58 protein-coding genes (2 of these 58 cut by a window edge) are annotated in these 54,182 nt (G+C 71.6%); 35 read left to right on the top strand and 23 right to left on the bottom strand.

Annotation, left to right across the window (positions count from 1 at the left end; all coding sequences use genetic code 11):
- Both ACIBI4_RS16070 and ACIBI4_RS16065 read left to right on the top strand, forming a co-directional pair.
- On the top strand, window positions 1-92 hold the final stretch of the coding sequence (locus tag ACIBI4_RS16070; RefSeq protein ID WP_399204495.1) for a hypothetical protein. 271 nt of this gene lie to the left of the window's left edge; the window shows 92 of its 363 coding nt (coding positions 272-363); its start codon lies beyond the left edge, outside the window; the stop codon is at window positions 90-92.
- Window positions 93-172: 80 nt separating this feature from the next.
- On the top strand, window positions 173-1,366 hold the full coding sequence (locus ACIBI4_RS16065) for an amidohydrolase family protein (RefSeq protein WP_399204494.1): 1,194 nt from the start codon (window positions 173-175) through the stop codon (window positions 1,364-1,366).
- Here ACIBI4_RS16065 and ACIBI4_RS16060 read toward each other — a convergent pair.
- Entirely contained in the window at window positions 1,275-2,273 is a 999-nt protein-coding gene (locus tag ACIBI4_RS16060; protein ID WP_399204493.1) for a heme A synthase, read from the bottom strand. The two genes, ACIBI4_RS16065 and ACIBI4_RS16060, sit on opposite strands and share 92 nt — an antisense overlap.
- Before the next feature lie 168 nt (window positions 2,274-2,441).
- Between ACIBI4_RS16060 and ACIBI4_RS16055 the strand changes: the two genes are divergently transcribed.
- From ACIBI4_RS16055 to ACIBI4_RS16045, 3 genes are read left to right on the top strand one after another with little or no spacing between them, the layout of a single operon-like run.
- Complete coding sequence (locus tag ACIBI4_RS16055) at window positions 2,442-2,834, top strand: GntR family transcriptional regulator (RefSeq protein ID WP_399204492.1); 393 nt, start codon at window positions 2,442-2,444, stop codon at window positions 2,832-2,834.
- Window positions 2,831-3,721, top strand: coding sequence for an ABC transporter ATP-binding protein (locus ACIBI4_RS16050; protein WP_399204491.1), 891 nt, complete (start codon window positions 2,831-2,833; stop codon window positions 3,719-3,721). The genes ACIBI4_RS16055 and ACIBI4_RS16050 overlap by 4 nt, the downstream gene beginning before the upstream one ends.
- Window positions 3,718-4,746 carry an ABC transporter permease subunit gene (locus ACIBI4_RS16045; protein WP_399204490.1) on the top strand — a complete coding sequence of 343 codons (1,029 nt, stop codon included), beginning with the start codon at window positions 3,718-3,720 and terminating at the stop codon, window positions 4,744-4,746. Before ACIBI4_RS16050 ends, ACIBI4_RS16045 begins: the two co-directional genes overlap by 4 nt.
- Before the next feature lie 45 nt (window positions 4,747-4,791).
- Here ACIBI4_RS16045 and ACIBI4_RS16040 read toward each other — a convergent pair whose 3' ends face one another.
- Complete coding sequence (locus ACIBI4_RS16040; protein WP_399204489.1) at window positions 4,792-5,559, bottom strand: ABC transporter permease; 768 nt, start codon at window positions 5,557-5,559, stop codon at window positions 4,792-4,794.
- Window positions 5,556-6,479 carry an ABC transporter ATP-binding protein gene (locus tag ACIBI4_RS16035; RefSeq protein ID WP_399204488.1) on the bottom strand — a complete coding sequence of 308 codons (924 nt, stop codon included), beginning with the start codon at window positions 6,477-6,479 and terminating at the stop codon, window positions 5,556-5,558. Before ACIBI4_RS16035 ends, ACIBI4_RS16040 begins: the two co-directional genes overlap by 4 nt.
- 112 nt (window positions 6,480-6,591) lie before the next feature.
- On the opposite strand from ACIBI4_RS16035, the gene ACIBI4_RS16030 reads away from it, so the two are divergent.
- The 9 genes from ACIBI4_RS16030 to ACIBI4_RS15990 all read left to right on the top strand — a co-directional run bounded on the left by ACIBI4_RS16030 (window position 6,592) and on the right by ACIBI4_RS15990 (window position 14,126).
- Entirely contained in the window at window positions 6,592-7,374 is a 783-nt protein-coding gene (locus tag ACIBI4_RS16030; protein WP_399204487.1) for a formate/nitrite transporter family protein, read from the top strand.
- Between the two features lie 144 nt (window positions 7,375-7,518).
- Window positions 7,519-8,283 (top strand): helix-turn-helix transcriptional regulator, encoded by a 765-nt coding sequence (locus ACIBI4_RS16025; protein WP_399204486.1) that lies wholly within the window; start codon window positions 7,519-7,521, stop codon window positions 8,281-8,283.
- Window positions 8,280-9,704, top strand: coding sequence for a Fe-S cluster assembly protein SufB (gene sufB, locus ACIBI4_RS16020; protein ID WP_399204485.1), 1,425 nt, complete (start codon window positions 8,280-8,282; stop codon window positions 9,702-9,704). Before ACIBI4_RS16025 ends, sufB begins: the two co-directional genes overlap by 4 nt.
- 88 nt (window positions 9,705-9,792) lie before the next feature.
- On the top strand, window positions 9,793-10,971 hold the full coding sequence (gene sufD / locus ACIBI4_RS16015) for a Fe-S cluster assembly protein SufD (protein ID WP_399204484.1): 1,179 nt from the start codon (window positions 9,793-9,795) through the stop codon (window positions 10,969-10,971).
- Window positions 10,971-11,291 carry a bifunctional 3-phenylpropionate/cinnamic acid dioxygenase ferredoxin subunit gene (locus tag ACIBI4_RS16010; RefSeq protein WP_399204483.1) on the top strand — a complete coding sequence of 107 codons (321 nt, stop codon included), beginning with the start codon at window positions 10,971-10,973 and terminating at the stop codon, window positions 11,289-11,291. Before sufD ends, ACIBI4_RS16010 begins: the two co-directional genes overlap by 1 nt.
- 7 nt (window positions 11,292-11,298) lie before the next feature.
- Window positions 11,299-12,063 carry a Fe-S cluster assembly ATPase SufC gene (gene sufC / locus ACIBI4_RS16005; protein ID WP_399204482.1) on the top strand — a complete coding sequence of 255 codons (765 nt, stop codon included), beginning with the start codon at window positions 11,299-11,301 and terminating at the stop codon, window positions 12,061-12,063.
- Window positions 12,060-13,316 (top strand): cysteine desulfurase, encoded by a 1,257-nt coding sequence (locus ACIBI4_RS16000; protein WP_399204481.1) that lies wholly within the window; start codon window positions 12,060-12,062, stop codon window positions 13,314-13,316. The genes sufC and ACIBI4_RS16000 overlap by 4 nt, the downstream gene beginning before the upstream one ends.
- 10 nt (window positions 13,317-13,326) lie before the next feature.
- On the top strand, window positions 13,327-13,794 hold the full coding sequence (gene sufU / locus ACIBI4_RS15995) for a Fe-S cluster assembly sulfur transfer protein SufU (protein WP_399204480.1): 468 nt from the start codon (window positions 13,327-13,329) through the stop codon (window positions 13,792-13,794).
- Window positions 13,791-14,126 (top strand): metal-sulfur cluster assembly factor, encoded by a 336-nt coding sequence (locus ACIBI4_RS15990; protein ID WP_399204479.1) that lies wholly within the window; start codon window positions 13,791-13,793, stop codon window positions 14,124-14,126. Before sufU ends, ACIBI4_RS15990 begins: the two co-directional genes overlap by 4 nt.
- A 79-nt stretch (window positions 14,127-14,205) precedes the next feature.
- Here ACIBI4_RS15990 and ACIBI4_RS15985 read toward each other — a convergent pair whose 3' ends face one another.
- Window positions 14,206-15,222 carry a hypothetical protein gene (locus tag ACIBI4_RS15985; protein ID WP_399204478.1) on the bottom strand — a complete coding sequence of 339 codons (1,017 nt, stop codon included), beginning with the start codon at window positions 15,220-15,222 and terminating at the stop codon, window positions 14,206-14,208.
- Window positions 15,223-15,371: 149 nt separating this feature from the next.
- Complete coding sequence (locus ACIBI4_RS15980) at window positions 15,372-16,313, bottom strand: hypothetical protein (RefSeq protein ID WP_399204477.1); 942 nt, start codon at window positions 16,311-16,313, stop codon at window positions 15,372-15,374.
- A gap of 141 nt (window positions 16,314-16,454) precedes the next feature.
- Between ACIBI4_RS15980 and ACIBI4_RS15975 the strand changes: the two genes are divergently transcribed.
- Window positions 16,455-16,775, top strand: coding sequence for a DMT family transporter (locus ACIBI4_RS15975; protein WP_399204476.1), 321 nt, complete (start codon window positions 16,455-16,457; stop codon window positions 16,773-16,775).
- Between the two features lie 31 nt (window positions 16,776-16,806).
- Window positions 16,807-17,379, top strand: a complete 573-nt coding sequence (locus ACIBI4_RS15970; protein ID WP_399204475.1) for a TetR/AcrR family transcriptional regulator — start codon at window positions 16,807-16,809, stop codon at window positions 17,377-17,379.
- Here ACIBI4_RS15970 and ACIBI4_RS15965 read toward each other — a convergent pair.
- Complete coding sequence (locus ACIBI4_RS15965) at window positions 17,376-18,284, bottom strand: winged helix-turn-helix transcriptional regulator (protein WP_399204474.1); 909 nt, start codon at window positions 18,282-18,284, stop codon at window positions 17,376-17,378. The genes ACIBI4_RS15970 and ACIBI4_RS15965 overlap by 4 nt on opposite strands.
- 119 nt (window positions 18,285-18,403) lie before the next feature.
- Between ACIBI4_RS15965 and ACIBI4_RS15960 the strand changes: the two genes are divergently transcribed.
- From ACIBI4_RS15960 to dapD, 4 genes are all read left to right on the top strand, one after another.
- Window positions 18,404-19,639 (top strand): MFS transporter, encoded by a 1,236-nt coding sequence (locus tag ACIBI4_RS15960; protein WP_399204473.1) that lies wholly within the window; start codon window positions 18,404-18,406, stop codon window positions 19,637-19,639.
- Window positions 19,636-20,229: an RNA polymerase sigma factor gene (locus tag ACIBI4_RS15955; protein WP_399204472.1), complete on the top strand. Its 594-nt coding sequence runs from the start codon at window positions 19,636-19,638 to the stop codon at window positions 20,227-20,229. Before ACIBI4_RS15960 ends, ACIBI4_RS15955 begins: the two co-directional genes overlap by 4 nt.
- The gene (locus ACIBI4_RS15950) at window positions 20,229-21,203 is read left to right on the top strand and encodes a CU044_5270 family protein (RefSeq protein ID WP_399204471.1); all 975 of its coding nucleotides are present in this window, start codon (window positions 20,229-20,231) and stop codon (window positions 21,201-21,203) included. The genes ACIBI4_RS15955 and ACIBI4_RS15950 overlap by 1 nt, the downstream gene beginning before the upstream one ends.
- Window positions 21,204-21,324: 121 nt before the next feature.
- The gene (dapD, locus tag ACIBI4_RS15945; protein ID WP_399204470.1) at window positions 21,325-22,314 is read left to right on the top strand and encodes a 2,3,4,5-tetrahydropyridine-2,6-dicarboxylate N-succinyltransferase; all 990 of its coding nucleotides are present in this window, start codon (window positions 21,325-21,327) and stop codon (window positions 22,312-22,314) included.
- A 32-nt stretch (window positions 22,315-22,346) separates the two neighbouring features.
- Here the strand turns inward: dapD and ACIBI4_RS15940 are convergent, their stop codons facing one another.
- A complete protein-coding gene (locus ACIBI4_RS15940; RefSeq protein WP_399204468.1) occupies window positions 22,347-23,816 on the bottom strand; it encodes a hypothetical protein in 1,470 nt (489 codons plus the stop codon).
- A 176-nt stretch (window positions 23,817-23,992) separates the two neighbouring features.
- Here ACIBI4_RS15940 and ACIBI4_RS15935 point away from each other — a divergent pair, with 176 nt between their 5' ends.
- Both ACIBI4_RS15935 and ACIBI4_RS15930 read left to right on the top strand, forming a co-directional pair.
- Window positions 23,993-25,129 (top strand): molybdopterin-dependent oxidoreductase, encoded by a 1,137-nt coding sequence (locus ACIBI4_RS15935; RefSeq protein ID WP_399204467.1) that lies wholly within the window; start codon window positions 23,993-23,995, stop codon window positions 25,127-25,129.
- Window positions 25,129-25,527, top strand: a complete 399-nt coding sequence (locus tag ACIBI4_RS15930; protein ID WP_399204466.1) for a hypothetical protein — start codon at window positions 25,129-25,131, stop codon at window positions 25,525-25,527. Before ACIBI4_RS15935 ends, ACIBI4_RS15930 begins: the two co-directional genes overlap by 1 nt.
- A 64-nt stretch (window positions 25,528-25,591) precedes the next feature.
- Here the strand turns inward: ACIBI4_RS15930 and ACIBI4_RS15925 are convergent, their stop codons facing one another.
- Genes ACIBI4_RS15925 through ACIBI4_RS15915 form a run of 3 tightly spaced genes read right to left on the bottom strand, consistent with a single transcriptional unit; the run spans window position 25,592 to window position 27,650 of the window.
- Entirely contained in the window at window positions 25,592-26,278 is a 687-nt protein-coding gene (locus ACIBI4_RS15925; RefSeq protein WP_399204465.1) for a class I SAM-dependent methyltransferase, read from the bottom strand.
- A complete protein-coding gene (locus ACIBI4_RS15920) occupies window positions 26,275-26,979 on the bottom strand; it encodes a DUF2064 domain-containing protein (RefSeq protein WP_399204464.1) in 705 nt (234 codons plus the stop codon). The genes ACIBI4_RS15925 and ACIBI4_RS15920 overlap by 4 nt, the downstream gene beginning before the upstream one ends.
- Window positions 26,976-27,650, bottom strand: a complete 675-nt coding sequence (locus tag ACIBI4_RS15915) for a glycosyltransferase family 2 protein (protein WP_399204814.1) — start codon at window positions 27,648-27,650, stop codon at window positions 26,976-26,978. Before ACIBI4_RS15915 ends, ACIBI4_RS15920 begins: the two co-directional genes overlap by 4 nt.
- Window positions 27,651-27,915: 265 nt before the next feature.
- Between ACIBI4_RS15915 and ACIBI4_RS15910 the strand changes: the two genes are divergently transcribed.
- The gene (locus tag ACIBI4_RS15910) at window positions 27,916-28,701 is read left to right on the top strand and encodes a response regulator transcription factor (RefSeq protein ID WP_399204463.1); all 786 of its coding nucleotides are present in this window, start codon (window positions 27,916-27,918) and stop codon (window positions 28,699-28,701) included.
- Window positions 28,694-29,824, top strand: a complete 1,131-nt coding sequence (locus ACIBI4_RS15905) for a sensor histidine kinase (protein ID WP_399204461.1) — start codon at window positions 28,694-28,696, stop codon at window positions 29,822-29,824. Before ACIBI4_RS15910 ends, ACIBI4_RS15905 begins: the two co-directional genes overlap by 8 nt.
- Before the next feature lie 63 nt (window positions 29,825-29,887).
- On the opposite strand, the gene ACIBI4_RS15900 is transcribed toward ACIBI4_RS15905, so the two are convergent.
- The gene (locus tag ACIBI4_RS15900) at window positions 29,888-30,937 is read right to left on the bottom strand and encodes an NAD-dependent epimerase/dehydratase family protein (protein WP_399204460.1); all 1,050 of its coding nucleotides are present in this window, start codon (window positions 30,935-30,937) and stop codon (window positions 29,888-29,890) included.
- Window positions 30,938-31,104: 167 nt separating this feature from the next.
- Here ACIBI4_RS15900 and ACIBI4_RS15895 point away from each other — a divergent pair, with 167 nt between their 5' ends.
- Window positions 31,105-31,662 (top strand): SigE family RNA polymerase sigma factor, encoded by a 558-nt coding sequence (locus ACIBI4_RS15895; RefSeq protein WP_399204459.1) that lies wholly within the window; start codon window positions 31,105-31,107, stop codon window positions 31,660-31,662.
- Between the two features lie 2 nt (window positions 31,663-31,664).
- The gene (locus ACIBI4_RS15890) at window positions 31,665-32,909 is read left to right on the top strand and encodes a WD40 repeat domain-containing protein (protein WP_399204813.1); all 1,245 of its coding nucleotides are present in this window, start codon (window positions 31,665-31,667) and stop codon (window positions 32,907-32,909) included.
- Between the two features lie 19 nt (window positions 32,910-32,928).
- Here the strand turns inward: ACIBI4_RS15890 and dapA are convergent, their stop codons facing one another.
- Window positions 32,929-33,828: a 4-hydroxy-tetrahydrodipicolinate synthase gene (dapA, locus tag ACIBI4_RS15885; RefSeq protein ID WP_399204458.1), complete on the bottom strand. Its 900-nt coding sequence runs from the start codon at window positions 33,826-33,828 to the stop codon at window positions 32,929-32,931.
- A gap of 138 nt (window positions 33,829-33,966) precedes the next feature.
- On the opposite strand from dapA, the gene ACIBI4_RS15880 reads away from it, so the two are divergent.
- Window positions 33,967-34,701 (top strand): SDR family NAD(P)-dependent oxidoreductase, encoded by a 735-nt coding sequence (locus ACIBI4_RS15880; RefSeq protein WP_399204457.1) that lies wholly within the window; start codon window positions 33,967-33,969, stop codon window positions 34,699-34,701.
- Between the two features lie 26 nt (window positions 34,702-34,727).
- Here ACIBI4_RS15880 and ACIBI4_RS15875 read toward each other — a convergent pair whose 3' ends face one another.
- The 3 genes from ACIBI4_RS15875 to ACIBI4_RS15865 form a co-directional block, all read right to left on the bottom strand.
- Window positions 34,728-35,183: a GNAT family N-acetyltransferase gene (locus ACIBI4_RS15875; RefSeq protein WP_399204456.1), complete on the bottom strand. Its 456-nt coding sequence runs from the start codon at window positions 35,181-35,183 to the stop codon at window positions 34,728-34,730.
- A 32-nt stretch (window positions 35,184-35,215) separates the two neighbouring features.
- Window positions 35,216-35,914 (bottom strand): antibiotic biosynthesis monooxygenase, encoded by a 699-nt coding sequence (locus ACIBI4_RS15870; protein ID WP_399204455.1) that lies wholly within the window; start codon window positions 35,912-35,914, stop codon window positions 35,216-35,218.
- Between the two features lie 117 nt (window positions 35,915-36,031).
- Window positions 36,032-37,864 (bottom strand): endonuclease/exonuclease/phosphatase family protein, encoded by a 1,833-nt coding sequence (locus ACIBI4_RS15865; RefSeq protein ID WP_399204454.1) that lies wholly within the window; start codon window positions 37,862-37,864, stop codon window positions 36,032-36,034.
- 289 nt (window positions 37,865-38,153) lie between these two features.
- On the opposite strand from ACIBI4_RS15865, the gene ACIBI4_RS15860 reads away from it, so the two are divergent.
- A complete protein-coding gene (locus ACIBI4_RS15860; protein ID WP_399204453.1) occupies window positions 38,154-39,599 on the top strand; it encodes a hypothetical protein in 1,446 nt (481 codons plus the stop codon).
- Between the two features lie 94 nt (window positions 39,600-39,693).
- Complete coding sequence (locus ACIBI4_RS15855) at window positions 39,694-40,455, top strand: GNAT family N-acetyltransferase (RefSeq protein WP_399204812.1); 762 nt, start codon at window positions 39,694-39,696, stop codon at window positions 40,453-40,455.
- Window positions 40,456-40,518: 63 nt separating this feature from the next.
- Here the strand turns inward: ACIBI4_RS15855 and ACIBI4_RS15850 are convergent, their stop codons facing one another.
- The 3 genes from ACIBI4_RS15850 to ACIBI4_RS15840 all read right to left on the bottom strand — a co-directional run bounded on the left by ACIBI4_RS15850 (window position 40,519) and on the right by ACIBI4_RS15840 (window position 42,437).
- Window positions 40,519-40,968 carry a hypothetical protein gene (locus ACIBI4_RS15850; RefSeq protein ID WP_399204452.1) on the bottom strand — a complete coding sequence of 150 codons (450 nt, stop codon included), beginning with the start codon at window positions 40,966-40,968 and terminating at the stop codon, window positions 40,519-40,521.
- 26 nt (window positions 40,969-40,994) lie between these two features.
- A complete protein-coding gene (locus ACIBI4_RS15845; protein WP_399204451.1) occupies window positions 40,995-42,131 on the bottom strand; it encodes a hypothetical protein in 1,137 nt (378 codons plus the stop codon).
- Between the two features lie 66 nt (window positions 42,132-42,197).
- Entirely contained in the window at window positions 42,198-42,437 is a 240-nt protein-coding gene (locus tag ACIBI4_RS15840; RefSeq protein WP_399204449.1) for a hypothetical protein, read from the bottom strand.
- 271 nt (window positions 42,438-42,708) lie between these two features.
- Here ACIBI4_RS15840 and ACIBI4_RS15835 point away from each other — a divergent pair, with 271 nt between their 5' ends.
- Both ACIBI4_RS15835 and ACIBI4_RS15830 read left to right on the top strand, forming a co-directional pair.
- Window positions 42,709-44,154: an alkaline phosphatase PhoX gene (locus ACIBI4_RS15835; RefSeq protein WP_399204447.1), complete on the top strand. Its 1,446-nt coding sequence runs from the start codon at window positions 42,709-42,711 to the stop codon at window positions 44,152-44,154.
- A 38-nt stretch (window positions 44,155-44,192) separates the two neighbouring features.
- A complete protein-coding gene (locus ACIBI4_RS15830) occupies window positions 44,193-44,954 on the top strand; it encodes an aminoglycoside adenylyltransferase family protein (protein ID WP_399204446.1) in 762 nt (253 codons plus the stop codon).
- A gap of 54 nt (window positions 44,955-45,008) precedes the next feature.
- On the opposite strand, the gene ACIBI4_RS15825 is transcribed toward ACIBI4_RS15830, so the two are convergent.
- On the bottom strand, window positions 45,009-46,859 hold the full coding sequence (locus tag ACIBI4_RS15825; protein ID WP_399204445.1) for a serine/threonine-protein kinase: 1,851 nt from the start codon (window positions 46,857-46,859) through the stop codon (window positions 45,009-45,011).
- 465 nt (window positions 46,860-47,324) lie between these two features.
- Between ACIBI4_RS15825 and ACIBI4_RS15820 the strand changes: the two genes are divergently transcribed.
- Both ACIBI4_RS15820 and ACIBI4_RS15815 read left to right on the top strand, forming a co-directional pair.
- Window positions 47,325-48,908 carry a TROVE domain-containing protein gene (locus ACIBI4_RS15820; protein ID WP_399204444.1) on the top strand — a complete coding sequence of 528 codons (1,584 nt, stop codon included), beginning with the start codon at window positions 47,325-47,327 and terminating at the stop codon, window positions 48,906-48,908.
- A 176-nt stretch (window positions 48,909-49,084) separates the two neighbouring features.
- Window positions 49,085-50,323, top strand: a complete 1,239-nt coding sequence (locus ACIBI4_RS15815; protein WP_399204811.1) for a TerD family protein — start codon at window positions 49,085-49,087, stop codon at window positions 50,321-50,323.
- Window positions 50,324-50,389: 66 nt separating this feature from the next.
- Here ACIBI4_RS15815 and ACIBI4_RS15810 read toward each other — a convergent pair whose 3' ends face one another.
- The 4 genes from ACIBI4_RS15810 to ACIBI4_RS15795 all read right to left on the bottom strand — a co-directional run bounded on the left by ACIBI4_RS15810 (window position 50,390) and on the right by ACIBI4_RS15795 (window position 52,487).
- On the bottom strand, window positions 50,390-50,848 hold the full coding sequence (locus ACIBI4_RS15810; protein WP_399204443.1) for an excalibur calcium-binding domain-containing protein: 459 nt from the start codon (window positions 50,846-50,848) through the stop codon (window positions 50,390-50,392).
- 116 nt (window positions 50,849-50,964) lie between these two features.
- Complete coding sequence (locus tag ACIBI4_RS15805) at window positions 50,965-51,348, bottom strand: VOC family protein (RefSeq protein WP_399204442.1); 384 nt, start codon at window positions 51,346-51,348, stop codon at window positions 50,965-50,967.
- A gap of 25 nt (window positions 51,349-51,373) precedes the next feature.
- Complete coding sequence (locus tag ACIBI4_RS15800; protein WP_399204441.1) at window positions 51,374-51,592, bottom strand: hypothetical protein; 219 nt, start codon at window positions 51,590-51,592, stop codon at window positions 51,374-51,376.
- 76 nt (window positions 51,593-51,668) lie between these two features.
- Window positions 51,669-52,487 (bottom strand): NAD-dependent epimerase/dehydratase family protein, encoded by an 819-nt coding sequence (locus ACIBI4_RS15795; protein WP_399204440.1) that lies wholly within the window; start codon window positions 52,485-52,487, stop codon window positions 51,669-51,671.
- A gap of 353 nt (window positions 52,488-52,840) precedes the next feature.
- Here ACIBI4_RS15795 and ACIBI4_RS15790 point away from each other — a divergent pair, with 353 nt between their 5' ends.
- Together ACIBI4_RS15790 and ACIBI4_RS15785 are read left to right on the top strand one after the other, a co-directional pair.
- Entirely contained in the window at window positions 52,841-53,788 is a 948-nt protein-coding gene (locus ACIBI4_RS15790) for a 5-dehydro-4-deoxyglucarate dehydratase (RefSeq protein WP_399204439.1), read from the top strand.
- A protein-coding gene (locus ACIBI4_RS15785) for a hypothetical protein (protein WP_399204438.1) crosses the window boundary here: on the top strand, window positions 53,785-54,182 show its 5' end (the start). Its footprint extends 754 nt past the window's final position; 398 of the gene's 1,152 nt are visible here — the first part of the coding sequence; its start codon is at window positions 53,785-53,787; its stop codon lies off the right edge, out of view. The genes ACIBI4_RS15790 and ACIBI4_RS15785 overlap by 4 nt, the downstream gene beginning before the upstream one ends.

Raw genomic sequence — 54,182 nt, 5'->3', positions numbered from 1 at the left:
ACGGTGAGTTCGCGCTGCGCGTGAGGACGGGCGCGTACGAATGGAAGCGGATGGCCGGAATCCAGGTCGGCGGCCCGCAGAACAAGGCCTGAGAACAGGCTTTGGCAACACCTGGGGCGGGGCTCCCGCGTTAGGACCGTAGGAAGGCAACGGTCCAGCACAGGGAGCCCCGATGATCGACACCCCGTCCCTGGTGGACCAGTACTGCCACGGCGTGCTGCGCACCGAGCTCGGGCTCGGCACGTTCGAGGCGCACCTCGGCCGGGGGGAGGGCCCGCCCGCCCCCGGCACGACCTTCTTCGACACCCAGACCGGCTTCGCCGTCCGCCGCTGGTGTCCGCCTCTTCTCGACCTCGAACCGCACTGCCCCGCACCCCACTATCTGGCGCGGCGCCGCGAGCTCGGTGTGGTGGAGGCCGGACGGCGGCTGCTGCGGGGCAGCGGCATCACCACCTATCTGGTGGACACCGGGCTCCCTGACGATCTGACGGGACCGGCCGAGCTGGCGGCCTGCGGCGGCGCGTCGGCGCACGAGATCGTCCGGCTGGAACTGCTCGCCGAGCAGGTGGCGGACACCTCGGGGACCGTGGAGTCCTTCCTCGCCAACCTCGCGGAGTCCGTGCACGGAGCGGCGGCCGGTGCCGTCGCGTTCACCTCGGTCGCCGGCGTACGCCACGGACTCGCCCTCGCCCCCGAACCGCCGGACGCCGGCGAGGTGCGCGGGGCCGCCGGGCGGTGGCTGGCCGGGCGTCAGGTGGGCGGCAGGCTCAAGGATCCGGTGCTGTTACGCCACCTGCTGTGGATCGCGGTGGCCAGCGGGCTGCCGCTCCAACTGCACACCGGGGCGGGCGATCCGAGCACCTATGTGACGCGCTTCGCGCGGGCGACGGCGGGCCTCGGCACCGACCTGGTGCTTCTGCACGGCTACCCGCACCACCGCCAGGCCGCGCACCTCGCCGGCGTCTTCCCGCACGTCTACGCGGACCTCGGCCCGGCGCTGGGTCGCTCGGGCGCCCGCGGCGTGGCCGTGCTCGCGGAACTCCTGGAGCTGGCCCCGTTCGGGAAGCTGCTGTTCTCCAGCGCGGCCCGCGGTCTGCCCGAACTCCATGTGGTCGCCGCGCGCGCCTTCCGCGAGGCACTCGCGCGGGTGCTCGGGGGCTGGGTCGCGGACGGCGCGTGGGCGCGGACGGACGCGGAGCGGGTCGCGGGGATGATCGCGGCGGGGAACGCGGAGCGGGTCTACGGGGTCCGCGCGCGGGAGGCGGCCGCGGCGGTCAGCGTGCCGCGGGTACCGGGGCGTCCTGCTGCGCCGGGAGGTCGAGTGCCGGAGCAGGGCGTTCGCGCAGGGAGAGCAGGACGCGGATGATGGCGATCCAGACAAGGCACGAGCCGAGCATGTGGGCGGCGACCAGGACCTCGGGGAGGTCCGTGAAGTACTGGACGTAGCCGATGGCGCCCTGGCCGAGCAGGACCAGGAACAGGTCGCGGGTGCGGCGCAGCGGTCCCGGCGGGGCGTCGACCGCCTTGAGGACGAACCACAGGGCGAAGGTCAGCGAGACCACGACCCAGGCCAGGACGGCGTGCAGCTTGGAGACGTCCTCCCAGTTCAGCGGGATGCGGTGCACCTCGCTGGAGTCGCCCGCGTGCGGTCCCGCGCCCGTGACCACCGTGCCGACGGCGATGAGCAGCCCGGCCGCGACGGTCAGGAACCACACGAGCTGGCGTACCGCCTTGCCCACCAGGGGGCGGGGTGCCGCGTCGCCCTCGCGGGCGCGCTGCCACATCACCGTGGCGACCGAGATCAAGGTCGTGGAGAGCAGGAAGTGGGCGGCCACGGTGTACGGGTTGAGGCCGACGAGCACCACGATGCCGCCGAGCACCGCATTGCTCATGACCAGCCAGAACTGCAGCCAGCCGAGCCGGGTCAGGCTGCGGCGGTGCGGCTTGGTGGAGCGGGCCGCGATGATCGCCCAGCCGACCGCCGCGCACAGGACGTACGCGAGCAGGCGGTTGCCGAACTCGATGACGCCGTGGAAGCCCATCTCGGCGGTCGCGGTGAGCGAGTCGTCGGTGCATTTGGGCCAGGTCGGGCAGCCGAGACCCGAGCCGGTCAGCCGGACGGCGCCGCCCGTCACGACGATCACGACGTTCATCACGAGCGACGCGATGACCGCGCGCTGAAGCATCCGCTGCGAAGGGGTCCAGCGCTCGGCGATGAAGGCGAGCGGGTTGCGCACGAATCCTGCGACGCCGCCTCGGTTCTCGTTTGGCACGGGGCCATCGTAGGGGGCGGCCTTGTGCGAGTTTTCACGAGGGTGCCATGTCGCGCCCGGTAGATGTCAGTTGAGTCCCTTTTGTCTACGTGCATGAGTGACGCAGGTCTTGACGGCTCGGTGGCCGAGCATCCTAAAGTGCTAGGCAACTAGATAAATGGAGGTGCCGTGATCGAGTTCCATCTCAACGGCCGCTCCGGGCTCTCCCCGTATCAGCAGCTCGTCCAGCAGGTGCGCCACGCACTGCGGCTCGGGCTCCTGAAGGAGGGGGACCGGCTGCCGACGGTGAAGGACGTGGCGAGCAGTCTGGCGATCAACCCGAACACCGTCCTGAAGGCGTACCGGGAGCTGGAGCACAAGGGCCTCGTGGCGCCGCGGCCCGGCGTCGGGACCTTCGTGACCCGCACGCTCGCCGACAAGTCGCTGGCCGCGCACGGGCCCCTGCGCAGGGACCTGGAGCGCTGGCTGACCAAGGCGCGGCTCGCGGGGCTCGACGAGGAGAGCATCGAGGCGCTGTTCCTGAGCACCTTTCGCGGCGGAGCAGGGGAGGAAATAGCGTGAGCACCGTCCTACGGGCCCAGGGGCTGGGCAAGCGGTACCGCAGGCGCTGGGCGCTGAGCGAATGCGATCTCGACCTTCCGGCGGGCCGGGTCATCGGCCTCGTCGGTCCCAACGGGGCGGGGAAGTCGACCCTGCTGAACCTCGCCGCCGGGCTGCTCGCGCCGAGCGCGGGCACCGTCGAGGTGTGCGGCGGTCCGCCCGCCGCCGATGTCGCCCAGCTCGCCCGCGTCGGCTTCGTCGCGCAGGACACCCCGGTGTACGCGCGGCTCAGCGTCGCCGACCATCTCTCGCTCGGCCGGCGGCTCAACCCCGGCTGGGACGACGCCGTCGCCCAGGACCGCGTCCGGCGGCTCGGGCTCGACCCCGCACAGCGCGCCGGCACTCTCTCCGGCGGCCAGCGCGCCCAGCTCGCCCTGACCATGGCCCTGGCCAAGCGGCCCGACCTGCTCATCCTCGACGAGCCTGTCGCGGCCCTCGACCCCCTCGCGCGCCGCGAGTTCATGCAGCTGCTCATGGAGGCCGTCGCCGAGCACGAGCTGAGCGTCGTGCTCTCCTCGCACCTCGTCTCCGATGTCGAGCGGGCCTGCGACTACCTCGTGGTCCTCGTCGACTCCCGGGTCCAGGTGGCCGGTGACATGGACGAGCTGCTCGCCACGCACCACCGGCTCGTCGGCGCCCGGCGCGATCCGGACCGGCTGCCCGCGGCACAGCAGGTGATCTCGGCCAGCCACACCGACCGGCAGACCACGCTGCTCGTACGGACCGAGGAGCCGATCCACGATCCGTCCTGGAGCGTCGACGGAATCACCGTGGAGGACCTGGTCCTCGCGTACATGGACCGGTCCGCGCCCGCGGTGCGGCGGCCACGACTGGAGGTGCAGCGATGATCTGGCTGACCTGGCGGCAGTTCCGCGGTGCGGCCCTGATGACGGCCGGACTGCTCGCGGCACTCGGCGCGGTCCTCGCCCTGACCGGCCCCTCGCTCGCCGACGACTACACGAGCGGGATCGCGGGCTGTGCGGGGGAGCCGGAGGGATGCAGGCAGTTCTTCGACCGGTTCCTCGACGAGCACCAGAGCGCGTTCCTCGGTGTGAGCGGGCTGCTGCTGCTTCTGCCCGCCCTGGTCGGGGTGTTCTGGGGTGCGCCGCTGATCGCGCGGGAGATGGAGAGCGGCACGCTGCGGATGGTGTGGACGCAGAGCGTGCGGCGCTCTCGGTGGCTGGCCGCGAAACTCGCGCTCACAGGTCTTGCCGCCATGCTCGTGGCCGGGCTCGGTTCGCTGGCCGTGACGTGGTGGGCGAGCCCGCTCGACAAGAGCGCCGTGGACTCGTTCCCGCGGCTCGAAGCCGTGGTGTTCGCGACCCGCGGCATCGTCCCGGTCGGCTACGCGGCCTTCGCGTTCGCCGTGGGGGTCACCGCGGGGATGCTGCTGCGGCGCGCGCTGCCGGCGATGGCCGTCACCCTCGCGGTGTTCGCGCTCGCGCAGGTCGCCATGCCGATGCTCGTACGTCCGCATCTCGCCGCACCCGTCGAGACGACCGCGAAGATCACCACGGCCAATGTGGACGGCCTCGGACAGGGCGGCATCCTGCAGGTGCGCGCGAGCGTGGCGGACCCGGGCGCGTGGATCCTGAGCAGTGAGGTCGTGGACAAGGACGGGCGGAGCGCCGCGGTCGTCGATCTGCCGGACGACGCGACGGCGCGCTGCGAGGCCAGGTCGAAGCCGTCGTCGCCACAGGAGTCGATGCGCTGCGTGACCGACGAAGCGAACCGTCTCGGATACCGCATGCAGTCGACGTACCACCCGGCCGACCGCTACTGGCCTTTCCAGTGGGCCGAGACCGGGATCTACACGGGGCTCGCGCTGGGCCTCGGCGGCTTCTGCTTCTGGTGGGTCAGGCGCAGGGCGTAGCCCGGTCGCCGGTCGTACGGGAACGGCCCGGCCGCTCCCGTACGGCTACTCCCAGCGGAAGAAGCGCGCCGCCGCCCCGAGACCGAGGACCGACCACACCGCGAGGATCCCGAGGTTGCCCCACGGCATCCCGGCGCCGTGCTGCAGGACGTCGCGCAGTCCGTCCGACAGGGCCGAGATCGGCAGCAGGCCGAGGACGGACTGGGCGGCGTCCGGGAACTTGTCGAGGGGGACGATCACGCCGCCGCCGACCAGGAGGAGCAGGAAGACGAGGTTGGCGGCGGCCAGCGTCGCCTCCGCCTTCAGCGTGCCGGCCATGAGCAGACCGAGACCCGAGAACGCCGCCGTGCCGAGGATCAGGAGGAGCACGACCGCGAGAGGGTTGCCCTGAGGCGACCAGCCGAGGCCGAAGGCCATCGCCGCAAGCAGCGCGATCTGCAGCACTTCGATCGCGAGTACGGACAGCGTCTTCGCCGTCATCAGGGCCCAGCGGGGCAGCGGCGAGGTGCCGAGCCGCTTGAGGACCCCGTACCGCCGCTCGAACCCGGTCGAGATGGCCTGGCCCGTGAACGCCGTGGACATGACCGCAAGCGCGAGGATGCCCGGCGCCAGGAAGTCGACCGCCTTGCCCTCGCCCGTGTCGACGATGTCGACCGTCGAGAAGAGGACGAGCAGCAGCGACGGGATGACGACGGTGAGCAGCAGCTGCTCGCCGTTGCGGAGCAGCATCTTCGTCTCGAAGGCGGCCTGCGCCGCGATCATCCGGGGCAGCGGCGCGGCGCCCGGCCTGGGGGAGTACGTGCCGGCGCTCATCCGCGCAGCTCCTTGCCGGTCAGTTCGAGGAAGACGTCCTCGAGCGTGTGCCGCTCCACCGAGATCCGGTCCGGCATCACCCCGTGCTGGGCGCACCAGGACGTGACGGTCGCGAGCAGCTGCGGGTCGATCGCGCCCGTGACGCGGTACGAGCCCGGGGTGAGCTCCGCGGCGACGGTGTCCGCCGGGAGCGCCTTGAGCAGCGAGGCGACGTCGAGGCCGGGGCGCCCGGAGAAGCGCAGGGTGTTCTCGGCGCCGCCCTTGCACAGTTGCTCGGGGGTGCCCTGGGCGATGACCTTGCCCGCGTCGATGATCGCGACGTCGTCGGCGAGCTGCTCGGCCTCGTCCATGTGGTGCGTGGTGAGGATGACGCTGACGCCGTCGGCGCGCAGCTCCCGTACGAGATCCCAGGTCGCGCGCCGGGCCTGCGGGTCGAGGCCCGCGGTCGGCTCGTCGAGGAAGACGAGCTCGGGGCGGCCCACCACGGCGAGCGCGAGCGCGAGGCGCTGCTGCTGGCCGCCGGAGAGCCGGCGGTACGTCGTACGTCCGCAGCTGTCCAGGCCGAGACGCTCGATCAGGGCGTCCACGTCGAGCGGGTGCGCGTGCAGCTTGGCGATGTGGCGGAGCATCTCGTCGGCGCGGGCGCCGGAGTAGACGCCGCCGGACTGGAGCATCACGCCGATCCGGGGACGCAGCTCGGCGGACTGCCGGACCGGGTCGAGTCCGAGGACGCGGACCGTGCCGGCATCCGGCCGCCGGTAGCCCTCGCAGGTCTCGATCGTGGTGGTCTTCCCCGCGCCGTTGGGACCGAGGACGGCGGTGATGCCCGCCGAGGCCTCCAGGTCCAGGCCGTCCACGGCGGTCTTGCTGCCGTACCGCTTCACCAGTGAGGTGAGCTGGACGACGGGCTCGGTTCGCATGACGTCAGAGTCTAGGTACGGGCCGCAGGTCCCTGGCCGCCGGGTCCGCAGGTCCGGTCATTGATGACCTTTTCTGCACGGAACGGGTCCGCAACGGACCTAGCGTCGATACGTGACCAGCATCGCGCAGAACGTGGAAGAGACATCGGAGCAGGCCGCCCACAAGGCCCACGACCTGCGGCGGACACCGCCCCGCTACTTCGTCTCCGCGGTCCTCGCGGGCGCGTACATCGGCATCGGCGAAGTGCTGCTCCTCGTCGCCGTCTCGCCCTTCGTGTCGGCCGGTTCCGCGGCCACGAAGCTGCTCGAAGGACTGGTCTTCCCGATCGCCCTCACGATCGTGATGTTCGCCGGCGCCCAGCTGTTCACCAGCAACGTCATGGTGATGCTGATCGGCGCGCTCACCGGACGCACCGGCGCCAGGGACCTCGTCGGCAGCTGGTCGCTCTCGCTGCTCGGCAACTTCGCCGGCGCGTTCCTGTTCGGCGCCATGGTGCACGCCTCCGGCGTCACCTCCACCGCGCCCGCCCGCGCCATGCTCGCCGAGATGATCCACGGCAAGGAGGCGCTCGACGGGGGTCAGCTGTTCTGGCGGGCCGTGCTCTGCAATTTCCTGGTCTGTCTGGCGATCTGGATGTTCTACCGGGCCAAGGGGGACGGCGCGAAGATCTTCGTGCTCTGGATTCCGGTGCTCGTGTTCGTCGCCGTGGGCTTCGAGCACTGCGTCGCCAACATGGCGCTCTTCGCCCTCTCGATCCTCGACGGCGGCGCCGGACTCGGCGATCTGCTGCGCAATCTGATGTTCACCGTGCCCGGCAACATTGTCGGCGGCGGTCTTCTCGTGGCCGGCTCGTACTGGTTCATGGGAAGGCCCGAACGCGAAGAGGACCTCTGAGGGGATACGACAGGGCCGCTGACCTCGGCGTTGCCTCCCGCTCACGCTCCGTATCCACTTAGGTATCCCTAAGTGATGCACCGCACCCCGGCCCTGTCACCAGGCCGGTTGTCGGGGCCAGAGGAATTACGCAACAATGGCGTTGTGAAAAACGTCGGTGAGGCTACGGAGGCTCCCGCCGGGGCTCCGCAGGAGGAGCTCGGGACGGGTGAGCGCAGCACGCGCAACCGCGTCGCGCGCTCCATCCTCGACCACGGTCCGTCCACCGTGGCCGATCTCGCCACCCGTCTCGGCCTGACCCAGGCCGCCGTCCGCCGCCACCTCGACGCCCTGGTCGCCGACGACGTCGTGGAATCTCGCGAAAAGAAGATCTACGGCGCTCGTACGCGCGGCCGGCCCGCCAAGGTGTTCGCCCTGACGGACTGCGGCCGGGACGCCTTCGACCAGTCCTACGACAAGCTCGCCGCCGAGGCCCTGCGCTGGATCTCGCAGTCCGCCGGCGGCGGGGAGCTCGGGGAAGCGGCCGTCGCCGCCTTCGCCCGGGCCCGGCTCGCCGCCCAGGCCGAGGGATACCGCGAGGCCCTGGACGGCGTTCCCGCCCAGGAGCGCACCGAGGCTCTGGCCAAAGCCTTGTCGGCCGACGGGTACGCTGCTACTGCGCGTAGCGCACCGGTCGGCGAGCAGCTGTGTCAGCACCACTGCCCGGTCGCTCATGTCGCCGAGCAGTTCCCACAGCTATGTGAGGCGGAGACGGAATTCTTCAGCCGTCTGCTCGGTACACATGTACAGCGACTGGCCACCATCGCCCACGGGGACGGCGTCTGCACGACGTTCATCCCTCGTAACGAGACCACGCAAGACCAAGCCACCACAGCATCTGCAAGCACGGCCGGGAGGAACCCCGCATGACTCTCCCCATCGAGGAGACTGCCCACCCCGAACTCGAGGGCCTGGGTAAGTACGAGTACGGCTGGGCCGACTCCGACGCGGCCGGCCAGGCTGCCAAGCGCGGTCTCAACGAGGATGTCGTTCTCGACATCTCGTCGAAGAAGAACGAGCCGGAGTGGATGACCAAGCTCCGTCTCAAGGGCCTGCGCCTGTTCGACAAGAAGCCCATGCCCACCTGGGGCTCGGACCTGTCGGGCATCGACTTCGACAACATCAAGTACTTCGTGCGCTCCACCGAGAAGCAGGCCGCTTCCTGGGAAGAGCTGCCCGAGGACATCAAGAACACGTACGACAAGCTCGGCATCCCGGAGGCGGAGAAGCAGCGCCTCGTCGCCGGTGTCGCGGCCCAGTACGAGTCCGAGGTCGTCTACCACCAGATCCGTGAGGACCTGGAGGAGCAGGGCGTCATCTTCGTCGACACCGACACCGCGCTGAAGGAGCACGAGGAGCTCTTCAAGGAGTACTTCGGCACCGTCATCCCGGTCGGCGACAACAAGTTCGCCTCGCTGAACACGGCCGTGTGGTCCGGCGGATCGTTCATCTACGTGCCGAAGGGCGTGCACGTCGAGATCCCGCTCCAGGCCTACTTCCGTATCAACACGGAGAACATGGGCCAGTTCGAGCGGACGCTGATCATCGTCGACGAGGACGCCTACGTCCACTACGTCGAGGGCTGCACCGCGCCGATCTACTCCTCGGACTCGCTGCACTCCGCGGTCGTCGAGATCATCGTCAAGAAGGGCGGCCGCTGCCGCTACACGACGATCCAGAACTGGTCGAACAACGTCTACAACCTGGTCACCAAGCGCGCCGTGGCATACGAGGGCGCGACCATGGAGTGGATCGACGGCAACATCGGTTCCAAGGTCACCATGAAGTACCCGGCCGTCTACCTGATGGGCGAGCACGCCAAGGGCGAGACGCTCTCCATCGCCTTCGCGGGCGAGGGCCAGCACCAGGACGCCGGTTCCAAGATGGTCCACATGGCGCCGAACACCTCCTCCAACATCGTGTCGAAGTCGGTGGCCCGTGGCGGCGGCCGTACCTCGTACCGCGGTCTTGTCGAGATCGGCGAGGGCGCTCCGGGCTCGAAGTCCAACGTGCTCTGCGACGCGCTGCTGGTGGACCAGATCTCCCGCTCGGACACCTACCCCTACGTGGACGTCCGCGAGGACGACGTGTCCATGGGTCACGAGGCGACCGTCTCCAAGGTCTCCGAGGACCAGCTCTTCTACCTGATGAGCCGCGGCATGACCGAGTTCGAGGCCATGGCCATGATCGTGCGCGGCTTCGTGGAGCCGATCGCGAAGGAGCTGCCCATGGAGTACGCCCTGGAGCTCAACCGGCTGATCGAGCTGCAGATGGAGGGCGCGGTCGGTTAAGGCCCCCGGGCCGGCGGCCTCCCTGCGAGGCCGCCCACCACCGTCTCCATCACGCCACTTACGTAAGAAAGAGAGCACTACGACAGCCATGGCTGAGGCTCAGAACATCCCGGTGGGTTCGACCACCGCCGGCGCCGTCGCGGTCGCGGCGGAGTCCACCGTCGCGACCCGCATGAGCGCGCCCCCGTCCTACGACGTGCAGGACTTCCCGGTCCCGCACGGCCGCGAGGAGGAGTGGCGGTTCACCCCCCTCGACCGTCTCAAGGGCCTGCACGACGGCACCGCCAAGGCCGACGGCGCCATCAAGGCGCAGGTCGACGCCCCCGAGGGCGTCACCGTCGAGTCGGTCACCCGGGACGACGCGCGCGTCGGCAAGGCGGGCAAGCCGGTCGACCGCATCGCCGCGCAGGCCTACTCCGCGTTCGAGAAGGCCACCGTGATCTCGGTCCCCAAGGAGACCGTGCTCACCGAGCCCGTGCGCGTGCTCCTGCACGGCGAGGGCGGCACGACCTTCGGTCACACCGTCTTCGACATCGGCGCGTTCGCCGAGGCCGTCATCGTCGTCGACCACACCGGTGACGGTGTGCGCGCCGCCAACGTGGACTTCCTCATCGGCGACGGCGCCAAGGTCACCTTCGTCTCCGTGCAGGACTGGGACGACACGGCTGTCCACTGCTCGCAGCACAATGCGCTGCTCGGCCGCGACGCCACCTTCAAGTCGGTCGTCGTGACCTTCGGCGGCGACGTCGTGCGCCTCCACCCGCGCGTCGAGTACGCGGGCCCCGGCGGCGACGCCGAGCTGCTCGGTCTGTACTTCACGGACGCCGGCCAGCACCAGGAGCACCGCCTCCTCGTCGACCACAACGTGCCGCACTGCAAGTCCAACGTGGTCTACAAGGGCGCGCTGCAGGGCGAGCAGGCGCACGCCGTGTGGATCGGTGACGTCCTCATCGAGGCCGCCGCCGAGGGCACCGACACGTACGAGATGAACCGCAACCTGGTTCTCACCGACGGCGCCCGCGTCGACTCGGTGCCGAACCTGGAGATCGAGACCGGCGAGATCGTCGGCGCCGGCCACGCGAGCGCGACCGGCCGCTTCGACGACGAGCAGCTCTTCTACCTGATGGCCCGCGGCATCCCGGCCCCCGAGGCCCGTCGCCTCGTGGTCCGCGGCTTCTTCGCCGAGCTGGTCCAGCAGATCGGTGTCGCCGACATCGAGGAGCGCCTCATCGCCAAGATCGAGGAAGAGCTCGAGGCGTCCGTGTGATGAGCGCCTTCGTCAAAGCCTGTGCGCTGAGCGAGCTGGAGGAGGACACCCCGAAGCGGGTGGAACTCGACGGCACGCCGGTGTCCCTCGTCAGGACCGAGGGCGAGGTGTTCGCGATCAACGACATCTGCTCGCACGCGAACGTCTCCCTCTCGGAGGGCGAGGTCGAAGACTGCATGATCGAATGCTGGCTGCACGGCTCGGCGTTCGACCTCCGCACCGGCAAGCCGTCCGGCCTTCCCGCGACGCGCCCCGTCCCCGTATACCCCGTAAAGATCGAAGGGGACGACGTGCTCGTCTCCCTCACCCAGGAGTCCTGAGGCACCCATGGCAACGCTTGAAATCCACGACCTGCACGTCTCCGTCGAGGCCGAGAACGGCCCCCGGGAGATCCTCAAGGGTGTCGACCTGACCATCAAGCAGGGCGAGACCCACGCCGTCATGGGCCCCAACGGCTCCGGCAAGTCGACCCTCGCGTACTCCCTCGCGGGCCACCCGAAGTACACGATCACCGGCGGCACCGTCACCCTCGACGGCGAGGACGTCCTGGAGATGGAGGTCGACGAGCGCGCCCGCGCCGGCGTCTTCCTCGCCATGCAGTACCCCGTCGAGGTCCCGGGTGTCTCGGTCTCCAACTTCCTGCGCACGTCGGCCACGGCGATCCGCGGCGAGGCCCCCAAGCTGCGCACCTGGGTGAAGGAGGTCAAGGAGGCCATGGAGCGTCTCCAGATGGACCCCTCCTTCGCCGAGCGCAACGTCAACGAGGGCTTCTCCGGCGGTGAGAAGAAGCGCCACGAGATCCTCCAGCTGGAGCTCCTCAAGCCGAAGATCGCGATCCTCGACGAGACCGACTCCGGCCTCGACGTCGACGCCCTGCGCGTCGTCTCCGAGGGCGTCAACCGCGTCCGCGAGTCGGGCGAGGTCGGCACCCTGCTGATCACGCACTACACGCGCATCCTGCGCTACATCAAGCCCGACTTCGTGCACGTGTTCGCGAACGGCCGCATCGCCGAGTCCGGCGGCGCCGAGCTCGCCGACCAGCTCGAGGCCGAGGGCTACGACAAGTACGTGAAGGGTGGCGTATCTGCGTGACACAGCTGCCTGGCCTCCTCGACACCGAGGCAATCCGCAAGGACTTCCCCGCCCTGGACCGTGTGCTCCACGACGGCAAGAAGCTTGTGTACCTGGACAACGCGGCGACCTCGCAGAAGCCGCGCCAGGTGCTCGACGCGCTCACCGAGTACTACGAGCGGCACAACGCCAATGTCCACCGCGGCGTGCACGTCCTCGCCGAGGAGGCCACGGCGCTGTACGAGGGCGCGCGGGACAAGGTCGCGGAGTTCATCAACGCGCCCTCCCGCGACGAGGTGATCTTCACGAAGAACGCCTCGGAATCCCTCAACCTCGTGGCGAACATGCTCGGCTGGGCCGACGAGCCCTACAAGGTCGACCACGAGACCGAGATCGTCATCACGGAGATGGAGCACCACTCCAACATCGTCCCGTGGCAGCTGCTCTCGCAGCGCACCGGTGCGAAGCTGAAGTGGTTCGGTCTCACGGACGACGGCCGGCTCGACCTGTCGAACCTCGACGAGGTCATCACCGAGAAGACGAAGATCGTGTCCTTCGTCCTCGTCTCCAACATCCTGGGCACGCACAACCCGGTCGAGGCCATCGTGCGCCGCGCCCAGGAAGTCGGCGCCCTGGTCTGCATCGACGCCTCGCAGGCCGCCCCGCACATGCCGCTCGACGTGCAGGCGCTGCAGGCCGACTTCGTGGCCTTCACCGGCCACAAGATGTGCGCCCCGACGGGCATCGGCGTGCTGTGGGGACGCCAGGAGCTCCTGGAGGACCTGCCGCCGTTCCTCGGTGGCGGCGAGATGATCGAGACGGTCTCGATGAGCTCGTCCACGTACGCTCCCGCGCCGCACAAGTTCGAGGCCGGTACGCCCCCGGTCGCCCAGGCCGTCGGCCTCGGCGCGGCCGTGGACTACCTGAACTCGATCGGCATGGAGAACATCGCGCGCCATGAGCACGCGATCACCGAGTACGCGGTCAAGCGGCTCCTCGAAGTGCCGGACCTCAAGATCATCGGTCCGGTCACGGCGGAGGACCGCGCCGCCGCGATCTCCTTCACGCTCGGCGACATCCACCCGCACGACGTGGGCCAGGTCCTCGACGAGCAGGGCATCGCGGTCCGGGTCGGCCACCACTGCGCGCGCCCGGTCTGCCTGCGGTACGGAATTCCTGCGACCACGCGAGCGTCGTTCTATCTGTACTCCACGCCGGCCGAGGTCGACGCCTTGGTCGAGGGCCTGGAGCACGTACGGAACTTCTTCGGCTGAGAGGGCTGACGTGAAGCTGGACTCGATGTACCAGGAAGTCATCCTGGACCACTACAAGCACCCGCACGGGCGCGGTCTGCGGGATGGCGACGCCGAGGTGCACCACGTCAACCCGACCTGCGGTGACGAGATCACGCTCCGGGTGAAGTACGACGGCTCGCGGATCGCGGACGTCTCGTACGAGGGGCAGGGCTGCTCCATCAGCCAGGCCTCCGCCTCGGTTCTGAACGACCTCCTGGTCGGCAAGGACCTCGCCGAGGCGCAGAAGATCCAGGGCACCTTCCTGGAGCTGATGCAGTCGAAGGGCCGGATCGAGCCCGACGACGCGATGGAGGAGATCCTGGAGGACGCCGTCGCGTTCGCCGGTGTCTCCAAGTACCCGGCGCGCGTGAAGTGCGCGCTGTTGAGCTGGATGGCATGGAAGGACGCCACGGCTCAGGCCCTGGGGGACTCCGAGCCCGAGAGGAAGTCCGCATGAGCGACGAGACCACTGCCCTGAAGCCTGCCTCCGAGGAGGAGGTGCGTGAGGCGCTGATGGACGTCGTCGACCCCGAGCTCGGCATCGACGTCGTCAACCTCGGCCTCATCTACGGCGTGCACATCGACGACGCGAACATCGCGACGATCGACATGACGCTGACGTCGGCGGCCTGCCCGCTGACCGATGTCATCGAGGACCAGGCGAAGTCGGCCACCGACGGCCTGGTCAACGAACTGCGCATCAACTGGGTCTGGATGCCGCCGTGGGGTCCGGACAAGATCACGGACGAGGGGCGCGAGCAGCTTCGGGCGCTCGGGTTCAACGTCTAGTTCTTTCTGCGGAAAGGGCCACCACCAGTCGCTGGTGGGGGCCCTTTCCGTTTGTCTCGTGTCGTGTCGTGTCGTGCCGTCAGTGGCCGGCCGCGCGGGCCAGGCCGTCCGCGAGGCCCTCGCGGCGGATGCGCTGGTCGATGTAGAGCAGCGACGCCACGAGCTGGGTGAAGGCGATGTAGAGCAGCTGGAGCACCAGGCCGATCACCGCCGAGACGATCAGATACGTCCAGAGCTCGGGCAGCAGGTCCTTGAAGAGGTCGCTGTAGAGCTCGTCGACGTCGCGGTAGCGGTCCGATGTGGCGTCGATGCCGAAGGCCGGCTGCGGGCCGAGGAACATCAGCGGCATCCGGACGAAGAACATCACGGCCGCCGCGATGATCCCGGTGAGCAGCGTGATGCCGAACGTGCGCCACCATGTGCCGCGCACCAGCCGGTACGAACGCTTCAGCGCCGTCAGCGGGCCCGCCGACTCCAGGACCGCGACCGCGGGCGCGAAGGTGAACGAGACCGTCAGCCACAGCACCAGCGGAACGGTGAGCAGGGCCAGCAGGAAGAGCAGGCTCGCGGAGACCGCGAAGGAGTCGGACGTCAGGAGCGAGACCATCAGACCGATGAAGAACAGGAAGTAGAGCACGATCGGGATCGCGATCAGGAGGTACGTCAGGAAGGTGACGCCGAGCACCGAGGGCGTCCGCGACCAGGCACGGCGCCACACCTCACCGAAGCGGGCGGTCCGGCCGACCACCGCGTGCTCCAGGACGACCGGGCTGACGGCGCTGAGGAACGCGTTGATGACGACGCTCAGGAGCATCACGGCGAACCAGGCACCCGCGACCGCGAGGAGGACCGGGCGCAGCGTGTCCCAGGCGATCCGCTCCGGTGTGTCGATCAGGGCCTCGACGTCGTCCCGTACGGCGAAGTAGACCGCCGTGAAGATGCCCGCCATCGCGGCGAGCAGCAGGGCGTATCCCGCGGCCATCGAGCCGAAGAGCTGACGCGCGTAGCGGCCCATCGTCGAGAACGCGCCGCCGTAGATCTCGCCCAGACCCAGCGGCGCCAGAGGTATCACCCCCGGCTTCGGCGGAGGCGGCATCTGCCAGCCGCCCCATCCGTACGGTGCCCCGCCCGGCCCCTGCGGTCCCTGCGGCCCTTGCGGTCCCTGTGGTCCCCACCCCTGGTACGCCATGCTGCCTTCCGTTCCCTCGTGTCGGACGGCATACGTTAGCCCAGGTGGGACGGGGGTCAGCGGGGGGTGTACGCGGCCTGGGCGAGGGTGCGGGCGAGGCCTTCGCGGCGTATGCGCTGGTCTGTGTAGAGGAGGGCGGCCGTCGTCTGCGAGAGCAGGGTCGTCAGCAGAGCCGCCGCGACCGCCGGCAGCAGCAGCACACCGCCGAACGCGAACTCCAGGCCGTCGCCGAACACCGGGAGCGCCGCGCTCAGTTCGTCGAACGGCCAGGTCAGCGCCGCCGCGGCCACCGTGCCGACCAGCCCCATCAGCAGCTGTATGCCGAAGACCCGCCACCACGCGCCGCGGACGAGACGGGCGGAACGGCGCAGCGCGGTCAGCGGACCCGCGCCCTCGATCACGGCCACCGCGGGGGCCAGGCTGCAGCGCACCCAGCACCAGACGACGACCGGAAGGAACGGCAGGACCATCAGCAGCGTGAACGGGCCCGAGAACAGGGCGAGCGTGGCGACGAGGAGGAACGGCAGGAGACAGGCCGCGGTCAGCAGGGCCAGCGCGCCGATGAGAGCCGGGACGCGGCGCAGCGCACGGCGGCCGACGGCCGGGGCGGGCGTGGTGCGGCCGAGCACCGCCTGGTGCAGGACCGCCGGGCACAGCGCGCTGACGAACGCGTACGAGAGGAGGCTGAGCAGGCCGCCCGCAAGCACCGCGACCGCGACGGCGGCGAGCAGCGAGTCGGTGAGCCCCTGGTCGAGCGCGAGGAACGGGTCGTCCGAGCCGAGCTGCAGGACCGCCGCGGCCGAGACGAGATAGAGGACCAGGTGCACCAGGCCGACGGCCGCGGCGCCGAGACCGAGCAGCGGCCGCCAGTGGTGGCGCAGGAGCCGGGGCAGCGCGCCGAAGTAGTCCCCGAGCGAGAGCGGGGCGAGGGGGATCACGCCCGGCTGCGGGGGCGGGGGAGCGTACGGGGTGAGCGGGGCCCAGCCGGGGTGTGTCACGAGGTCCTGGTCTTCATACGGGGGCAGCAAACCGCCCCATTGTCGCCGACGCGGCGCGCCGGGCACAGGGCCGAAGGACTCGCGAAGGAGACGGTGACGCGTTATGTACACCCGTACACAACGATGCGTACCCTTGTACGCATGGGATACGGACTGCTGGCCGCGGCGATTGCGGCGGAGGTGGCCGGGACCACGGCCATGAAGTACAGCGAGGGCTTCACGAAGCTCTGGCCCTCGCTCGGGACGGTCGCCGGGTACCTGCTCGCGTTCAGCCTGCTCGCGCAGACCCTGAAGACGATGCAGGTCGGGACCGCGTACGCGATCTGGGCCGGGGTCGGCACCGCGGCCGTCGCGGTGATCGGGATGGTCTTCCTCGGCGAGTCCACGAGCCTTGCGAAACTGGCGGGGATCCTGCTCGTCATCGGCGGAGTGGTGCTGCTCAATCTCGGCGGGGCGCATTGATGAGCGGTGCGGCGGCGGGGGGAGCGCGCTGATGGCGCGGCGGTACGACCCCGAGCGGCGGCAGCGGATCATCGACGCCGCGATCCGGGTCGTGGGCCGCAAGGGCATCGGCGGTCTGAGCCATCGCTCCGTCGCGGCCGAGGCCGACGTCCCGCTGGGCTCCACCACGTACCACTTCGCCACACTCGACGACCTGATGGTCGCCGCCCTGCGCCAGGCCAACGAGGGCTTCGGCCGCCAGGTGCGCGAGCGGGAGTCGGTGCTCGCGCCGGAGGCCGATCTCGCGGCGGAGCTCGCGCATCTGACGGGCCAGTGGCTCGGCGGCGACCGCACGGGCGTCGAGCTCGAATACGAGCTGTACCTGGCGGCGCTGCGCCGCCCCGCGTTGCGCCCGGTCGCCGCGGAGTGGTGCGCCTCGGTCGAGGAGATCCTGGTCCGCCGCGTCGACCGGGTCACGGCGCGCGCCGTCGTCGCGCTGCTCGACGGGATCTGCCTCCAGGTGCTCCTGACCGGCGGCGCGTACGACGAGGCGTATACGAGGGAGATGCTCGCCCGGGTGCTGGGCGGGGCGGCTGTCGGTGAGCGGGGTGGCGGGGAGCGCTAGTCGTCGAGGCGGACCGGCAATTGCCCGGCCTGCCGGTCGAGGACGGCGTCCAGTGCCGCGTCCACGCTCGCCGCGATGTCCGTGACCGGGTAGAAGACCTCGCGGATCGTCCGCTCCCGGTCGATCACCAGCGTCAGCCGCTTGAGCCGGCTCACGCCCGCGGCGCGGAACGTCGGCAGGCGCAGCGCCGCCGCGAGCGCCAGATCGGCGTCCGAGAGCAGCGGGAAGCGCAGCCGCTCCTTCGCGGCGAAGTCGCGCTGCTCGTCCGGGCGTTGGGTGGATACCCCGTGCACCGTGGCGCCGGCGCCGGTGAAGTCGGCGAGCCGGTCGCGGTACGTGCACGATTCGAGCGTGCAGCCGCGCGCGCCCGGGATGCCGGACCAGCCCGGCGGGTAGGCGTCGCCGCGCGCGTACGCGCCGGGGAAGCAGTAGAGGACCGTGAACGGGGTCGGCGCGACCGGGTCGCGCTCCTCCCCTTCGCTGTCGACGAGACGGACGTCGTCCGGGACGCGGGTGCCGCGCAGCGCGTGGACGCGTGCGGCTTCACGTGACGTGTCGGTGGCCGTGGCCATCATTTCCCCTTCTCCGAGCACCCAGGTGTCTCCCCAGTCCTGCAGGGCGATCAGGACCGGCAGCAGGGCGCGGCCGCGCGACGTGAGGCGGTACTCGTGGCGCACCGGGCGCTCCTGGTACGGGACCTTGTCCAGGACGCCCGCGTCGACCAGCAGCCTGAGCCGTTCGGCCAGCACCTTGCGGGACATGCCCAGCTCGCGCTGGAGCTCCTCGAAGCGGTGTGCCCCGCGGGCGCTGTCGCGGACGATCAGAAGGGTCCACCAGTCGCCGACGACGTCCAGGGCCTGGGCGATGGCGCAGTCCGCGTCACCGAGACTCGTCCTGCGTGCCATGGCTTTCCCTTTCGCCGAACCCCGGTGCTTCCCGCCCCCGTTGACCTGCTGCTCATTATGCTGCCATAGTCAGTTCCCAAAAGGAACTGACTCGGTGGACGGCTCGACGGATGTGAGGGGTGGGCGCGTTGCGTATCGGCGGGGTGGTGCCGAGGTCCGTATGGCTGCTGGCGGCGGGGGTGTTCTTCAACGCCCTCGTGAGCTTCACGTTCGTCTACGTCTTCCTGTATCTGACCGGGCCGCGCGGCCTGCCCGTCGCCGAGGCCGGGCTGGTCAGCGGGCTCGGCGGACTCGGTCTGATCGCGGGGAACTTCACCGGCGGCTGGTTCGGCGACCACTTCGGGCACCGGCGCGTGCTCCTCGCCGCGGCCGTCTCCGCCGGCCTCGTCCTCGCCGTGCTCCCGCTGGTCCCGGTCGCCGCGCTCTACCTCGTGCTGCCGCTCGCGCAGTACGCGGCGGGCGTGGTCCGGGCCGCCAACTCCGCGCTCGTCGCGGTCCTCGTCCCCGAGGGCGCGCGGCGCCAGGCCTTCGCCGTCATCCGGGCCGCGTCCAACGGCGGGTTCACCATCGGGCCGCCGCTCGGCGCGCTGGTCGCCACCTCCCTCTCGTACGACTGGCTGTTCGTCGCGGACGGGATCGGCACCCTGCTCTTCGCGTGCTGGACCGCGCGGATGGTGCCGGCGCACGGCGCGGTACGGAAGCAGGCGGCCGCTGCCGGCGGGCGGCTCTGGCCCGAACTGCGCTCCAGGCCCTCGGTGCTCGTCCTGCTCGGCGCGATCCTGATCGTCGACCTCGTCTACCGGCAGCAGTACACGACCTTCCCCGTGCACCTCGCCGAGCACGGCATGGACGCCCGCGTCTACGGCTGGATGATCGCCATCAACGGCGGCCTCATCCTGCTGCTCGAACTGCCCGTCGCCCTCGCCCTCAAGTCCCGCCCGCCGCTGCGGATCGTCGGCTGCGGCCTTGTCCTCGTCGGCGCGGGGTACGCGGCGCTGATCCCGGGCACCGTCCTGGCCACCGCGATCCTCACCATGACCCTGCTGACTCTCGGCGAGATCCTCTACAAGACCACCGCCACCGCGTACGTCGCCGACCAGGCGCCGGACCATGTGCAGGGCCGTTTCCAGAGTCTGTATGCGGGCGTCTCCGTCAGCGGTACGGTCCTTGCCGCGCCCCTCGGCGGAGCGGTGCTCGGTTCCGCGCCCGGGCTGCTGTGGCCGCTGTGCGCCGTCCTGGCGGTGGGCGCGGGGTGCGCGGTGCTGCTTGCGTCCCGCCGGCGTGAACTGCCCTCGGCCGTACGGGTAACAGGGGGTGAGCACACCGCAGTGGTACGGCAGGGGGAGGCCATGTGAGCGCACCGACGTCGGTCGAGGGCGACGCGGCGGTGATCCGCCGCTCGCTCGCACAGCCCGAGGTGTTCGCGGAGCTCTACGACCGCTACGCGCCCGACATCCACCGCTATGCGGCACGCCGCCTCGGCGACGGCCACGCGGACGACCTGACGGCCGAGACCTTCCTGGCCGCCTTCCGCACCCGCTCCCGGTACGACCTGGGCCGCGAGAACGCCAGGCCGTGGTTGTACGGCATCGCGGCGAACCTGATCGGCAAGCAGCGGCGTACGGAGGTACGGGGCCTGCGGGCCCTGGCCCGTACCGGCACCGATCCGGTGGCCGAGTCCTGGGTGGAACGGGCCGACAGCCGGGTCGTCGCGCAGTCCGCGCACGGACCGCTGGCGGGCGCGCTCGCCGGGCTCTCCGCGGGCGACCGGCACGTCCTGCTGCTCGTCGCCTGGGCGGATCTCACGTACCCCGAGGTCGCCGAGGCACTCGGCATCCCGCTCGGCACGGTGCGCTCACGGCTCAACAGAGCGCGGCGCAAGGTGCGCAGCGCGCTGGGAGCGGATCCCGCATTTGTGGTGGACGCCTCGGAGGTGGCGCGGTGATGGACGAGTTGACGAAGGTGCGGGAGCTGCGGGATGAGGTGCCGGCGCCGGACCAGGGCCGGCTGGCCGCGGGACGGACGCGGCTCCTCGCCGAGGCGCGGGGCCCGCGTGCGCGCCGCCGGGGGCGGAGGCGGCTCGACTGGCGGCTGGCCGCTGCGGGCACGGTGCTCGCGGTGACCGGTGCCGCCGTGCTCGCGGTGAACCTCGGCGAGGTGGGGCAGTCCGCCGGCGGCCTGCGGCCCGCCGCGAGCGCGCCCGCCGTGCCGGGGAACCCCGACCAGGTCCTGGAGCAGGCGGCGCGGGCGGTCGAGGGCAGCGCGGCGGAGGTCCCGCGTGACGACCAGTGGATCTACACGAAGACAGTCGAGCAGCCGTCGAGCGGATCCTCAGGAGACGTCCGTTCCCTGGGGCCGCAGGAAACGGAGAAATGGCAGCGGTGGGCCGACCCCGACTTCGAGAACGGCAAGGAAGGCGACGACCGGTCGATGCGCGAGCAGGCCGCGATCATCGCCGGTCTGCCCGTCGACCCGCAGGGTGTGCTCGCGGCGGCCCGCGCGGCCTACACAGGTGGCGGTGGGACACAGGACGAGCACAGCTTCGCCGCGCTCAGCGTGCTGACCGGCTCGCCGGTCGCCCGCCTCGACGGTCCCGGGCTCGCCAAGATGTACCGCGCCCTGGACTCGCTGCCCGGCGTCGAGGTCGTCGAGCACCTGGTGAAGGACGCGGCAGGACGGGACGCGATCGCCATCGGAATGATCACGGGATCCGAGGCCGCGACGCGGCAGGAGATCCTGCTCGACCCCGAGACGTATCTGCCGGTGGGGCACCGCCTGGTCGTGATCAAGGACTACGAGGAGGAGGACCCACTGGGGGTCGGCGGCAACCCGCCCATGCAATGGAAGGCCGGGGACATCCGTATCAGCAGCGCCAAGACGGGCTGGGGAGTGGTGGAGCACCGGGGCGAGCGGCCCTGACCGACCCGTGCCGTACGTCCGCACCTGGGGGGATGCGGGCGTACGGCACGTTCGCGCGGGTGCGGCTCGCCCCCTGAGACCGGTTCGCTTCCGTCGCCGCCCGCCGGTTAAGTTTCTGCCCATGACCGACACCACTGCTCCCCGTACCACCGGCGCCGTAGCCGCGGGCCTGGCCACCCTGGCCGCCGACGGCACCGTCCTCGACACCTGGTTCCCCGCCCCCGAGCTCAGCGACGCCCCCGGCCCCGCCGGCACCGAGCGGCTGAGCGCCGAGCGCGCCGTCGAACTGCTCGGCGAGGGTGCCGCCAAGGCCGTCCGCAAGGACGAGCGCCGGGGCGTGGAGATCGTCGCCGTCCGTACGGTCATCGCGTCCCTGGACGACAAGCCGCTCGACGCGCACGACGCGTACCTGCGGCTGCACCTGCTCAGCCACACGCTGGTCAAGCCCAACGAGCAGAACCTCGAGGGCCTCTTCGGCCTGCTCGCCAACGTCGCCTGGACCTCGCTCGGCCCGGTCCCGGTCGACACGCTCGAGACCGTCCGCCTCAACGCCCGCGCCGAGGGCCTGCACCTCGTCGTCTTCGGCGTCGACAAGTTCCCGCGCATGACGGACTACGTGGCCCCCAAGGGCGTCCGGATCGCCGACGCCGGCCGGGTCCGCCTCGGTGCGCACCTCGCCGCGGGCACCACCGTGATGCACGAGGGCTTCGTCAACTTCAACGCCGGCACGCTCGGCACGTCGATGGTCGAGGGCCGTATCTCCCAGGGCGTCGTCGTCGGCGACGGCTCGGACATCGGCGGCGGTGCCTCGACCATGGGCACCCTGTCGGGTGGCGGTACGCAGCGTGTCGCGATCGGTCAGCGCTCGCTGGTCGGCGCCGAGGCGGGCGTCGGGATCGCCCTCGGCGACGAGTGCGTCGTCGAGGCCGGTCTGTACGTCACCTCGGGCACCCGCGTCACGATGCCCGACGGCCAGATCGTCAAGGCCCGCGAGCTCTCCGGCGCCTCGAACATCCTCTTCCGCCGCAACTCCGTCACGGGCGCCGTCGAGGCCCGCCCGAACAACGCGGTGTGGGGCGGTCTGAACGACGTGCTGCACAGCAACAACTGAGGCCCTCCCGCCAGGTTGTTCCCGGCGCCCTCTCAGGTCCTGCCAGGACCGGGGAGGGCGTCGTTGCGTTGCGGCAGTGCGTCCGTCGCGAGATCGGTGGCCGGGACGGACGGGCGTCCGGAGCGCGCTCGGTGGACGCCGACGCCCACGACGACGGCCGCCGCGATTCCGTACGCGAGGGTGCCCACCGTGAGCGTGTCGTCGGGGACCGCGCGGTCCGTCACGTAGTCCGCCGCGCCCGCGACCGCCACCAGGAGCCATTCCCAGCGGCCCTCGAACGCGGCGAGGGCGATGAGGAGGAGGGCGTACCAGGAGTAGCCGGGGGTCATCAGGAGGAACGCGGTGCCGGTGAGGAGCAGCGCGCCGTGCCACGGGCGGTCGGGAGCGCCGCGGACGAGTACGTACGCGAAGGCGAGGGCCATGCCGAGCAGGGCCGTCGGGAGGAGCCAGGACTCGGGCAGGGGCAGCAGGCGCAGGAGGGCGAAGCGGCCGGTGGACGAGGCGTCGTCGTAGCCCTCCTCCTCGATGTAGCCGCTCAGGTAGCCGAGGACGGACTGGTCGGAGAGCAGGATGTACGGGAGGTAGGCCAGGGCGAGGACCGCCGTCGCGGGGACCAGCAGGGCCGCCGCGTCCCGTACGCGGCGGACGCCGCCCAGCGCGCCCGCGACCACCAGCGCCGGGAGCAGCTTGGCCGCCGTCGCCGCGCCGAGCAGGGCGCTGCCCGCGCGCCGGCTGCGGATGCCTTCGGTGTCTCCCGCCCGTCTGCCCCGGGCGAGCAGCGTGAGGCCGCCGACCGTGAGGAGCACGGCGAGGACGTCCGCGTGGGCGTTGTTCACCGCTTCGATCGGGACGGCCGGGCACCACGCCCAGAGCGCCGCCTGCCACGGACGGCGCCGCAGCGCCACGAGGAGGACGCCCGTGACGCCGACCGAGAGCAGGGCGCCGCCGATCTGCAGCGGCTTGTGCCGGGCGCCCTCGGGGGAGAGGGAGTCGACGGCGAGGAAGTAGGCCTCGCCGACCGGCGGGTAGATGGTGTGCACCCAGGGCCTGTTGATCCGCGTACAGGAGTCCTCGACGGTCCGTGAACGGTCGGGCTCGCGGCAGACGGAACCGGTGGAGAACAGCCACGTGTCGCGCAGCCCGGCGAGCGCGGGGTCCGCCGGCGGATGGTCGTACGGGGAGAGGCCGGCCGACTGGGCGCGGCCGTCCCACGCGTAGCGGTAGGAGTCGGTGCTGGTGCGGGGCGGTCCGGCAAGTCCCGTGGCGGCGACGGCGATCGACCCCGCGAGCACCAGGCCGGCGGCCTGCCTCACCGGCACCTTGCGCAACGACCAGACCGCGGCCGCGAAGAGCAGCCAGCAGACCGCGTACCAGAGGGAGAGCCGGCCCGGGTCGGTGAAATAGCCGTCCTGCGTGATCGTCACGGCGAGGGCGGCGACGAGTGCGGTGAGCAGGGTGGCGGGCAGCAGCAGAGGGGCCGGCGGCAGGGTGCGGGTGATCACCTGTCGACCGTCGCAGGCGGGAGGGCGGTTGGGGAGGGCGGCACGGCACGTGTCCGGGAACCGTAAGGAGTTCGGGTGCAGCCGTCCGTGGACCGTGAGGAGTCGGCGGCGCGGAACCGTGGCGTTCGGGAACCGTAAGGTGTCGAGGCCCCTATTCGGCACCGCGCGGCGGTGTCATGGCGGACATGGATCTGCAGAGCAAGATGCCCGTGTTCAAGGGCAGGCTGCACGACAAACGCACCGCGACCGTAATCGGCCGGTGGCTGGGCGCCGCGGTGCTCGTCTGCTTCGTGACGGGCGTGATCAGCCATTACGTGCAGCACCCGGGCAGCCTGTTCGCCGATGTGCTGCCGAGCCGCCCCACCTGGGGCTACCGGCTCACCCAGGGGCTGCACGTCGCGAGCGGTATCGCGGCGATCCCGCTCCTGTTCGCGAAGCTGTGGACGGTGTACCCACGGCTCTTCGACTGGCCGCCCCTCCGCGGAATCCGGCACGGCCTGGAGCGGATCTCCGTGGCCGTCCTGGTCGCCGCGGCCGTCTTCCAGCTCCTGACCGGGCTGCTCAACACCGTGCAGTGGTACCCCTGGCCCTTCTCCTTCGTACCGGTGCATTTCGCGGTGGCCTGGCTGTTCGTGGGGGCCCTGCTCGTGCACATCGCCGTCAAGCTGCCGGCGATCAGGGCCCATTGGCGCCGGCGCTCCGAGGCCACGCTGCGGATCGGTGACGCCGCCGACCGGCGCTCGTTCGTGCTCGCGGTCGCCGCGGCGGCCGGTGCCGTCACGCTCACGACCGTCGGCCAGTCGCTCACGCCGCTGCGGCGCTTCGATCTGTTCGCGCCTCGGCATCCCGACCACGGGCCGCAGGGCCTGCCGGTCAACAAGACGGCGGCCTCGGCGGGTACGGACCGGATCGACGGATCGACATGGCACCTCGACGTCACGGGCCCGCGGCCGTACACGCTCACCCTGGACGAACTGCGCGCCCTGCCCCAGCACGAGTCCGAGCTGCCCATCGCGTGCGTCGAGGGCTGGAGCAAGACGGCGCACTGGCGCGGCGTCCGCATCCGCGACCTGCTCGAACGCGCCGGAGCGCCCGCCTCCTCGCGGGTCCGGGTGACGTCCGCGCAGACCGGCGGCGCGTATCGCGTCATGGAGATGGGCCGCAGGTACGCCGAGGACCCGCTGACCCTGCTCGCCCTGGAACTCAACGGGGAGCCGCTCTCCCCCGACCACGGGTTCCCGGCGCGGATCATCGCGCCCAACCGTCCCGGCGTATGGCAGACGAAGTGGGTCACGAAGGTGGAGGCGCTGTGATGCGAACGCTACTGGCCGCACTGGGAGTCGCCGCGATGGCGCTCGGCGCCTGGCTCCTGCTGGGCGTACGTGATCCGCTCGATGTGGCCGTCTGGCTGGCCGGGGCGATCGTGCTGCACGACGGGCTCGTCGCGCCGCTCGTGCTCGGGACCGGTCTGCTGCTCGGCGGCCTGCGTGCCCGAGGCGCCGTGCGCGGCGCGCTGATCGTGGCGGGCTCGCTCACCGCCGTAGCCCTGCCGGTCATCCTGCGGCCGGGAACGCCCGCCAACTCCTCGGTGCTGCCGCTGGATTACGGGCGGAACTGGCTGGCGGCGATGGCGGTGATCGGCCTGTTCGCGGTGGGGGCCGCGGTGCTGGGGTGGGTGCGGGGGAGGCGGCGCCGGAGTTCCGGCGAGTGAGGTGGCGGCCCGCGGTGCCTGAGGTGTCTGAGGTGTCTGAGGTGCCTGAGGTGTCCGAGGTCTCTCAGATCCCTCCGGTGCCGCGGGTCAGCCGGGCGAAGGTGCGGCCGTGCGCGGACCAGGTCTCCGTCATCGTCAGGCCGCAGCGGGCGGCATACGCGCGCAGGGCCGTCGTGCCCACCCTGGCCCACGGGAAGTCCGGGCTCGTCACGGCCGCCGATGCGTCGGTCATCCGGACGCGGACCCGTTCGTCGACGTCCACCGGCGCCGTCTCGGCGATCAGCACGCCGTACGGGGCGAGCAGGGCTGCGGTGCGCGTGAGCAGCGCTTCGGGGTCGCCGCCGATGCCGATGTTGCCGTCGATCAGCAGGGCCGTGCTCCAGCTGCCCTCGCGCGGCAGCGGGTCGAAGACCGAGCGGCGCAGGGCGGAACCGCCGGACGCCAGGGTGCGGGCCACGGCCGCGGGGCTGATGTCGATACCGAGGGCCGGGTGGCCGAGCGCGGCGAGTTCCGCCACGAGACGGCCGGGACCGCAGCCGATGTCGAGGACCGGCCCCGGGCCGCAGCGGGCGAGCACCGAGTGGTCGGCCGCGTCCGGCCGGGCGCACCAGCGCTCCACGTCCAGGGGCAGCAGCCACCCGTCCGCCTTGCGCAGGAACAGCGGACCCCGGCCGCTGCGCAGCGCGGCGGCGTACGGGCCCTCGTGCCAGGAAGCGTCGGACCGCCCGAGGTCGTGCGTGGGGGCGGTCATCGGGTGCCCGTCGCGGGGGCGGGCGCAACTGCCCTGTGTGGAACGCTTGTTGAGCCCTCGCGAGGGCCGGCTCCGTTGCCCGCCCCCACGGTCCGCCACCGCGCCGCGAAACGGCTGTCCGGAGCCTCGGCCGCCACCGCCTCGGCGTCCGCCGCCGTGTCCACGTCCCGCAGCGTCGGCAGGACCCGTACCCGCAGCCCCGCCGCGTACAGCCGCTCCAGTTGTACGGCGCCGGTGCGCGCCGTCGACATCGGCACACCGCGCACCAGCGCGCCGTCCGGCCGCCCGAGTCCCAGCGCCCAGAAGCCGCCGTCGGCGGCGGGACCGAAGGCGGCCTCGCCGGGCGTCAACTCCCCTGCGGAAGCGAGCAGTCCGGGCGTGACCTGCGGTGTGTCCATGCCCACGAGCAGCGCGGGTCCGGTGCAGGCGTCGAAGGCCGCGGCCAGCCGGTCGTCGAGGCCGCCGCCGCTCTGCCGCACGACCTCGAAGCCGGCGGGCAGCCAGGGCCCCGGCTCCCCGTCGAGCACGAGCACGCGACGCCCGGCGGGAGCGGAGCGCACCGCGTGCAGGGTGTCGCGGAGCGCGGCCTCGGCGAGCGCGGCCGCCTCCGCCGGTGTGCACGGCGGCGTCAATCGGGTCTTGACGCGGCCGGGTACGGGGGACTTGGCGATCACGAGCAGCGTCGTCGGCAGGGGCGTCATGCGCGCACCCCCGCCGCCGCGCCGTCCCGCGCGGGTTCGGCCAGCACCCGGCGCATGTCCCGCACCGCCTGCCACGTGCCCCGCCAGGTGCCGGTGACCTTCGACTTCCCGGTGCGCGGGAGATACGGCACGTCCCGCTCCGTCACGCGCAGTCCCGCGTCGGCGGCGCGGACCACCATCTGCAGCGGGTAGCCGCTGCGGCGGTCCGTGAGCTCCAGGGACAGCAGGTCCGTGCGCCGCGCGGCCCGCAGCGGGCCGAGGTCGTGCAGCCGCAGGCCGGTGCGGCGGCGGAGCATCCGGGACAGGGCAGCGTTGCCCGCGCGGGCATGCGCCGGCCAGGCGCCACGGCCCGCGGGACGCCGCCGGCCCAGCACCAAGTCCGCCTCGCCGTCGGCGACTTGGCCGACGAACGCCGCCAGGAGCCCCGGGTCGAGTGAGGCGTCGCAGTCGCAGAAACAGACGTATTCGGCCGTCGCCGCGAGCAGCCCCGCATGGCAGGCCGAGCCGAAACCGCGCCGCGGCTCGTGCACGACCAGGGCCCCGAGGGAACGGGCGACCTCGGCGGAACCGTCGGTGGACCCGTTGTCCACGACGATCGCGCGCCAGCCCGCGGGGATCCGGGCGAGCACCCAGGGCAGCGCCTCGGCCTCGTTCAGACAGGGCAGGACGATGTCGGCGTACGGCGGTGGGCCGCCCGAGGAACTGGTCGGAGGGCCGCTCGAGGCGCTGTTCGGCGGGCTGCTCAAGGCGCCCGTCGGAGGACTGCTCAGAGGGCCGCTCGAAGGGCCGGTGTCCGGGGTCGAATGCGTCACGCCCCTCACCGTACGAACGAGAAACGGACATTTGGGATGTGGGGACCTTACGAAACGCGGACGTCACCCCCCGGCCCTCGCTGCGGCCGCGACGCCCCGGCCGTCCCGGTGCGAAGCTTGCGGCATGCAGCACGAACCTGAGGGCGCCCGCGGACCGCAGGCCCGCATCCTCGTCGTCGACGACGATCCGACCGTGGCCGAAGTGGTCGCCGGCTATCTCGACCGGGCGGGCCACCTCGTCGACCGCGCCGCCGACGGCCCCTCGGCCCTGCGCGCGGCCGGGGAGCGGCCACCGGACCTGGTGGTCCTCGACCTGATGCTGCCCGGCATGGACGGCCTGGAGGTGTGCCGCAGGCTGCGCGCCCGCTCGCCGGTCCCGGTCGTCATGCTCACCGCGCGCGGCGACGAGGACGACCGGATCCTCGGCCTGGAGATAGGCGCCGACGACTACGTCACCAAGCCCTTCAGCCCGCGCGAACTGGTCCTGCGGGTCGAGTCCGTCCTGCGCCGGGCCCGCGCACCCCTGCACAGCCCGGCCCCGGCCCTGACGTATGCGGGGATCACCGTCGACCCCACGGGCCGCCGCGCAACCAAGGACGGCCGCGAACTCGCCCTCACCCTGCGCGAGTTCGACCTCCTCGCCTATCTCCTCGGGCACCCCGGCGAGGCCTGCAGCCGTGAGCGGCTGATGCACGAGGTGTGGGGCTGGGAGTTCGGCGACCTGTCCACGGTGACCGTCCATGTCCGCCGGCTGCGCGGCAAGATCGAGGAGGACCCGGCCAGGCCCCGCCTGATCAAGACCGTCTGGGGCGTGGGTTACCGCTTCGAGCAGGACCCGCAGGACCCGCAGGGCGCACCGGCCCGGCAGGGGACCCCGGACCGGGAAGCAAGGGACGTGCCCGATGCGTGACGTGCTGCTGATCGCCCTGTACGCGGCGTGCGGCGCCGCCGTCGCCGGACTGCTCGGGGCGGCGGCCCTGCGCCTCGTACGGCACCGGTCCGTGGCCGTGTCCCTGACCGTGGTCGCCGCGACCGCCGTCACCGCGATGCTGGCGGGCACGCTGGCCGTGGCCTGGGCGATGTTCCTGTCGCCGCACGACCTGACCGTGGTGACGCTGGTGATCGTGATGGCCGCCGTGGTCTCCTTCGCGACCGCACTGCTGCTCGGCCGGTGGGTCGTGGCCCGCTCCCGTGAACTCGCGCGCGCCGCCCGCTCGTTCGGCGAGGGCGGCAGCTTCGCGGCGCCCGGTCCGGCGGCCACGGCGGAACTGGACGCGCTCAGCCGCGAACTGGCCGCGACAAGCGCCAAGCTGGCCGCGTCCCGGGAACGCGAGCGCGCCCTCGAATCCTCCCGCCGTGAACTCGTCGCCTGGATCTCGCACGATCTGCGCACCCCGCTCGCGGGCCTGCGGGCGATGGCGGAGGCGCTCGAGGACGGGATGGCCGCCGAGCCGGAGCGCTACTTCCAGCAGATCCGCACCGAGGTCGAGCGGCTCAACGGCATGGTCGGCGACCTCTTCGAGCTCTCCCGTATCCACGCCGGTGCGCTCCGCCTGACCCGGACCCGTATGTCGCTCTACGACCTGGTGGGCGACGCCCTGGCCGGCGCCGACCCGCTCGCCCGCGAGCACGGGGTGCGGCTCGTCGGCGACCGGGTCGACGAGGTGCCCGTCGAGGTCGACGGCAAGGAGATGACCCGGGTCCTCGCCAACCTCCTGGTCAACGCGATCCGCCGGACCCCCGCCGACGGCACCGTGGCCGTCGCGGCGGAGCGCGCCGAGGACGGCGCGGTGGTCCTGTCGGTCACCGACGGCTGCGGCGGCATCCCCGAGGAGGACCTGCCGCGCGTCTTCGACACGGGCTGGCGCGGCACCGCGGCCCGCACGCCTCCGGCGGGCGCGGGCCTGGGCCTCGCCATCGTGCGCGGCATCGTGGAGGCCCACCGGGGCAGCGCGGACGTGCACAACGTGCAGGGCGGCTGCTGCTTCCAGGTGCGGCTGCCGGTGGCGACCGCGGGCGCCGTGCCCGGGTGAGCCCGGTGGGCCGACCCCGGCCGTGACCCGTCGGGCCCTGAACCCACCGCCCCGGCGGCGGGTTCAGGCCTCCCGCAGCCCGGCGTGTGCGAACTCCGTCATGCCGGCGGCGAATCCGACCTGCGGCTTCCAGCCCAACTCGGCCCGCAGCCGCGAGGAATCGGCCGTGATGTGCCGTACGTCCCCGAGCCGGTACTCGCCCGTGACGACCGGTTCCGGTCCGCCCCGGGCCGCGGCCAGGGCGTGGGCCATCTCCCCGATCGTGTGCGGATCACCGCTTCCGCAGTTGTACGCGCGCACGAACTCCGGGCCCTCCTCGCGTACCGCAGCAAGCGCCACGGCGTTCGCGTCCGCCACATCCCGTACGTGCACGAAGTCCCGCCGCTGCCGCCCGTCCTCGAACACCCGGGGCGCACGCCCGGCGGCCAGCGCCGAGCGGAAGAACGAGGCGACTCCGGCGTACGGGGTGTCGCGGGGCATCCCCGGCCCGTACACGTTGTGGTAGCGCAGCGCGATCACCCGCCCGCCCGTCGACCGCGCCCACGCCGAGGCCAGGAACTCCTGCTGCAGCTTCGTCGCCGCGTACACATTGCGCGGATCCAGCGGCGCGTCCTCGCCGACGGCACCGGGCTCCAGCGCGGCGCCGCACTGCGGGCACCGCACCTCGAACCGTCCCGCCCGCAGATCGGCCTCCGCCCGCGGACCGGGCCGGACCACGCCGTGCCGCCCGCAGACGTAGCGGCCCTCGCCGTACACGACCATCGACGAGGCCAGCACCAGATCCCGCACCCCCGCCGCGGCCATCGCCGACAGGAGCACGGCGGTGCCCAGGTCGTTGCAGGACACATAGGCGGGCGTATCGCCGAAGTCCTTGCCGAGGCCCACCATCGCGGCCTGATGGCACACGGCGTCGACCCCGCGCAGCGCGGGCGCCAGCGCGTCCGGATCGCGCACATCCCCGTGGACGAAGCCGGCGGGGAGCACGGCGGGTGGCCGGGGGTGGGCGCCGGGCAGCAGGGCGTCGAACACGACGGGTTCATGACCCGCCGCCGTCAGGCTCCGCACGATGTGCGAGCCGATGAAGCCGGCACCGCCGGTCACGAGTACGCGCATGATGCCGACGATACGAGCCGGCCGGCCTGTTCAGGGGCGGGCGCACGGCCACGTCATGGGTTCGTAAGAATGCTGCGGACCACAGGCATAGCAGCGGACGGCCACAGGCGTCATCAGAGGCAGCAGACCTCCAGGGCCCGGGGGGTCCTGAAGAAATGAAGGTGACGATGGGTTCCCGTGAGGTGGAGACCGAGGACAGCTTCCGTGCGTTCGTGGAGAGCCGGTCCGCCGCGCTCCTGCGGACCGCGGTGCTGCTCAGCGGCGGCGATCGGCATGCCGCCGAGGATCTGCTGCAGTCCGCGCTGGTGAAGGCGCTGGGCCGGTGGCACAGGATCGACGAGCCGGAAGCGTATGTCCGGCAGGTCCTGTACCGGCAGCAGATCGGCCGGTGGCGGCTCAAGTGGCGCCGGCGCGAGGTGAGCGTGTCCGAACCGCCCGAGGCGCACAGCGCCGAGGACGGGGCGGCCGCCGCCGAGCTCCGGGTGGTGCTGCGCGCAGCGCTCGGCCGGCTGACCGCACGCCAGCGCACGGTGCTCGTGCTGCGCTACTTCGAGGATCTGCCCGAGGCGGAGGTCGCCTCGCTCCTCGGCTGCTCGGTCGGCACGGTGCGTTCGACGACGCACCGCTCGCTGGCCCGGCTGCGCACGCTCGCTCCCGAACTCGCGGCCCTCGCACCTGACGTGGATGAACCCATGCACCCCCGGCCTGTGGAGGTAGGACCGTGAAGATGGACGAACTGGTGCGTTCGGCGCTCCAGGAGATCGCCGAGGAGAGCAGGCCGCCGGCCGGTGATCTGGCCGGCCGCGTGGTGACGGCCCGGCGCCGCCGCCGGACCCGTATGACAGTGGGCGCCGCCCTCGCGACCACCGCGGCCGTGATCGCCTCGGTCATCGCCGTGCCCGCGCTGACGGGCGGCTCGGAGAACGACGGGCCGCAGCTCGCGAGCCAGATGCAGACCGATGACGTCGTGGCGCATCCGAAGCAGTCGCCGCCGCGGGATCTGATCGCTGCCGGGCGGATGGCGATGGCCGGGTACTTCACACAGAAGCCGGTCCCGTCCGACGACAAGCACGCCGTGAACACCCGCACCTGGCATCTGCTCGACCAGAAGACCGGCAAGTACGTCGAGACCACGAAGTGGTCGATCATCGACGTCGCACCGGGCATGGGCACCGCCGCGGTCCTCGAACAGCGGCTGCCGACGCAGCGCATCGGCCTGCTCAACCTGCTGACCGGCGAGGTCGAGCGGTGGATCCCGGTCGAGAAGGGGGTGGCCGGCGTCGAGTTCTCGCCCGACGGCAGCAAGCTGGTCGCCACCACGTACAGCGAGAACCCCGACCTCTGGGAGCTCTCCGAGTACATGGAGGGGGACAAGAACGGCGGCAAGAAGAAGAAGGAGTACATGCCGCCCTTCCGCGACTCCGCCCGTACCGGCTTCTACGTGCTCGACGTGGCCTCGGGTGACGGTGCATGGAGCGCGGTCGAGGCACCCAAGGACGAAATGGGTTCCTCGAACGTCAACTACCGCGAGGACTTCGCGTTCGGTGACTCCGGCGAGTCCGTCTACTCGGGCCTGATGTCCGCACCCGGGAAGCAGTACTACGACTTCTCGGGCAAGGAGACCGACCCGCCCGCGAACGAGAAGCACCTGCAGCCCTACGTCGAGGCCCGCCTCTCGCCCAACGGCAAGCTCGCAGCAGGCGACTTCCTGGGCAAGCGCTGGGAGACCTCCTCCGCGGTCAACGACCCGGCCACCGGGAAGCTCCTGCACGAGATCCGCGGCCAGCAGCTTCTCGCCTGGGCCGACGACCGGCGGCTGATCGCCTGGGACATCGCGGCCGGCGACAACGAGTTCCACAACGGCCTCGTCCTGGTGGAGATCGGCAAGGACAAGACCGTCCCGCTGACCGGTCCCCGCAAGGGCAACGACGGCGCGGCCGGCCGCTGGACCCCGATCTTCGCCACCCGTTGACGCACCACCCGTTGACGCACTACCCGCCGACCGCCGCGTCGTAGGCCGCCATCAGCCCGCGGACCCGCTCAGGGTCCGCGGGCCTCAGCGGCTTGCGGACCGGACCCGCGGGCAGGCCGAGCTCGGTGAGCACGGCCTTCGCGGTGACGGTCCCGGGCAGGCCGTCCGCCATCATGCGCTCTACGAGGGGGAGCACCTGGTGGTGGACGGCCCGCGCGCGGACCGTGTCCCCGGCGTCGTACGCGTCGAGGAGCGAACGCAGCTGCCTCGGCGCCACGTTGGCGACCGTCGAGACGAATCCGGCGCCGCCCACCGCGTACAGCGGCAGGATCCACTCCTCGCAGCCCGCGTAGTACGCGAGTCCGGTCGCGGCGATCACCTTCGCACTGCCGAGCAGGTCGTACGCGCAGTCCTTGACCGCGACGATCCGCTCGTGGTCGGCGAGGCGCATCATCGTCTCCGGTTCGATGCGCGTGCCGGTGCGGCCGGGGATGTCGTACAGCATCACGGGCAGTCCGCCGCGGTCCGCGATCTCGCGGAAGTGCGCCTCGACCGCGTCCTGCGGCGGCTTGCTGTAGTACGGCGCGACCACCAACAGGCCGTCCGCGCCCGCCTGTCCGGCCTCGCGGGCGAGGCGGACGGTGTGCTCGGTGTCGGCGGTGCCGACGCCCGCGACGATGGTGGCGCGCCCGCCGACCGCGTCCCGTACGGCCCGGATCAGGACGCTCTTCTCGTCGTCGCGCGTCGTCGGGGACTCGCCGGTGGTGCCGGACAGGACGAGACCGTCGCAGCCCTCGTCGACGAGGTGGGCGGCGAGCTTCTGCGCGCCGTCCAGGTCCAGGGCGCCGCTCGCGTCGAGCGGTGTGATCATGGCGCACAGGGCGCGGCCGAAGGGGGAGCCGGCGGAGGGGATCGTCATGGCAGAAGTGTCGGCGCGCACACCGTGAAGCTCCACTTAAATCTTCTTCAGGATGCCGGGTAGAACTGCTTACCGTTGGCTCATGGCATGATCGGGGCGGGCGCGGCAGAACCCCGACCGGAGAAGGTTCTGCAGCATATGAGCAAGGAACAGCGGGTGGCCCTGGTCACCGGTTCGTCATCGGGCATCGGTGCCGCGACCGCGCGCAGGCTGGCCGCCGCGGGCCTCAGGGTCGTCGTCAACTCGGCCACGTCGGTCGCGGCGGGCCGGGCCCTCGCCGCCGAACTCCCGGACGCCGTCTACGTCCGGGCCGACATCGCCAAGGAGCCCGAGGCGCTGGTCGAGGCCGCCGTCGGCGCGTACGGACGGCTCGACGTCCTCGTCAACAACGCGGGGACGACCCGGTTCATCGACCACGCCGATCTCGCGGCCGCGAGCCCCGAGGTGTGGCGCGAGATCCACGAGGTGAACGTCATCGGCGTCTGGCGGACGATCACCGCGGCCGTCCCGCATCTGCGCGCCCACGGCCGCGGCAGCATCGTCAACGTCTCCTCGCAGGCGGGCGTCAACGCGGGCGGCAGTTCCATCCCGTACGCGGTCTCCAAGGCGGCCCTCAACCACATGACCCGCCTCCTCGCCAAGCAGCTCGGCCCGGAGATCAGAGTCAACGCGGTCGCCCCGGGCATGATCGCGACGCCCTGGTACGAGGGCCTCGACGGCATCGACGAGGCCATGGAGCAGGTGGCCGCACGGCTGCCGCTGCGCCGGATCGGCACGGCCGAGGACATTGCCGAGACGATCACGGACCTGGCGAACGCCTCGTACATCACGGGCGAAGTGGTCCTGGTCGACGGCGGTGGACACCTCCTCTGAGCGGACCGCACGGGCCCGGGGCGCGCTCAGTCCTCGCGCAGGGCCAGCTTGAACCCCTCATGGCTGCGCGCGAACCCGAGCCGCTCGTAGAAGCGATGGGCCGCGTCCCGCCGCTTGTTGCTGGTCAGCTGCATGAGCCCGCAGCCCCGCACCCGGGCCCGCTCGACCGCGAGGAGCATCAGCTCCGCCCCGAGCCCTTCGCCGCGCCGGTCCGGGCGGACGCGTACCGCCTCGACGAGGGCGCGCTCCCGGCCGCCCTGCCCGAGCCCCGGGATGTACGTGAGCTGCGCACAGCCCACGGTCAGCCCGGAGTCATCGACGAGCACCAGCATCTCGTTGCGCGGATCGGCCTCGATCGACGCGAACGCCCGCTCGTACGCTGCGTCCACGACCACGGTCGCGGGGTCGGTGACCTCGTGCTCGTCGGCGAGCAGGGCGAGGATCGCGGGCAGGTCGGGGCGGGTGGCGGTGCGCAGGTGCATACGGCGAGTCTGGCACGGCGCCCGCTCGCGCCTCAGGCGGCGCCGAGGCTCACCCCCGGCAGCCAGCGGCGCACCCCGCCCCCCACCACCCCGGGGAAGCCATGGACCCGGGCCCACTCCGGGGAGGGGGAGCCGACTCCGTCGCCGGGGGCGGCGAGGGCGTCGATGTGGTCCTGGACGCTGTTCCACTGGGCGAAGTTGAGGACCTTGGTGCCGTCGAGGCTGGTGTGGAAGTGGCCCGAGATACCGCCCGGGTGCGGGGCGGGGTCCGAGCCCAGGGCCGTGAAGACCGTGTCGATCCACTCCCGCTGGCGTGCCGGGTCGGGTCCGTCGAACTCGACCTCGACCGTCACGAACGCCCCCGGCACCCGCTCCGGATCGCGCGAACCGGCCCGGTACGGCGTGTACTTGTCCAGGACCAAGCGCCGGATCCCCGGCACCGCCTCGTCGATCTCCGTATTGCGTTCGGTGCGGTGCCGCTCCACGAAGGCGTCGTAGTCGGAGATGTCGCGCCACTGCGAAAGGTGCAGCAGCGACGCGCCGTCCGTTCCCTTGAAGACGCTGTACGCGACAGGTCCGTCCGCGGGCCAGGGCCGGCTCTCCCATGTCCGGGTGATCGCCGCGACCGCCGCGTCCTGCCGTTCAGGCGTCCCCACGTCCCAGGTACTGGCGAGCACGGCGCCGATGCCCGGGCGGTCCAGGTCGGGAACGGTGTCGATGTGCAGGGTCATGGCCAACCTCCGGTCGTAGCCGCCGTCTTGGTGATCTCCATCCTGGAATCTCAAGTCCGCTTGAGGTCAAGCGCAGGTCTCCAGGAGTTCAGGACGGCGGCCACGGCCGGACGAGGACTACGGCTCGAAGCGCAGCACCTGCGGGTCGTGATCGCTGTTCTGCTCCGCGAACTCCGCGTTGATGTGCACGCTGTCGTACGCGTAGTCGTCGATCGACGGGCTCGTCAGGATCTGGTCGAGGACCTGCGAGTTGCCCTGGTAGACGTACGAGTAGCGCTCGTCGCGAGGCAGCGACTTGATGGCCGCCTCCAGGACGCCGCCGTCGGTGAGCGCCTTGGTCGTGGCCGAGAACTCGAAGTCGTTGATGTCCCCGAGCACCAGTACATCGGCGTTGCGCTGCGCCTTCAGGAGATCCTTGACGAAACCATTCACCGCCTGCGCCTGCTGCAGTCGCTGCTCCTCGGACGACCGCGTCGGCGGCTGGTACCGCGAGGTCAGCGACTGGTCGCCGCCCTTCGAGCCGAAGTGGTTGGCGACCACGAACACGGTGCGCCCGCGGAAGGTGAACTCACCGGCGAGCGGCTTGCGGCTGTTCTCCCAGGCCGCGTTCGCGGGGTCGATCCGGCCGGGCGAGAGCGTCAGGGCCGCGCGGCCCTTCTTCCGTACGACCCCGGTGGCCGTGGTCGCGTCGCCGCCGGGACGGTCGGTGAAGGAGACCCGGTCCGGGTTGTAGAGGAACGCCTGGCGGATGTTACCGCCCGGCTCGCCGCCGTCCTTCTTGTTCTCGGGGTCGATCGAGCGCCACGCGTACGACGGACCGCCCGCCGCCTTGATCGCCTCGGTGAACTTCCGCAGCGTCTCACCGGCCGCCACCGTGCCGTCGTCCGTGGCGCCGTTGTCGTCCTGGATCTCCTCCAGGGCGAGGATGTCGGGGCTCGCGAGGTTCTCCACGACCGCCTTCGCGAGCGCGTCGAACTTGGCCTGCGGGTCCTTCGGGTCCAGGTTCTCGACGTTGTACGTGGCCACGGCCAGCTCGTCGCGGTCCTGGCGGCGGGTGCGCTCGCGCTCCAGGCCACGGTCCTCGACGACCGGCAGGGTGCGGGCGGTGAGCGTGTAGCCGCCGAACTGGTTGAAGTCCAGCGGCCCTTCGGCGCCGCCGGCGAGCCGGTCCCCGACGTCGGCCTTCGGGAACGGGCTCTCCGAGACGGGCGTCAGCTGCTGTATCTGGATCCGGCCGGTGTTCTGCGAGGTGTACGAGCCGTAGCGGGCACCGCCGCGCTCGGTCGGGTTCTCCCAGGGCTTCACCGTCACCCACAGTTCGTTGTACGGGTCCGTGGCCCCGACCACGCGCGACGTGCCGACCGCGACGTTCATGCCCTCCAGGGACTCGTAGTAGTCGAGGGCGTACGAACGCGGCAGCAGCGGCAGCCCGTTGATGCTGCCGCCGTCGGCCGGGTCACCCGCGGGGGCGTAGCGGCCCGGCACCTTCTTGCCGTCGATGCGGTGCGCCGCCGGCAGCGCGTTCCCGGAGGAGACGACGGTGACCGTGGGCTTGGTGATCTGGGTCAGCGACTGGTTGCCCGAGTTCGCCCCGCCCGGGACGTACTCGGTGACGGTGCCCGACACCCGTACCGCGTCGCCCGCACGGACCGTGGGCACGGAGCCCGTGTAGACGAAGACGCCCTCGCTGGTCGCGGCGTCGGCGTCCGGGTTCGGGTCCTGGATCCAGAAGCCGCGCGAACCGTACGCGCGGACGCCGGTGACGATCCCCTCGACCTCGCTGACCTGCTGACCGTCCAGCGGCGAGAGGCGGGTCGAGCCCTGGATGTCATGGATGCGGACGGGAGCGGCGTCCGCGCTGCCGGCGGTGAGCAGCCCGGCGGCCAGCGCGGCCGCGACGACGGCGGCGGTTCTCGGCAGGGTGTGGGGGCGGGCGGGGCGAGACGGCATAGGACTCTCCGTAGGAGGACGGTGAATGAGGGTGACGGCACCCGAGGCGGCATGCCGGGTCGTGCGCTGGCGGTGCGGGTGACGCGCGTAGAACGGTGGACGGACTGGTCGGTGGTGCCGTGCGGTGATCTACGCGCGTCAATCTCTTGCGCGGGCAGGGGAGTTGTCAAGGCTGTGGAGGTGTACGGCTGCCGACGGGTCCATGAACCGGCCGGTCTGCGGTGAAATCCGTCTACTCTGGGGGCCGCCCGCCATTGCCCGCGGGAACCCGTACGAGGAGAGCCAGCCCATGAGCCCGACGCCCGACCGCACCTCCTTGCCACCGGCGCGCCTGGCCCCCGAGCCGGAGCTCGCGCGGGCCGCGCTGGCCGCCCCGCTGCTCGCCCGCGCGGTACGGCTCGCGCGCTGGGCCGGTCCAGCGACACGGGTGGGCGCGGGCGGCGAACTGGTCGACGAGCAGCTGCCCCTGGCGGCCGAACTGCTCGGTTTCACGGCGGACGACGAGGACGGGCCCGCGTACGCCAGTGAGGCGTGGCGGGTCGCCGTCGACACCGGGCTCGTCGAAGTCACCGACGGGGACGAGGAGTCGGACGGGACCGTCACCGCGGGCGAGGACCTCGCGCTGATCACCTCCGGCGGCCCCGCCGACATCCTGGCGATCTGGCAGGGCGCGCTCGACACGGTGCTCGCCGACGCGAGCGTCCCGGATCTCGACGACCTCGTGGACGCGCTCGGCGAGGGCGGCGAGATCGACCTCTCCGCACTCGGCTGGGACCCCGAGGCGGAGGCCGAGTTCCTCGACGGGGTGCTCGGCAACCTCTACCTCCTCACGGTCAGCGAGGACGGCCCCGGCGACGAGCCCGTGCCGCTGCCCGCCCTGGCCGCGTCGATGATCGTGCCGGACGACATGGGGGAGCCCACCGACGACATCCTGGAGCAGGTCTCGGACGCGATGATGCGGCTCGACGACCAGTTCCGGCTGCTCGAACCGGTCGGCCTCGTCGAGTTCCGGCCGGTGGACGAGGAGTTGATGGCCGAGGCCGGTGACGAGGTCGCCGAGATCCCGGACGACGAGGACATCAGCCGGTACGGCATGGTCCGCCTCACCCCGCTCGGCCTGTACGGGATCCGGGCGCGGATGCTGGAGGCCGGAGTGGACGCGCCGGCCGTGGGCGACCTCGCGGACAAGGGCGCGGACGTCCTGCTCGACGCGACCGCGGACTTCCCGCAGGTGTCGGCGCAGGCCGAGACGGAGCTGTGGCTGGCCGGGCGCGAACCGGTCGCGGCGGCACGGGAGTTGCTCGCGGCCGCGCGCGGGGCGGACCCGGCGGGCCCGCTGCGGCGGCTGCGCTGCCAGCAGGCCCTGTCCCTCACCGGAACCGCCGCCGAGCCCGCCCTGCGCGAGGTGCTCGACGACGCCGAACTGGGCGGACTCGCCCGGGTCTGGCTCACGGAACACGGCTTCGCGGACGTGCCCGCACCCGACCCGGCGATGGTCTTCTGGCTGACCATCGACACGGTGGCCGCGCAACTGGCGGCGGAGGGCAACTCGGACGAACTCCAGGGCCTGGTCGAGGGCCTGGCCTCCCAGTCCTCCGGCTTCTTCGACGCGGCCTGGCGCGTCGACCACCCCGCGACGGCGGACGTCCTGGAGGCGATGGGCCGCCTCCACCCGGACAAGCGGGTGGCGAAGGAAGCACGGAAGGCCGCGTTCAAGGCGCGGTCGCGGGTGTAGCCGGCCCAGAACCGCATGCCGCCCCTACTCGGTCGCGCTGGAGCCGATCCTGGTGAACCTTCACCTTCCCGATGACGCCGAACTGCTCGCCAGGATGGAGCGGAACCTGGCCGAACACGCCTGCCACCTGCACCGGGGCATGACCGGTGCGACCGTCACCGAGTCCGGTGACCTTCTGGTCGCGGACAGCGGTCTGGACGACGACACCTTCAACATCGTCGCCGCGGCCCGCTTCACCGCTGCCGACGCCGACGCACGGATCGCCGAGACCGTCCGGACCCTGGCTCGTACCGGCCGCCCCTTCTCGTGGTGGGCGGGGCCCGCCTCGACCCCCGCGGATCTCAGTGCCCGGCTCACGGCGGCCGGTCTGCCGGCGTCCGAACACGAGACGGCGATGTGGGCCGAGGTGGACGACGCGCTGCCGGAGCCCGCTGTCCAGGGGCTCGACATCCGGCCCGTCACCACGCCCGGACAACTCGCCGACTACGCCCTGGTGCTCGCCGCGAACTGGGACCCGCCCGCCCACACCGTCCGGCGGTTCTACGCCGCGGCCGCCCCGCAGGCGCTCGCTCCGGACGGCCCGGCCCGGTACCTGGTCGGCTACGTGGCGGACCGTCCGGTCTGCTCCGCCGAGGTGTTCCATCACGCGGGAGTCGCCGGCATCTACAACATCTCGACCCTGGCCGCCCACCGCAGCCGCGGCCACGGCGGAGCCATCACCCTCGCGGCCCTGCGCACGGCCCGCGACCGGGACCGTATCGCGGTCCTGCAGGCATCGGCCGCCGGCGAACCCGTCTACCGCCGCCTGGGATTCCGCTCCTGCGGCCGGTTCACGGAACACGCCGTCGACGGCTGAACCGGAGGAAGCCGGTGGGCGGCCCCGGCAGGGGACCGCCCACCACCCCGCGGGGAGCAGGGTTCAGCACTCGTAACGCGTGGTGTGCTTGAAGGAGGACGTCGCTCCGTCGAAGCCGTACGTGCCGCGGAACGCCGGCGGGTTCTGGTACTCGCCGACGATCGTGATCGTCGACGCGCACGAACCCTGGCCCGCGCGCTTCGCGTCGAGCCGGATCGACTCGCCGATGAAGCCGCCCGTGATGTCCCACGGTGCCCCGCAGATACCGGACTTGATCTGGCCGCCAGTCACCACGTGCGGATAGGTGTTGGGGTTGTACCGGACGTCGAGGACGAACGAGATCTGGCCGTTGTGCAGCGTCAGCGTGCACGCCGTCGTGACGGCCTCTGCCCCCACGTCCTGCTGCATCGACGCGAACGCCTCGTCACGCGTCTTGACCTCCGCGCCCTGCGGGTTGAAGAACCGGTGCTCCGCCCGCTGGGAACCCTTCTGCTTGCGTGCCTGTGTGGTCATGGTGCCTCCCTCCAGGATGCCCGTGCTCAGGCCAGCTGCTCGGCGATCTCGACACGCAGCAGGGCGCGTACGTTCTCGATGTGGTTGATCACGGTGACCGTCGACGACCCGGCGAACAGCAGGCCGAGCGCCACGTTGTCCTGGGATGTGACGAGCGAGCCCGAGTCGCCGCCCGCGGAGATGTTCGTGGTGAGGATCTGGTCCTTGAACCGGGCCGTCCCCGCCGTGCCGTAGTTGACGTCGATCGTCGCGTCGACCGCGATGATCCGGCCGAAGGAGATGTTGGTCGTACGGCCCGACTTCTTCACGAGGTCGCCGACCGCCACGTTCGCCTTGCGCCGCCACGCACGCGGCGCGCCGCTGAAGTACTGCTCACGCGTGGCGTCCTGGAAGTCCACCGCGCCGAGTGCCGCGTCCACCACGTTGTTGTGCCGCTCCAGCGGGATCTGCGGCGCGAACTGGATCGTCACGAAACGCTCCAGCGTCGCGATCCGGTCGGCCGGGTCCTGCCCGCCGTCGAACGTGCCGGGCTGCAGGATCGCGCTGCCCAGCTGCGCACGGTTGGAGTCGGCGAGCACATGGTTGTTGGACAGGATGTAGAACTTCGACGGGACGCCGAGCCCCGACCCGGGCGGGTCGACGGTCGCGCCCGGCAGGAAGTCGTACACCACACTGCCGAGGGTCCCTGCCGTCACCCGGACGTTGCCCACCGAGAAGCCCGAAGGGCACGGCCGCATACGGCGCTTGAGCAGCTGCGGCTCGAACGCGCCGAGCCCGCCCAGCTCTTCGAGCAGCGGCTGCGACAGCTGCGCGAGCTGTCCCGAGGTCTCCGGCGCCTGCTGTTCGTCACCGCGCGCCGAGGGCACGGAACGCCCGCGGCCCGTGGTGCGCTGCGCGGCCACATGCCCGACCGCGATCACATCGGTCGGGGTGCCGTCGTCCATCTGGCGCGGGATGACATCCCGCTCGGGCAGCATGGACTCGGGAACCTTCTGGGTCACGAAGACGAGCACGGCCTGCTCGCCCGTGGGCCGGCCCTCGGCCCACTTCACACCGTGGCCGAACCCGACCACGTTCGCCAGCGGCGCCTCACGCCGCAGGAAGTCACCCATCGCCTGCTGACGGGAGCTGTCGCTGAGCTGCCCGCCCGTAGGTCCTCGCATCAGTTCTGGCCGGCTGGTCACGCCTGACCACCTACTTCCCCTAGATGCGCGGGGTTTCCCGAAGGCTCAGGACTCCCGGTCCTGGGCATCGACCGGGCCGATCGCGAGTACGCGCACCGGCACGCCCTCGAGCTCGTCGGGAACCACCTCGTCGGCCGGGAGCAGATCTCGGGGTACGGCACGGGTCACGAAGACGACGATCACGTCCTCGCCCGATGCCTCGTCCCGCCCGATCCCCACCCCGGTCACATGAGCCAGCTGCATCAGCCGGCCCTCATGGAGCCTGCGTGCCTCGTGTGCGTCCACCGGGCTCGCCTCTCCGCCCACTGCGCTCCTGCAGGATGAGGACTGTCTATTGCGGCCGCACACGCCGGTCAAGGGCAGCCGCGCGAAATCTTGGGACTCGCTCCGTCTGCTCCCTCTTGACCTTGTTTACGAAGATTGGCAGCGCTTGCGGTGACCCGTTCACGGAAGCCGTACGGCGGACGTCGAACCGCGTTCAACTGCCGTTCTTCCATGGCCGGAACTCTCTCCTCGAACCCCGAGATACCCGCACCCCGTCGCTTCAGGAGAGACGATGCCGCTCACGCGCAGGGACTTCACCCGCCGCACCGCGATCACGGGCGCGGGTGTCGCGCTCGCCGGTACCGCCGGGGTGCTCGCCACCACCGACGGCGCGCTGGCCACCCAGGAGGAGAGCGGCCCCGGTCACGGCGACCGCCCCAAGGGCCCCGGCTACGGCCCGCTCGTCCCCGACCCGGAGGGAATGCTCGCGCTGCCCGCCGGATTCACGTACAAGATCATCACGTACAGCGGCAGGACGAAGCTGGAGAGCGGGGAGTTCACGCCGTCCAACCACGACGGCACCGCGACCTTCGAGGGTCCGCGCGGCGCCACGCTCCTCGTGAACAACCACGAACTCGACGGCCCCCGCACCGACTACGACCACCCGGTGCCGCTCGCCGAGGGGCTCGTCTACGACCCGGCCGCGGCCGGCGGCTGCACCGTCGTCGAGGTGCGCCGCGGCGGCGAGGTGGCCGAATGGGTCGGCATCGCCGGCACCTCCACCAACTGCGCGGGCGGACGCACCTCCTGGGGCACCTGGCTGACCTGCGAGGAGAACTCCGACAAGGCCGGCGAGAACGGCATGACGAAGGACCACGGCTACGTCTTCGAGGTCGACCCGGCCGACGGCCGCGCCAACCGCGACCCGAAGCCCCTGAAGTTCTTCGGCCGCTTCGACCACGAGGCCGTGGTCGTCGACCCGAAGACCTCGTACGCCTATCTCACCGAGGACGACAGCAAGCCGAACGGGCTGTTCTTCCGCTGGGTGCCGCCGCACGGTTTCCGGCACGGGCGCGGCCGGTTCAGGAAGCTCGCGGACGACGCCGGCACCCTGCAGGCGCCCAAGTGCTACGACTCCGGCGGCGCGTTCGTCGACGACCTCTCGCGCGCCACGAAGATCGGCACGGTGTACGGAGTGGACTGGGTGGACGTGCCCGAGCGCGACGCCCAGGAGACCCCGATCCGCAAGCAGTTCGCCACGGGCGAGGTGACCCGCGCCCGCAAGCTCGAAGGCATGTGGTGGGCCGACGGCGGCGCGTACATCGTCTCCTCGTACGCCCGCGACGAGAGCCCGGGCACGCCCCACGACGGCCAGGTCTGGTTCTACAACCCGCGCCGCCGCACGCTCACCCTGAAGGTCCTCCTCGGCGTGAACGCGGACCCCGGCAAGGACGGCGCCTTCGACGGCCCCGACAACATCACCGTCTCCCCGTACGGAGGCCTGATCATCGCCGAGGACGGCGAGGGCATCCAGCACCTCTTCGGCGCCACGGACAGCGGCCGCACGTATCCGATTGCGCGCAACGACCTCAACATCGGCACCGAAGAGGAGCCGGAGTACAGCGAATTCACCGGCGTCGTCTTCTCGCCCGACGGACGGACGCTGTACGCCAACATCCAGGATCCCGGCATCATGGTGGCGATCTCCGGCCCCTGGAAGCGGAACGCGCGCTCCTGACGGGGCCGGTACCGTCCGAACACCCCTAATCTGTGCGGATGGACCACTTCACACCGGCCGTGGAGCTGGTTGCCGACGTCCTTGGACCCGAGCTCATCGGCAGCTTCCTCCACGGCTCCGCCGTGTACGGCGGGCTGCGGCCGGCCAGTGACGTGGACCTCTTGGTGGTGTCCCGGCGCTCGCTGAATACCACGCGGCGCCGGGCCCTCCTCGACGGCCTGCTGCGGCTCTCCGGCCTGGAACCGCCGTCGCGGCCCCTGGAGTTGGTGGTGGTCGTCCAGGCCGACGTCCGGCCGTGGCGTCATCCGCCGGTCTGCGACTTCCTGTACGGGGAGTGGCTCCGCGCGTCGTACGAGCAGGGGTTCGTGCCGCGACCCGAACCGATGCCGGACCTCGCGGTCCTGCTCACCCAGGCGCTCCACCACGGGAAGGCCCTCTGCGGACCCCCGCTCACCTCACTGATCGACCCGGTGCCGCACGCGGACGTCGTGGCGGCGACCGTCGCCGGCGTCCAGGAGCTGAGGGCGGACCTCGATGACGACACCCGCAACGTGCTGCTCACGCTCGCCCGGACCTGGGTGACGGTCGCGACGGGCGACCTCCTGCCGAAGACCGACGCGGCCGCGTGGGCCCTGGAGCGGCTGCCTCCAGGACACCGGCCACCGCTGGCGCACGCACGTGCTCTCCACCTCACCACGAGCTACGCGGACGAGCGGTGGAGCGAGGACCTCCGGGCGGGTGTGCGTCCCTGCTTCGACGCGATGGCGGCGCGGATCGACGGGCTGCGGGACATCGGGTAGCGGGACGTCGCGTGGCGGGACTTCGGGCAGCGGGCCGTCGCGTGGCGGGCCCGCTCAGCCGGTGCGCTCCATGTACATCCCGCTGTTGATGCCGGTGCCGTAGTACGTGAGCTGGTACAGGTCGACGACGTCGAAGTACGGGCGGTCGCCCGCCGTGCAGGTCTCGTCGCCGGTGTTGTCCGTGACCGTCGACTTGCCGAGGACCATGCGGCTTTCGGTCGCCTCCTCGACGGGCGCCTCGTAGGCGCAGTACGTGCCGTCGTCGCCCAGGTCGACGCTCCACGTCACGGTCTTGCCGACGGGGCTGTCCGGGACGGTGAACGCCCAGACGTCACCGGCCTCGCGGTTCTCCCACGAGCCCGCGTACCCCTCCGGGAACCCGTTGCCCGCGCCGTCGTCCGGCTCCTCCGGGTCGACCTGGCCGGGGTCGTCCGCGGCGTCGTCCGGGCTCTCGGAGGCGCCGGTGGAGGGCTTGCCCTTGTCGTTGTTCGCCGGGCTGTCCTTGCCCTGCGAACTCTTCGACGGAGAAGGGGACTCGGACGGCCCGTCCGACTTCTTGTCCTTGCCGCGGCCCGGGTCGGCGGAGACCGACGCGTCGGGACCGCCCGCGTCCGGTCCCGCGCCGCCGTCGTCGCCGCGGAGCTTCGGCACGAGCACGAAGGCACCGGCCGTCACGGCCAGGACGAGCGCGGCGACGAGCGGGACCGCGAGGCGGCGCCGGCGCTTCGGGGTGGGGTGGGACGTGGTGTCGGCGTGGTCGGGCGCGGCGCCGGGGACAGGGGTGGCGGAGTCGAGTGCCGCGGAGGCGAGGAGCGCGGGCTCGGCGGCGTCGGGCGCGGGGCGCTGCTCGGGGCGCAGGGCGAAGGTGCCGGGATCGGCGGGTGCTGCGGGGGTGGCCGTCGGAGTGGCTTCCGGTGTCGCGGCGTCCGCGTCGTCACCGTCGGCCCGTACACCCTCCGTTCGCGCGCTGTCGGACCGTACGCCGGATTCGCGCGCCGGGTCCTCCTCCGGCACGTCCGCGTCCAGGAGCCGCACCGCCGCGCGGCCCAGCAGGCCGACGAGGCCCGTCGGGAGCCACTCGCCCTCCGCCCCGGCCGCCTCCGCCGTGCGCTCCAGGATGTCCGGCAGCGACGGGCGCAGCGCGGGCTCCTTGTGCAGACAGTCCGTGATGAGCGTGAGCAGAGTGCCGTCGACGCCCTCCAGATCGGGCTCCTCGGAGACGATCCGGAACATCTGCGCGTGCGGCCCGATCTCCGAGCTGCCGAACGGCCGCCGGCCCGTCGCCGCGTACGCGAGGAGCGCGCCGAGGCCGAACACGTCGCTGGCCGTCCCCACCGTCTCGCCGCGCACCTGCTCGGGGGACATGAAGCCGGGGGAGCCCACCGCGTAGCCGGTGGCGGTGAGCTGGGTTCCGAGGGCGAGATGGCGGGCGATGCCGAAGTCGATGACGCGAGGACCGTCGAGGGTCAGGAGGACATTGGAGGGCTTGAGGTCGCGGTGGACCAGGCCCGCCGTGTGGATCGCGGTCAGGGCCTCGGCGAGACGGGCCGCCATCACCAGGACCGTGTGCTCGGGCAGCGGGCCGTGTTCCTTCTCGACGATGGTGTCGAGACCGGGGCCCGGGACGAACGCCGTGGCGATCCACGGGGAATCGGCCTCCGTGTCCGCGTCAAGGACGCGTGCCGTCCAGTCGCCGCCGACCTTGCGTGCGGCCTCGACCTCGCGCCGGAAACGCAGCCGGAACGCGTCCTGCGTGGCCAGCTCCTGGCGCACCACCTTCACCGCTACGGTGCGGCCGCCGCGCGAGCGCGCGAGGAAGACCTCGCCCATGCCGCCGCTGCCGAGCCGGCCGAGCAGCCGGTACGGGCCGATCTGCCGTGGGTCCTGATCCCTGAGCACCTGCATGATCTGCCTGCCACCTTCCCCCGTGCGCTCCGGGGGTGATGGTACCCAGGGGACGGGACGGGGCCCGCGGGCAGGACCGAAAGCGCCGCACCGGCCGCCCGTATCGCTTTCACCGCTAAAACCCTTCGCGCGGCCCGGCGTTACTTCTCTACAGTCGTGCACAACGAAATGCACCTCCCGGTGCGAAGGTCCACGGCTCCTTCTTCGACTGAAACCGGCCGCGGACCACATCTGATCTCGGGAGGCGTTTCGGCAAGGGGGATGTGCCCGGTGCGCAGGCAGCGGTTACTTCCTTAATCAGACGGTTGCGGGTTCGAGTCCCGTCATCGACTCCGGGTCGGTGTAGCTCAATTGGGTAGAGCATCTGCGTCACCGCCGCCGACTCCTGACCTCGGGCACCCCCTTGCCGAAATGCCCCTGAAATTCACCCACTCCTGTCCGGTCGCCGAATTCGGGGGAATTCTCATGACGCGTTTCAATACCAAGTCCACTCGTGCACGCGGCACATCCCGTGTGACGTCCACGGGGCGCACCCTGCGTACGTTCGAGGGCGGCCGTGGATATGAGCGCACGGAGCGCTCCGAGCTCTTTCTGCTCGCCATCGCGAACATGGTCGGCCAGCGGACCTTCTACGAGGCCGGCGCCGACCGCGACGACCGCTTCGCGCATCTCGTGCGCAAGCTCGCCGTCGAGGACCCGGAGTGGACCGCGGGTCTGCTCGGCTGGCTGCGCGGCGAGGGCAACCTGCGCACCGCCTCGCTGGTCGGCGCCGCCGAGTACGTGAAGGCGCGGCTGGATGCGGGCGTCACGGACGGGCCGTCCAACCGCTCGGTCATCGCCTCCGTGCTGCAGCGCCCCGACGAGCCCGGTGAGCTGCTCGGATACTGGACCTCGGTGTACGGACGCGCGCTGCCCAAGCCGGTCAAGCGCGGTGTCGCCGATGCAGTCCGGCGCCTCTACCACGGCAAGTCGCTCCTGAAGTACGACACTTCGGGCAAGGGCTACCGTTTCGGCGACATCCTCAACCTCGTGCACGCCGCGCCCGACCCGGACAAGACGTGGCAGGGCGAGCTGTTCAAGTACGCGCTGGACCGCCGGCACCACCCGGAGGCCGCGGTGCCGCCCGCGTCGAGCCCCGTGCTCGTCGCCCACAGCGAGCTGATGGGTCTGCCCGTCGCCGAGCGGCGTGCGGTGGTCACCGGGGCGGGCGGCGCGGAGCGGCTGGCCGCGGCCGGGATGACCTGGGAGGCGCTCGCGGGCTGGCTGCAGGGTCCGATGGACCGGGACGCGTGGGAGGCCGTGATTCCGTCGATGGGGGCGATGGCCCTCGTACGGAATCTGCGGAACTTCGGCCAGGCCGGGGTGTCGGACGAGGTCGCCGCGGCGGTGGCCGCGAAGATCGCGGACCCGGAGCAGGTGCGCCGCTCGCGGCAGTTCCCGTTCCGCTACCTGGCCGCGTACCGGCACGCGCCCTCGCTGCGCTGGGCGTACCCGCTGGAGCAGGCGCTCGCGCACTCGCTGGCGAACGTGCCGGAGCTGCCGGGCCGCACGCTGGTGCTCGTGGACCGCTCGGGCTCGATGTTCTACTCGCGGATGTCGGACCGCTCCGAGCTCACTCGGGCCGACGGGGCCGCGGTGTTCGGCACGGCGGTCGCGCAGCGTGCCGAGCGGGCCGACCTGGTGCAGTTCGGGTCCACGAGCTCGACGGTGCCGTGCGGCAAGGGCGAGTCGGTGCTCAAGGTCATCGAGCGCTTCGGCGACCTCGGCGGCACGGACACCAGCGCGGCGGTACGGCGGTTCTACGACGGGCACGACCGGGTGCTGATCGTCACCGACGAGCAGTACACGTACAGCGCCGTGGGCGACCCGACCGCGCAGGTCCCGGCGGACGTGCCGGTCTACACGTGGAACCTCGCGGGCTACCGCGCGGGCCACGGGCCGTCGGGTACGCACAACCGGCACACCTTCGGCGGGCTCTCGGACGCGGCGTTCCGCATGGTTCCGCTCCTGGAGCGGGGCCGGGACGCGGACTGGCCGTGGGCCGCCTGAGGCGAGCCGCCGGCCGCTCTCCGACAGGGGCGCCACCCGTTGTTGCCACGGGTGGCGCCCTTCGCGTCCTTTCGCCCCGTCCGCGTGCCCCGGCGTCCCACCCGAATGCCGGGAAACTCGCCCTCAGGTAAGGGAACGGCAAAGAGATCTCGCTCGTTACCCCTGGCATGACAGCTATGACCCCCGGCTCGAACATCCCCCTGCCCGCCGTCCGCGTGTCGGTGGACGTCGCCGCTCCGGTGCGGCTCGACGTATCGGGCCTGCTGCTCACCGCCGACGGCAAGGTGCGCTCCGACGACGACTTCATCTTCTTCAACCAGCCCTCGGGCCCAGGTGTCACCTACCAGTCGGGCGGCGGCACCGCGCCCGACAAGATCACGGTGGACACCTCGGCGGTGCCCGCGGGCATCGAGAAGATCGTGGTGACCGCCAGCCCGGACGCGGCGGGCCAGACCTTCCAGGGCATCGAGCCCACTGCCACGATCCGCAATGCGGACGACGGCAGCGTGCTCGCCACCTTCACACCGCCGCAGCTCGGCACGGAGACGGCGCTCGTGGTCGTCGAGGTGTATCTGCGCAACGGCGCGTGGAAGGCCCGCGCGGTCGGCCAGGGTTACGCCAACGGGCTCGCCGGGATCGCCACGGACTTCGGCGTCTCGGTGGACGAGGAGCCGGCCGCGGCGCCCGCCCCGGCCGCGGCGCCCGCCCCCGCCCCTGCCGCACCCCAGGCCCCGCCCGCGCCTTCGGCCCCGGACCCGCGCGCCTGGGCGCAGACCCCGGCACCCGCCGCTCCCGCAGCGCCCCCGGCCGCTCCTGCGGCCCCCGCCCCGGGCACGGGCAAGATCAACCTGGACAAGGGCCGCGTCAGCCTCCAGAAGAACCAGACCGTCTCCCTGGTCAAGGGCGGCCGCCCGCTCCTGTCCCAGGTCAAGATGGGCCTCGGCTGGGAGCCCGCGTTCCGCGGCAAGGACATCGACCTCGACGCCTCGGTCATCGCCTACGGCCCGAACCGCAACCACATCGACAGCTGCTACTTCGGCAAGCTCTCGATCCTGGGCGGAGCGGTCAAGCACTCCGGCGACAACCTCACGGGCGAGGGCGGCGGCGACGACGAGGTCATCGTGGTCGACCTCGGCCGCCTACCGCAGGAGGTCTCGGGCCTGGTCTTCACGGTCAACTCGTTCTCGGGCCAGAAGTTCACCGAGGTCGCCAAGGCCTACTGCCGCCTCATCGACGCGACCACCAACGAGGAACTCGTCCGCTTCGACCTCACGAACGCGGAGGCCCAGACGGGCGTCATGATGGCCAAGCTCATCCGCCAGTTCTCCGGCGAGTGGGAGATGACGGCCATGGGCGACTTCGTGAAGTCCCGTACGGTCCGCGGGATGGTGAAGCCGTCGGCGCAGGCGCTGTAGGGCTTGATCGACGTCGAGGGGCGGTCGCGTGGTGCACGTGACCGCCCCTTCGGCATGCCGGATGTGTCAGCTGTCGCAGCCGATGCCGTCCCCGTCGCGGTCGAGATGACGGCCGTAGCCGGGATCGCCGCGGTGGACGGGGGCCGCTCCGGCGGCCCGGGCCTCGGTGCAGTTCGCGTAGTACGCGCTGCCGCCGCCGTTGTCGCTGTCGTCGGAACCGCCGGAACCGCCGGCGCCCGCGTCCGCCTCCGCTGTCACCGTCGCGGTGACCTTCACGGTCTTCGTCTCCGTGACGGTCGGCGCGGGTTCGGCCGTCGCCTTGGGCGTGGCGGTGGCCGTCACGGTCGCGGTGACGGTGGGCTTCGCCTCGCCGGCCGCGGGCTTGGCGTCGGCCGGCTCACTGCCGGCGCCCGCCCCGATGCCGAGCAGGAACGCCAGGCCGAGCGCGGGGAGAACGAACCGCTTGCGCGCCCATTTCGGGGCGGGGCGGCCGGACTGCGGCGGTGGTGTGTACGGGTTGCTCATGTCGTCCCCTGGACTGTCGTGCTGGATGGGGCGACGGTAGAGCCGGCGGAGCGGCGTGTGACCGTGGGATGAACAATCGGTGACCAAGATGTGATGACCGAACGGTGCGGGCGAGGTCAGTCCCGCTGCGCCGCCCGGTCCGACTCACTGCGCAACACGCAGAACTCGTTGCCCTCCGGGTCCGCCAGGACCGCCCAGCCCGAGCCGTCGGGGTCGCGGCGGTCGGCGATCCACGTGGCGCCCAGGGCTACGAGGCGGTCGATTTCCGGCTCGCGGGATGTGGTCGGGCGGAGGCAGAGGTGGAGGCGGTTCTTTGTCGTCTTGGGTTCCGGGACCTGGTTGAAGTAGAGGTAGGGCCCCTCGGGCAGGGGGATCTGGGTGGCCTCGTCGCCCGGTGCCGCGTCCGGGTCCAGGGGGTGGCCCACCACCTCGCTCCAGAAACGGGCCAGGGCATAGGCGTCCGTACAGTCGATCGCTACGTTTTGCACCACCGAGAACATGGCGGGCAGCCTACCCAGGCCATCCTCAGCGATTGCGAGGGTGGTTGCGGGCGACGCGTTCGTTGCCGAACTTGTACGAGCCCGTCCAGCGGGCCATCACCAACTGCTCGTCCCCGGAGGTCACTTCGGCGAGGAACTTCTGCGCGCGCGAGCCGCGCAGCGTCGTGGCCGCGCGCCCGTGGTGCGTGATCGTGACGAGCTCGTCGCCGTGCTGCTCGTATCGGAATCCGTGAGGTCGTGGCATGGGGCGAGGTTAGAGGCGGGGGCGGACGTCCTGCCAACGGATTTGGGCGCGCGTGCGGTGGGCGCGAGGCGTGGGGTCAGTACGGCCAGATCGGCGGGTTCGTACAGAAGTGGCCGCCGAGGTTCGCGTGGTCCGGATTGTCGTCGGAGAGTTCGCCCTGCTCCGCGACGAGCTTCTCCGCGTACTGCTCCGAGTCGTCCTGCGGGTCGTACCCGAGCGCGCGGGCGCTGGAGAGGTCCCACCAGATGCGGGTGTTGGCGGAGGAGCCGTGGACCACGGTGTGGCCGACGTCCGGAGCGGTGAGGGCCGCGTCGAAGAGGCGCGCGCCGTCGCCGGGGGACATCCAGACCGAGAGCATCCGCACCGAGGTCGGCTCCATGAAGCAGGAACCGATCCGTACGGACACGGTCTCGATGCCGTGCTTGTCCCAGTAGAACTGGGCGAGATCCTCGCCGAGCGACTTGGACAGCCCGTAGAAGGTGTCGGGCCGGCGCGGTGTGTCGATCCCGATCAGCGGGTCGCCCGCGCGCGGGCGCGGGGTGAAGCCGACGGCGTGGTTCGAGGACGCGAACACGACGCGCCGGATGCCCTCCTCGCGTGCCGCCTCGTAGAGGTTGTACGTCCCCTCGACGTTCGCCTTCATGATCTTGTCGAAGGTCGACTCCAGGGAGATGCCCGCGAGATGGATGATCGCGTCCACCCCGCGCACCGCCTCGCGCAGCGCCTCCTTGTCCGCGAGATCGGCCTTGACCGCGGCCGGTTCCCCCGGGGCGGTCTCGATGGCGACCAGGTCGAGGAGACGCAACTCGTAGCCGTACGCGGGCAGCAGCCCCCGCATCAGGGAGCCGAGCCCGCCGGCGGCGCCGGTGAGCAGAACGGTGCGGGGTGCGGGCATGGGGACTCTCTCCTCGGGGTGCCTGGGGCGTGACCGCACGGGCGGGCCGTGGCCGCACGAACGGGGCCGGGACCACACGAACGTATACGGGCTGCGGTCATCAGGGCACCGTCACGTACGCGATGGACGCATTTCTATACGGCATTCACATCCGTGGACAAGCTAAAGATCGTCGGGTCCGTGCGTCAAGGGGTGTGCGGGATGCGTCAAGACCCGTGCCGGTGTGGCGAATTCGCAGCCGGTGAGCCGCGCCCGGGCGCTTGACCCGCCGTGATCGCGCGCTTTAGCGTGGCTGCGTTCAGAAATATGGACACGGATCAGAAACGTGACGCAGATCCCCAGGGAGAGAGCCCGTGACGTCAGACCCGCTCGCCGCTCGACTCGGCATCCCAAGCGGACCGCTGTTCTTTCCCGTGACCGCCTACGGGCCGGACGGCGGTCTCGACCTCGACGTCTACCGCGCGCACGTCCGCGCGGGCGTCGAGGCCGGGGGCGCGGCGGTGTTCGCCGTGTGCGGCACGGGGGAGTTCCACGCGGTCACCCCCGAGGAGTTCCGGGCCTGCGTCGCCGCCGCGGTCGAGGCGGCCGACGGCCGGGTGCCGGTGATCGCGGGCGCCGGATACGGCACCGCCCTCGCCGTCCGCTACGCGCGGCTCGCCGAGGAGGCAGGCGCCGACGGACTCCTCGCGCTGCCCCCGTACCTCGTCAAGGCCGAACAGCAGGGCCTGGTCGCCCACTACGGCGCGCTCGCCGAGGCCACCTCGCTGGACGTGATCGTCTACCAGCGGGACAACGCGGTGTTCACCCCCGAGGCCGTCGTCCAGCTCGCCGCCCACCCGAAGATCGTGGGCTTCAAGGACGGCTTCGGCGACCTGGACCTGATGCAGCGCATCGTCAGCGCGGTGCGCGGCGCCGGTCACGAGGACTTCCTCTACTTCAACGGGCTGCCGACGGCCGAACTCACCGGCCTCGCGTACCGCGGCATCGGCGTCTCGCTCTACTCGTCCGCCGTGTTCTGCTTCGCGCCGGACATCGCGCTCGCCTTCCACCGCGCCCTCGGCTCCGGCGACGACAAGACGGCCGCCCGGCTGATCGACGCCTTCTACCGGCCCTTCGTCGAACTGCGCAACCAGGGCCGCGGGTTCGCGGTCGCGCTGGTCAAGGCAGGGGTGCGGCTCAGGGGATACGAGGTCGGAACCGTACGCCCTCCGCTGCATGAGCCGAGCGAGCAGCAGATCGAGGAGCTGGCCGCGCTCGTCGCGCGCGGACGCGAAGTGCTCGCCGAAGGAGCGGGCGCATGACGACCTCCGCCTTCGTCTACCCCTGGGACGTCAACGGCGACCCGGCCGCCGCGGACCGCATCGCCGCGCTCGGCGTCCACCAGGTCACGCTCGCCTCCGCGTACCACTCCACCCGCGCCCTGACCCCGCGCCATCCGGCGCACCGCATCGTCACCGCCGAGCACGCGGCGGTCCTCTACCCGCCCGGCGAACGGTGGCAGGGGCGCACGCTGCGGCCGTACGAGGCCGGGGCCTGGGCGCCGGGCGACGCGTTCGGCACGGCGGCCGAGGCGCTCGACGCCGCGGGGCTCGACGTGCACACCTGGGTCGTGCTCGCCCACAACTCCCGGATGGGCGCCGAGCATCCGGACACCTCGGTGGTCAACGCCTACGGCGACCGCTACCCGTGGGCGCC

This window comes from Streptomyces sp. NPDC050418 (assembly GCF_044458745.1).
Taxonomy (GTDB): domain Bacteria; phylum Actinomycetota; class Actinomycetes; order Streptomycetales; family Streptomycetaceae; genus Streptomyces.
Note: the sequence above shows the minus strand (reverse complement) of the source record. Positions and strands in the feature narration are given on the sequence as shown.

Bases quoted from the DNA above. Each gene is read 5' to 3' on its own strand.
- ACIBI4_RS15810 (WP_399204443.1), bottom strand. From the start codon at position 50,848: ATGAGCAACCCGTACACACCACCGCCGCAGTCCGGCCGCCCCGCCCCG.
- ACIBI4_RS15880 (WP_399204457.1), top strand. From the start codon at position 33,967: ATGAGCAAGGAACAGCGGGTGGCCCTGGTCACCGGTTCGTCATCGGGC.
- ACIBI4_RS15800 (WP_399204441.1), bottom strand. From the start codon at position 51,592: ATGCCACGACCTCACGGATTCCGATACGAGCAGCACGGCGACGAGCTC.
- ACIBI4_RS15950 (WP_399204471.1), top strand. From the start codon at position 20,229: ATGGACGAGTTGACGAAGGTGCGGGAGCTGCGGGATGAGGTGCCGGCG.
- ACIBI4_RS15910 (WP_399204463.1), top strand. From the start codon at position 27,916: ATGCAGCACGAACCTGAGGGCGCCCGCGGACCGCAGGCCCGCATCCTC.
- ACIBI4_RS15895 (WP_399204459.1), top strand. From the start codon at position 31,105: ATGGGTTCCCGTGAGGTGGAGACCGAGGACAGCTTCCGTGCGTTCGTG.
- ACIBI4_RS15875 (WP_399204456.1), bottom strand. From the start codon at position 35,183: ATGCACCTGCGCACCGCCACCCGCCCCGACCTGCCCGCGATCCTCGCC.
- ACIBI4_RS15845 (WP_399204451.1), bottom strand. From the start codon at position 42,131: ATGCGAGGACCTACGGGCGGGCAGCTCAGCGACAGCTCCCGTCAGCAG.
- ACIBI4_RS15890 (WP_399204813.1), top strand. From the start codon at position 31,665: ATGGACGAACTGGTGCGTTCGGCGCTCCAGGAGATCGCCGAGGAGAGC.
- ACIBI4_RS16010 (WP_399204483.1), top strand. From the start codon at position 10,971: ATGAGCGCCTTCGTCAAAGCCTGTGCGCTGAGCGAGCTGGAGGAGGAC.
- dapA (WP_399204458.1), bottom strand. From the start codon at position 33,828: ATGACGATCCCCTCCGCCGGCTCCCCCTTCGGCCGCGCCCTGTGCGCC.
- ACIBI4_RS15835 (WP_399204447.1), top strand. From the start codon at position 42,709: ATGCCGCTCACGCGCAGGGACTTCACCCGCCGCACCGCGATCACGGGC.
- ACIBI4_RS15795 (WP_399204440.1), bottom strand. From the start codon at position 52,487: ATGCCCGCACCCCGCACCGTTCTGCTCACCGGCGCCGCCGGCGGGCTC.
- ACIBI4_RS15825 (WP_399204445.1), bottom strand. From the start codon at position 46,859: ATGCAGGTGCTCAGGGATCAGGACCCACGGCAGATCGGCCCGTACCGG.
- ACIBI4_RS16045 (WP_399204490.1), top strand. From the start codon at position 3,718: ATGATCTGGCTGACCTGGCGGCAGTTCCGCGGTGCGGCCCTGATGACG.
- ACIBI4_RS16065 (WP_399204494.1), top strand. From the start codon at position 173: ATGATCGACACCCCGTCCCTGGTGGACCAGTACTGCCACGGCGTGCTG.
- ACIBI4_RS15870 (WP_399204455.1), bottom strand. From the start codon at position 35,914: ATGACCCTGCACATCGACACCGTTCCCGACCTGGACCGCCCGGGCATC.
- ACIBI4_RS15805 (WP_399204442.1), bottom strand. From the start codon at position 51,348: ATGTTCTCGGTGGTGCAAAACGTAGCGATCGACTGTACGGACGCCTAT.
- ACIBI4_RS15865 (WP_399204454.1), bottom strand. From the start codon at position 37,864: ATGCCGTCTCGCCCCGCCCGCCCCCACACCCTGCCGAGAACCGCCGCC.
- ACIBI4_RS15970 (WP_399204475.1), top strand. From the start codon at position 16,807: ATGGCGCGGCGGTACGACCCCGAGCGGCGGCAGCGGATCATCGACGCC.
- ACIBI4_RS15990 (WP_399204479.1), top strand. From the start codon at position 13,791: ATGAGCGACGAGACCACTGCCCTGAAGCCTGCCTCCGAGGAGGAGGTG.
- ACIBI4_RS15985 (WP_399204478.1), bottom strand. From the start codon at position 15,222: ATGCCGCCTCCGCCGAAGCCGGGGGTGATACCTCTGGCGCCGCTGGGT.
- dapD (WP_399204470.1), top strand. From the start codon at position 21,325: ATGACCGACACCACTGCTCCCCGTACCACCGGCGCCGTAGCCGCGGGC.
- ACIBI4_RS15815 (WP_399204811.1), top strand. From the start codon at position 49,085: ATGACCCCCGGCTCGAACATCCCCCTGCCCGCCGTCCGCGTGTCGGTG.
- ACIBI4_RS15855 (WP_399204812.1), top strand. From the start codon at position 39,694: ATGGAGCGGAACCTGGCCGAACACGCCTGCCACCTGCACCGGGGCATG.
- ACIBI4_RS15975 (WP_399204476.1), top strand. From the start codon at position 16,455: ATGGGATACGGACTGCTGGCCGCGGCGATTGCGGCGGAGGTGGCCGGG.
- ACIBI4_RS15920 (WP_399204464.1), bottom strand. From the start codon at position 26,979: ATGACGCCCCTGCCGACGACGCTGCTCGTGATCGCCAAGTCCCCCGTA.
- ACIBI4_RS15925 (WP_399204465.1), bottom strand. From the start codon at position 26,278: ATGACCGCCCCCACGCACGACCTCGGGCGGTCCGACGCTTCCTGGCAC.
- sufB (WP_399204485.1), top strand. From the start codon at position 8,280: ATGACTCTCCCCATCGAGGAGACTGCCCACCCCGAACTCGAGGGCCTG.
- ACIBI4_RS15850 (WP_399204452.1), bottom strand. From the start codon at position 40,968: ATGACCACACAGGCACGCAAGCAGAAGGGTTCCCAGCGGGCGGAGCAC.
- ACIBI4_RS15965 (WP_399204474.1), bottom strand. From the start codon at position 18,284: ATGGCACGCAGGACGAGTCTCGGTGACGCGGACTGCGCCATCGCCCAG.
- sufC (WP_399204482.1), top strand. From the start codon at position 11,299: ATGGCAACGCTTGAAATCCACGACCTGCACGTCTCCGTCGAGGCCGAG.
- ACIBI4_RS15900 (WP_399204460.1), bottom strand. From the start codon at position 30,937: ATGCGCGTACTCGTGACCGGCGGTGCCGGCTTCATCGGCTCGCACATC.
- ACIBI4_RS15935 (WP_399204467.1), top strand. From the start codon at position 23,993: ATGGCGGACATGGATCTGCAGAGCAAGATGCCCGTGTTCAAGGGCAGG.
- ACIBI4_RS15820 (WP_399204444.1), top strand. From the start codon at position 47,325: ATGACGCGTTTCAATACCAAGTCCACTCGTGCACGCGGCACATCCCGT.
- ACIBI4_RS15930 (WP_399204466.1), top strand. From the start codon at position 25,129: ATGCGAACGCTACTGGCCGCACTGGGAGTCGCCGCGATGGCGCTCGGC.
- ACIBI4_RS15830 (WP_399204446.1), top strand. From the start codon at position 44,193: ATGGACCACTTCACACCGGCCGTGGAGCTGGTTGCCGACGTCCTTGGA.
- sufD (WP_399204484.1), top strand. From the start codon at position 9,793: ATGGCTGAGGCTCAGAACATCCCGGTGGGTTCGACCACCGCCGGCGCC.
- ACIBI4_RS15860 (WP_399204453.1), top strand. From the start codon at position 38,154: ATGAGCCCGACGCCCGACCGCACCTCCTTGCCACCGGCGCGCCTGGCC.
- ACIBI4_RS16040 (WP_399204489.1), bottom strand. From the start codon at position 5,559: ATGAGCGCCGGCACGTACTCCCCCAGGCCGGGCGCCGCGCCGCTGCCC.
- ACIBI4_RS15905 (WP_399204461.1), top strand. From the start codon at position 28,694: ATGCGTGACGTGCTGCTGATCGCCCTGTACGCGGCGTGCGGCGCCGCC.
- ACIBI4_RS16035 (WP_399204488.1), bottom strand. From the start codon at position 6,479: ATGCGAACCGAGCCCGTCGTCCAGCTCACCTCACTGGTGAAGCGGTAC.